The sequence below is a fragment of the Acidovorax sp. GW821-FHT10A04 genome (assembly GCF_059415825.1).
In genome coordinates this window covers 1-55396 of the sequence record NZ_JBWKNZ010000014.1, presented here as the reverse complement: position 1 = coordinate 55396, position 55396 = coordinate 1, and the positions used below count along the sequence as shown (strand labels likewise).

Here is a 55396-nt window from a genome sequence, read left to right as displayed (position 1 = left end):
CGCTGCGGCACCCCTGCCCGCCGAGCACAGCGTTCCCCTCTTCTGGCCCATGGCGGCCGCCTGGCACCTGGGCGAGCAGGCGCTGGCGCTGATGCAGCGCAGCGCAGACTTCGCCACCGAGGCGGCCGTCATCGACCACCCACCCCAGCCCGCATGGGCCACGCCCAACCAGGTGCGGCTGGAGCTGGCCACCCTGCGGCTGCGCGAGTTCACCGACAGCACGGCCAAGGGCATCCCCATCCTGGTCGACGCGCCCTTTGCAGGGCACTGCTCCACCATTGCGGACTACGCGCCCGGCCAGAGCCTGGTGCAGGTGCTCATGGCCGCCGGTGCGCCGCGCGTGCTGGTCACCGACTGGAAGAGCGCCACGCCGACCATGCGCTATTTCGACATCGACACCTACCTGGCCGAGCTCAACGTGGCGGTGGACGACCTGGGTGGCCAGGTCCACCTGGTCGGCCTGTGCCAGGGCGGCTGGCTGAGCGCCATGTTCGCCGCGCGCTTTCCGGGCAAGGTCAAAAGCCTGGTGCTGGCCGGCTCGCCCATCGACACCGATGCCGGCGACGGCCCGATCAAGCGCCTGGCGCACAGCCTGCCGCTGCAGACCTACCGGGACATGGTTGCCGCAGGCCAGGGCCTCATGCGCGGCAGCCTGATGCTGGCCGGCTGGAAGAACATGCACCCGGCCGAGCAGTACGCCAACAAGTACGCCACGCTGTACCGCAACATCGAGGACAAGAGCCAGGTCGCCCGCACCGAGCAGTTCGAGCGCTGGTACGAGAACCCGGTGGACCTGCCCGGCGCCTACTACCTGCAGGCCATCGAGCAGCTGTTCAAGGAGAACCGCTTTGCCAAGGGGCAGTTTGTCGGGCTGGGGCGCACGCTGTCGCTGCGCGACATCACCATCCCCACCTACCTGCTGGCCGGCGAGGCCGACGACATCACCACGCCCGAGCAGGTGTTCGCCGCGGCCGACCTGATCGGCACGCCCAAGCACGGCATCGCGCGCAAGCTGGTGCCCGGCGGGCACATCGGCCTGTTCATGGGCAGCGGTACGCTCAAGGCGGCCTGGCCGGGCATTGCCGAATGGGTATTGGGCCACCGGTGAGACCTGGCCCTGTACGCTTGTTGCCTACCTCAACTTCCGTGATGGACGATGAACAGTTTTGACACCGACTCCCTGCTCGCCCACTGCCGCACGCTGGCGCCGGCGCGCACCGCCATCGTCCATGCGGTCACCGCCAACGTGCTGCAGGCCGCACAGGAGGCGCAGCAGCAAGGGCTGATCACCCCCGTGCTGGTGGGGCCCGCCGCACGCACCCGCGAGGCGGCCGAAGCGGCCTCGGTGGACATCTCGGGCTGGCAGTTGATCGATGCCGAGCACAGCCACGATGCGGCGGCCAAGGCCGTGGCGCTGGCGGCGGCGCGCGAGGTCGATGCGCTAATGAAGGGCTCGCTGCACTCCGACGAGCTGATGGGCGCGGTGGTGAAGAGCGACGCGGGCCTGCGCACCGAGCGGCGCATCTCCCACGCCTTCCTGATCGACCAGGAGAGCTATTCCAAGGCCTTCCTCATCACCGACGCAGCGGTGAACATCGCACCCGATCTGGCCACCAAGGTCGACATCGTGCAGAACGCCGTCGATCTCTGGCATGCGCTGTTCGGCGCGGACATTCTGCCCAAGGTGGCGGTGCTGGCGGCGGTGGAGACCGTCAACCCGAAGATGGTCGCCACGCTCGATGCCGCCGCGCTGTGCAAGATGGCTGACCGGGGCCAAATCACTGGTTGCCTGATCGACGGACCGCTGGCCTTCGACAATGCGATCAGCGTGGAGGCGGCCCGCACCAAGGGCATTGTCTCGGAGGTCGCGGGCAACGCCGACATCCTGGTGGTGCCCAACATCGAGGCAGGCAACATGCTGGCCAAGCAGCTCATCTTCCTCAGTGGGGCCGAGGCCGCCGGCATCGTGCTGGGTGCGCGCGTGCCCGTCATCCTGACCAGCCGCGCCGACAGCCAGCGCGCACGCCTGCTGTCCTGCGCCGTGGCCCTGTTGCTGGCCAACGCGCGCAGCAAGGGGTTGATCAAATGACGCAGCCCCTGGTCCCCGTGCTGCTGGTGCTCAACGTCGGCTCGTCCAGCATCAAGTTCCAGGTGTTCGAGCGCGCATCGCTGTCGGTGCTGATGGCGGGCAAGGTGACGGGCATCGGCACCAGCGGGCAGCTGTCGGCCAAACTCGCCGCTTCCGACGCCCCTGTGCGCACCGCCCTGCCCGCGGCCGACCACGACAGCGCCATGGCGGCCGTGATCGCGCTGATCGACCAGCACGACGATGGCTGGCGCCTGGCAGCCGTGGTGCACCGTGTGGTGCATGGCGGTGCGGCCTTCCACGCACCGGTGGTCGTCACCCCCGAGATCCTGGCCCAGCTGGAGGCGCTGAGCCCGCTGGCCCCCTTGCACCAGCCGCACAACCTGGCCGGCATTGCGGCATCGCAGCGCCTGGCCAGCCATGCGCTGGACATCGCCTGCTTCGACACGGCCTTCCATGCGCGCATGGACCCGCTGTTCCAGGCCTTTGCCCTGCCCCAGGCCCTGCGCGACCAGGGGGTGCGCCGCTATGGCTTCCACGGCCTGTCGTATGAATGGCTGGCGCACGAAATCGCCCGCACCCGGCCCGATCTGCGCGGGGCACGCGTGGTGGCCGCCCACCTGGGCAATGGCGCCAGCCTGTGCGCCATGCACGCAGGCCGCAGCGTGGACACCACCATGGGCATGACCGCGCTGGACGGCCTGCCCATGGGCACGCGCAGCGGCGCCATCGATGCCGGCGCCGTGATCTACCTGCAGCGCGAGCTGGGGATGGATGCAGACCAGGTCGAGCACCTGCTGTACCAGGAGTCGGGCCTCAAGGGCCTGTCGGGCATCAGCAGCGACATGCAGGCCCTGCTGGCCAGTGCCGAGCCGCAGGCGGCCTTTGCGGTGGACTACTTCGCGCTCAAGGTGGCCCAGTACACGGCCATGCTGGCGGTCTCCCTGGGCGGGCTCGACGCCCTGGTGTTCACCGGCGGCATCGGCGAGAACGCCGAGCCGGTGCGCGCTGCGGTGCTGGCGCGGCTGCAGATGCTGGGCCGCTTCGAGACCCTGGTCATCGAGGCCAACGAGGAGAAGATGATGGCGCTGCACGCCAAGCAACTCCTCCAGGCCCAGGCCTGATTTCGCATTACGCCGCCAGGGCCCATTGCGCCACCAGCGCGCCGATCTCGGCCATGGCCGCATCGCGCTGCTCGGGCGGGGCCTCACCGCCGGTCAGGTAGCAGCTCACCACGATGGGTTTGCGCTCGGGCGGCCAGAACACGCCGGCGTCGTTGCTGGTGCCGCGCGATGCGGTGCCGGTCTTCTCGCCCGCCTTCCAGCCCTCGGGCAGGCGGGCGCGCAGGCGCTTGTCGCCCGTCTTGTTGGCCAGCAGCCAGCCCTGCAGCTTTTCGCGCGAGGCCGGTGACAGGGCCTGGCCCAGCGCCAGGGCCTGGATGCAGTGCACCATGGCCACGGGCGTGGTGGTGTCGCGCGGGTCGCCGGGCCTGGCCTCGTTGAGCGAAGGCTCGTTGCGGTCCAGCCGGGTGATGCTGTCGCCCAGCGAGCGCACGTAGGCCGTGAGTGCCGGTGGGCCGCCATTGCTGGCCAAGAGCAGGTTGGCGGCGGTGTTGTCGCTCAGGGTCATGGTGCCTGCGCACAGCTCCTCCACCGTGAGGCCGGCACCATCGGCGTGCGGCTCGGTCACGGGCGAATGGGTGACCAGGTCCTTCCGGGCGTAGGTGATGCGGCGGTCCAGCTTGTCGTGGCCCTGGTCCACGCGGCGCAGGGTCTGCGCGGCCAGCAGCAGCTTGAAGGTGCTGGCCATGGGAAAGCGCTCGCTGCCGCGGTGGGCGATCTGCCGGCCGGTATGGGTGTCGAGCGCGGCCACGCCCACACGGCCGCCCACGCTGGCCTCGATGCGCTGGAGGTCGGCCAGCCAGGCGGCGTCGGCCGCAGAGCCACTGTTTTTCTGCGGGCTGGTCTGGGCCAGGGTGGCCAAGGGAATCAGGCCGATGGCGGCCACAAAGTTGCGTCGTTGCATTCTCTTACCTGTAGGGTTGTTGTCGGAACAGGCGCAACGATACCGGTGGCAGGCCCAATGCACTATCGACAATAATCGCCCCGAGACCCAAGAAAAACTTGGAGCGGTCAACAAAACTCTTCTGGCGTCGTTGCCGCGTCTTGTCGTACTACCGTACTGCCTGCGACGCAGCGCCTAGCCAGAACCGCTTCGCTGAGTTTTGTTGCCCGCTCCAATACCCACTACTGCCATGCACCTGCCGCTCAACGCCCTGCGCGCTTTCGAGGTGTCGGCCCGCCACCTGAACCTGACGCGCGCCGCCGACGAGCTCAACGTGAGCCAGACGGCCGTGAGCCAGCACATCCGCAACCTGGAGGACCGGCTGGGCAAGCCGCTGTTTCGCCGCCTGCCCCGGGGCCTGGCGCTCACCGACGAGGGCCAGGCGCTGCTGCCGGTGCTCAGCGAGGCCTTCGAGCGCATTGCAGCCGCCCTGGACCATGTGAGCGACGCGCGCCCGCGCGAGGTGCTCACGGTGGGCGTGGTCGGCACCTTTGCCGTGGGCTGGCTGCTGCCGCGGCTGCGCGACTTTCAGCAGGCCTGCCCCTTCGTGGACCTGCGCCTGCTCACCCACAACAACCGGGTGGACATGGCCGGCGAAGGGCTGGACTATGCGATCCGCTTTGGCGACGGTGCCTGGCACGGCACCGAGGCCCAGTGCATCTTGCACGCCCCCATGACGGCCATGTGCGCGCCGGCCCTGGCCCACCACCTGCGCCACCCGGCCGACCTGGCGCGCCAACCGCTGCTGCGCACCTACCGCGTGGACGAATGGGCGGCCTGGTTCGAGGCCGCGGGCGCGCCCTGCCCCGTGGTGCGCGGCGCCGTGTTCGACTCGTCCCTGACCCTGGCCGAGGCCGCCGTGCAGGGCGCTGGCGTGGCACTGCTGCCGGTGAGCATGTTCACGCGCGAACTGCAGCAAGGCCGCCTGGTGCGCCCGTTTGCGCTGGAGCTGCAGCACGGCGCCTACTGGCTCACGCGCCTGAAGTCACGCACGGCCAGCCCGGCCATGGAGGCCTTCCACGATTGGCTGATGGCGCAGGTGGGAGCCGCCGCGCAGGCGGCGTAAACAAAGCTTCAGCCCAGGGCCTTGGCAATCACCTCGGCCGGGATCTCGTCCACCTGGGCTGGCTCCAGGAACTCCTGCCCGTAGCGCGCATACACGCCCTCGCGCACGAACACCTGGAACAGGTCGGGGTCGATGTGGCCGTTGTCGCGCATCTTGCACATGATGGCCAGCGCCTGCGACAGCGTCATGCCGCTCTTGTAGGGCCGGTCGGCGGCGGTGAGCGCCTCGAAGATGTCGGCAATGCCCATCATGCGGGCTTGCACCGACATCTGGTCGCGCGTGAGGCCGCGCGGGTAGCCCTTGCCGTCCATGCGCTCGTGGTGGCCGCCCGCGTACTCGGGCACGTTCTTCAAATGGCGCGGCCAGGGCAGCGTCTCCAGCATCTTGATGGTGGCGACGATGTGGTAGTTCACGGTGTCGCGCTCGGCCTGTGTGAGGGTGCCTGAGCGGATGGTCAGGTTCTCCACCTCCTCGGCCGTGAGAAAGCTGGTCTGCACGCCCTGCGGGTTGCGCCACTGGCGCGCGGCCGAGATGTCGCGCACGCGCTGCTGGTCCTCGGCGCGCATGGCCTCGGCGCCCTGGTTGCAGCGGCGCATGAACTCGCGCTCCTCCTCCAGCGTGTGGATGCTGCTCTGCAGCCCCTGCAGCTCCTGCGCCTCGGCCGCGGCGTCCACCACGGGGCGCAGCGCCAGCTGGCGGCGCAGGGCGGCCAGCTCGGCATCGCGCTTGAGCACCTCGAAGCGCGTGTCCACCAGGCCGATGCGGTCGTACAGGGTCTGTAGCTTGGTGGCCTTGTCCACCACGTGCACGGGCGTGGTGATCTTGCCGCAGTCGTGCAGCAGGCCGGCCATCTTGAGCTCGTAGCGGTCGCGCTCGGTCATGGTGAAGTCCGCCAGCGGCCCCTCGCGCGTGGTGTTCACGGCCTCGGCCAGCATCATGGTCAGGGCCGGTACGCGCTGGCAGTGGCCGCCGGTGTAGGGCGACTTTTCGTCGATGGCCAGGTTGATCAGGTTCACGAACGACTCGAACAGCCGCTCGAGCTGGGTGATCAGCAGCCGGTTAGTCAGCGCAATGGCCGCCTGCGAGGCCAGGGATTCGGCCAGGCTCTGGTCGGCCAGCGAGAACTCGGTGACCTCCCCGCTCACGGGGTCGCGCGCATTGATGAGCTGCAACACGCCGATGAGCTCACGGTCATGGTTGCGCATGGGCACCGTGAGGAAGGACTGCGAACGGTAGCCCGTGCGCTGGTCGAACAGCCGCGTGCCCGAGAAGTCGAAGCCCTCTTCGCTGTAGGCGTCGGCCACGTTCACCGTGCGGTCGTGGATGGCCGCATAGGCCGCCACCAGCGAATCGTTGGGCGTGCCATCGGCATTGCGCAGCGGCAGCTGGGGGAAATCGATGGGCCGGCCCGTGGTGCCACCCAGGCGGATGTCGAGCGAATCGGTGCGCACGATCTCGAAGCGCAGCGCGGATTCGTCCTCCGTCACGCTGTAGAGCGTGCCGCCATCGGCCCCGGTGATGGCCTTGGCAGCCTCCAGGATGTTCTCCAGCAGCCGGTCGATGTCGCGCTCGCGCGAAAGCGCCGCACCGATGCCGTTGAGCTGCTCGAGCCGGCGAAAAAGGTGGACGGTGGATTCCTTGCTCATGAAGCGACCCTGGCTGCAACGTTGGCGACCACCCATCGTAACCAAAAGTGACCGCTATCATCAGTCCTTTCTGTCCAGTTTTACACCCGCCTCCGTGCAGTCCGTCACGCCCCCCATCCTCACCGCCGCCCTGTACCAGTTTGTCGACCTGCCCGACTTCGAGGATTTGCGCGCCCCTTTGCAGGCGCTGTGCGAGGCGCACAGCGTGCGCGGCATGCTGCTGCTGGCGCCCGAAGGCATCAACGGCACCATTGCCGGCCCACCCGAAGGCGTGCAGGCCGTGCTGGCCTGGCTGCGCAGCGATGCGCGCTTTGCCGCCCTGCAGCACAAGGAGGCCCTGGGCGAGCGCCAGCCCTTCTACCGCATGCGCGTGCGCCTGAAACGCGAAATCGTCACCCTGGGCGTACCCGGCCTGAACCCGGCGCGCAACGCCGGCACCTACGTCAAGCCCGAGGACTGGAACGCCCTGATCGCCGACCCCGCCGTGGTGGTGGTGGACACGCGCAACGACTACGAGGTGGGCATCGGCAGCTTCGAGCGCGCCATCAACCCGCACACCAGGAGCTTTGCCGAGTTTCCGGCCTGGGTGGAGGCGCAATCGCAGCCCGGCGGCGCCCTGGCCGGCAAGCCGCGCGTGGCCATGTTCTGCACCGGCGGTATCCGCTGCGAGAAATCGACCGCGCTGCTCAAGTCCCAGGGCTTCGACGAGGTGTACCACCTGCAAGGCGGCATCCTCAAGTACCTGGAGACGGTGCCCGAGGAAGACAGCCTCTGGCATGGCGACTGTTTTGTCTTCGACGAGAGGGTCTCGGTGGGCCACGGCCTGGCGCCGGGCCACCACCAGCTGTGCCGATCCTGCCGCATGCCCCTGGGCGCGGCCGAACTGGCCTCGCCCCACTATGTGGCCGGCGTGAGCTGTCCGTATTGCCACGGCACGCGCACGCCCGAGCAGGAGCAGGCCCTGGCCGAGCGCGAGCGGCAGATGCAGCTGGCCAAGGCGCGCGGCGAAGAACACATCGGCGCCCGCCAGCCGGGCACACCTGCACGCGCCACCACGGCCAGTGGCGGGGACGAACCCGCATGAGCACCACTGCCCTGCCTGTCCTCTACTCCTTTCGCCGCTGCCCCTATGCCATGCGCGCCCGCCTGGCCCTGGCCGTGAGCGGCCAGGTGTGCGAGCTGCGCGAGGTGGTGCTGCGCAATAAACCCCAGGGCCTGCTGCAGGCATCGCCCAAAGCGACGGTGCCCGTGCTGGTGCTGCCCGATGGCACGGTGCTGGAGCAAAGCCTGGACATCATGCGCTGGGCGTTGGAGCGCAGCGATCCCGAAGGCTGGCTTACGCCGAGCCAGGGCGATGAGGCTGCCATGCTGGCGCTGATTGCCGAGTGCGATGGTACGTTCAAGCAGGCGCTGGACCGGTGCAAGTATCCGAGCCGGTATCCGGAGGCCGATGGTACCCAGGCGCGGGTGCAGGCCGTGGAATGGCTTCAGGGGCTGGAGGCGCGGCTGGTGGGCCAGCCGTTTTTGTTTGGGGACCATGCAGCGCTGGCCGATATGGCGATTGCGCCCTTTGTGCGGCAGTTTGCGGGCATTGATGCCGATTGGTGGGCGGCGCAGCCCTGGCCCAAGCTGCAGGCCTGGCTCGCGCAGTGGCAGGCGAGCACGCTTTTCGAGGGCGTAATGCCCAAGTTTGACGCCTGGCTGGATGGCACCAAGGGTGTGGTGTTTCCGCCCCCCGAAAGCGCCTAGCGGCCCGTCAGCGCGGCCTGAAAGTCCGATAACGGCACACAATGCCGGCATGCTCTCGCCCTCCTATCTGCGCGCCGGCCTGACGGCACTGGCCCTGGGCATAGGCATGTCCGCCGCTGCGGCGCCATTGCCCGACATGCCGGACACCCTGATCGAAAAGTCGCGCCTAGTGCGCGAGTCGCGCGACCGGGTGTGGGACCCCGCTTCGGGGCAACTGGGCAACCTGCGGCAGCTGCGCATCGTGGCCGAGGGCTGCACGGTGCGCCTGGTGTCAGGGCCAGACAACCGGCTGATCGGCCCGCGCGACAAGGTGGACGTGGGCGAGGACAACTACATACCAGGCGACAAGGCCATGCCGCGCGACGTGGTGCTGTGCGTGCGCGGCGGTGCGCAGCAGCAACAGCCCCGCGGCACGCCCTGCCTCACGCTCCAGGTGGCCACGGCGGACTATTTTCTCCTCAGTGGCGACCGTGCCACCTACCTGTTCGACCGGGTGGAGCAGCCGGCGATGCGCGTCTTCTTGAACCCCAGCTCGCAACTGCACGTGTGGTTTGAAGAGGTGAAGATGGGCTTGCTGAGCGTGGAATCCAACGCCGGTGCACTGGCCGGTGGCACCGGCCAGGTGCAGTGGCTGCAACTCACAAGCACCCAAAGCAGCACCGCCATGCTGTTCCACGAAATGAACGCCCGGCACATCGGCGTGAGCAGCCTCACCCCCGGGGCGCGTTACTCCATCCGCATCGGCCCCGACACCAAGGCGGGCTACTACCAGCCCGCCCGGGCCCCCGGCAATCTGGCCGAGCTGTACCCGATCTGGATCGACGGCTCGCTGGAGGCGCTGGACATACCCGCCAGCCGGGTGCACGCCATGGCGCTGACGCCGGACATCCGCCGCGAGGCGCAGGCCCTGCGCGACGAGGTGCTGGGCCGCGCCGGCCCGCCGCCGGTGCTGCCCTCCCCTGGGCCCGCCGCGCTGGCGCCCGGAGCGCTGGTAGCCACCGCACCGCGCCAGCTGGTGGCCGACGGTTTCCGCCCCTACCTGCCCCCTGGCGTGGAACTGGCCTCGGTGCAATTGCACAAGGCCGGTGGCGCAATGGAAGGCACAGCACCCGACGTGGCGGCCGTGCGCACGCTGGTGCAGTCGCTGGGCCGCTCGCCCGATGTGATCTATGCCCAGGTGGCCTACACCCGCCCCCAGGGTGCGCAAGTGGCCTTTCGGGTGCTGGTCGACCTAGCCTGCCAGGCGCCGGGCGAGCCCAGCGTCTGCCTGCCGGGCAACGGTGGCAGCAGCGCCTACACAGAGGAGCAGATCCGCGGCGAGCTGCTGCCCCTGCTGGGCCCGCAGGTGGAGCTGACTCGGCTGCAGCTGCGCGAAGGCGGCGAGGTGCTGCTGGAAGGCCGCGCCAGCGACGCCGACGCCAAGGCCGCGCTGGCCCGCGTCCGCGAGCAAGCCCCGTGGATACGCGGCTCGTCTAGCGGGGTGGGCAATGGCAGTTTTTCGGCCCGCATGGTGCTGGTGTGCCAGGCACCGCCGCCGCGCCACGGTGGCATCTGCAAGGCGCCGCTCTCGGCCAAGCGCTGACTGGTCTATAGCCAGCGCAGTTGCGCAACGCCATCATCGAGCGTTGCAAAATTTTCAGGGCAGGCCACAGAGGCGGCAATCGTCAAAGAGGTGTAAGCTAGATTGAAGACAGGCCTTAAACGCAGTCAGAAAGAGAACTGTAGCTTGGTTAAGGGAGGCTATACCGACGTCCGAGATGTCCGGAATGTGGCGTCCCGCCTATACAGTAGATCAATAATAGGCAGGAGCGATATTGATAAAGCTGAGACGCGCTGACGAGTCCCTCCACGTAGGGTTAAGGAATGTCGTGGACTACCGTAAGTCCGGACTGAGCCTCAATCACGTCGTCGGATGCCCTCTAGACTGCGGCTACTGTGTACGTCATCTATTTGGGAACTTCGAGATGAAGCAGCCGCACCTTGTCATGGAAGACAAGCTCGCTGTGGAATGCCTCCTGGCGCACTATGCATTTGTGCCACACCGGACGCCACTCCAAATCTTCAATCGAGCAACGGATCCGTTTCTGCCTGGTGTGAAAGATCACTTGTTCTCGACGCTTGAGTTGCTCGATGCCAAAGGGCTGACCAACTTGGTCCTGATCATCACGCGCTGGCACGTATGCGCAGATGACGTGGCTCGACTGGACGCACTGAAACATCTGCGAGTCACCGTGCTTGTGACTTGGTCAGGCATCGATGATCACCGCATTGAGCCCGTTGAAAGTGCAATTGCTGAATCATCGCTTCGAACCTTGTATGCCCACGCCTTGAAGACGCGCTGTGTGCTTTATTGGCGGCCGCTCATCGCCGGGTTTAACGATTCGGTTGAACACATCAGCCGCGCGGCCGAGCTAGCTCAGCACGCGCATGCCACCGTATTTACTGGCTTGTTCTTCCGTGATCAGATCAGAGCCCATTTCCGTTCGTTGGGCGTGGCTGATCTGTACGAGCAAATCGCGCGGCGCAAGATCCTTCCAAGTGAGATTGAACAGCGGGTTCTCTCCGCTTTCGCTGGCAAGCCGATATTTCGGAAGACATCCTGTGGAGTTGGATTCGCGCATGCTACGTCTGACTACAACGGCCACTTTGGCGTCAAGGAGATCTGTGACATCTGCCCGCCGGCCCAGGTGGCGCGTTGCAAAGAGGCGCATCGCGCGCCAAGCGCGGCGGAAGTTGATGCGTTGGCTATGCTCGCAGGTCTCGATCCAGAGTCAATCCGCATTGAAGAAGGAAGGATTGATGTCTCTGATAGCACAGAGCAGCAGCGCTACTTCGTTCAGCACTCGCTGAACTTTCAAGTGCATGATCGAGCACAGCCTCATACACTTCATAGACATGGACGGGCGGATTTAGGATGGCTTTAGCAAATGATCGTTTCTGGGTAGTCGATGTTGAAGGCAACGGCGCAACGCCGCCTGAGATCATTGAGCTTTCGATGGTTGAAGTGGATGACCTTCAATTGACCGGGCGTTCCTATCGATGGCTGATAAAACCTCGACAGGCGATTCAGCCCCTAGCCACTCGCATTCACGGACTGACAAACGAAGTCGTCGCAGGAGCGCCGTCTATCGAGGACATCGCGAGCGACGTTGTCGAATTGCTTGATCGCGTCCCGGTTGTCGGACACAACGTTCGAGTGGAAGTTGATGCGCTTACACGCGCGCTGCCCAAATGGTCGACTGGCAACGCCATTGACACCTTGCGTCTGGCCAAGTTTCTCCGGCCTGGCCTTGAGAGCTACACGCTTGAACGCATAGGCCAGGAACTGGGTTGCACAGCTGAGGCCGAGGCTATCAGCAAGGGCAAGCTTCATTCTGCGCTGTATGACGCAACCCTAACAGCGCTTGTCTTTGTCAGGCTGCTGGGGGGAGAGCCGAAGTCACGCCGATCTGTTGCCGTGCAACAGGCCAGCCTTTTTGATGATAGCCAAGGATCTTTGATATGACCAAACGCGTGTTCAAAATTGGAATTGCCGGCACGCATTCCACGGGCAAGTCCACTTTCGCACTTGCACTCAAGGATAGTCTGGAATCGCGCGGCAAAAAAGTTGGACAAGTTCAAAGTCTGGCGACCGAAGCACGTGCCGCAGGATTTCCGATCCTCACCGAGCACACCATTGACAGTACCTTGTGGATCATCGCTTCGTGCATGAAACAAGAGGCAGAACTTTCCCTCCACTCGGATGTGATCATTGTGGACCGACCTGTTCCTGATGCTGTCGGCTACCTTGATGCAGCGCTCTCAGTGTCAGGGCGGCAAGTAGATGCCGACAGGCTGTCGAAGTTGAAGGAAGTCGCGCGGGCGTATTCAACGGAGTATGACGTTCTGGTGGTGACCGAGTTGGATAGCACTCAGGCGCTTGGTCCGAATCGCGACCAGAATTCGGAATTTCGCCGAGTGGCCGGTGAATGCATCGACGAATTCGTGCGCCAGCTTCCGGTAACGCCTTTGACGCTTACGAGTTCAAACAGCGAGTCGTTGCTTGCCGCTGTGATTGCCAAGGCGATAGTGACTCAGTAAACGTAGGTGCTCGGCCTGGCGATGGTCTGGGCTGATCCAACTAGTCTCGCCGTGCCGACTGGACGAAGCACATTGGTCGGCAGGCTTTAGCACTCTCGGTCGCCAAGGGAACGATAATGGCCTTGCAGTCGCGACACCTGAATGGCGGTCATCGCTGCAAAGGGGTGAATGGCCGCTTTGCAGCGATTGGAGCCAACGGCTTTCTACGCGCGTGCGGCCTCATGAGTTTTTGGCTATTGAGACCATGAGCAGATCGTGGCCCACTTAAATTAACGGATCGCGGATCAAGCTGGGACCAGCACGTAGACGGGCGTGTAGCTGCCGCCTCCGCCGATAAATCCAACTCCGGGTATGACTCTGTGGGCATGCCGGACATCTCGGATCGCCCGCATTGCGTCACGCCAAATCAGCACCGATGCTGCCGCTACTGCGTCACCTACATCTTCTAGCTCCCAGGACGACAGTTGGCATCCCTCAAGCGGCTCTGGCCCGATATCTGGCCTTGAAAGGTTGACTTTGAAAAGCGCGCCTTTGTGCGGCAGTGCCGCAAGGGGAAACCAGTAGGTTTGAAAGTTGCTGCCAAGTTCAAAGAGGTCACGGACTGCCGGGAAGGCTGCGATGCTAGGTAAACCGTGCACGATTGCGCGGTCTGCGAACTCAAACAGCTCTTGGTTAATTTTCCCAAGCATCTGATAATCATCGAGAACCTTAGGCCGTCGAGCGAACACCACCAACACCCGAAAACGCTGACTGGCGTGCAGCTCCTGCGCGGCGCGGTTTCCCTCGCGCGTCGCCCAGAAGTACATCGGCACAGCTGCACCGAATCTCTGCCTCAGGTATGAGATGAGTGGCGGCAGTATGGCGTATTCCGCCGTCCGCTCAGTGAAGAAACTCGACATAGGTTCAGGTTGGCAAGGTGTATTGCTGCTACCCACGAGTGCCACTGCGCAGACAGAATTGTCCGATACAGCACACATCGCAATTAAAACGTTTCCAAGCTCGCTCGGCATCCGATTCTGTTATTTTCGGTTCCAAAAGTCTACGCTGCTACCCTCGGTCCTCCGAGGCCGGAATTTGATAGTGCCAAGGAGGCTCGCCGTGCCGAGAGATTCTCTACAGCTTCGCGATGACCTACTCGCATGCCTGCCGAGCCTTGTGATCGACAGGCCGCTCGCAGAGTCGGGGCAGCGCGTGGTGTACTTGGCACACTTCGTCGACGCCAGCATTCCGGCAGACGTGCTACCTCCAGACGGTGACGACCCGGACTTGAGGCCGTTCCTCCACGGCTGGGAAGCTTGGGGCAAAATTGTGGTGAAGGTGGTGTCCGGTGCGGACAACACCGCCTTGGCCAGACTTCAAGCTGAAACTGCCATCCTTGAGGATGTCAGACCAGCCAGCTTCCCTAAGCTGTTGTTTTGCAACCTGTTCACGGAAAACCCAGTCACCGATGAGCGCCTCGCCGAGCGGTTATATGTCTCAGTCGAAGAATTCGTCGACTCAACACCGCTTTGCGACATGGCCGATAAGTACAAAGGTGATGAGAGAGGTATCGCGACGCTCGCGCTGGGAATCTCCAACGCGCTGCTGCCGCTCTGGGTTCATCATCGAAAGTTCGTACATCGCGACATTAAGCCTGCTAACTTGCTGATCCAGCGCTCGGGTGAGGTTATGGTCATTGACCTCGGGATCGTTCGGGAGACTGGCGCACCCGGGGTGACGCATGACGGTCCTGGTCCTGGCCCTTTCACGCCAGGGTATGGTGCACCCGAGCAGATGGCTAACGAGAAGGAGGCGGTGACCTTCAAGACTGACTTTTTCTCTATCGGCGTGGTTATGTACCGACTCATGGCCGGCGTAGAACCATTCGCCTCAAAGCCGGGCATGCAGATGCACGAAATCATGATTGCTGCCGCCGGATATGAGCCCCCGACGTTGGAGAAAGTCGCGGGTGCGTCACGGGCTTTCTCCGACTTCGTGGCTAGAGCAATGATGAAGGAGCCATGGCAGCGGCAGCGCACTCCAGCGCTATTTATCGAAGAATTGCAAGAAATACTGGCGATCTAAAAAGGGAGCACACATGGCGCTGGGATTACTTCATCAGGTCGGGCACAACAGCAACTGGAATGTCGAATCGTTTCAGACAGACGGGTGTGGCGACGGCCTGATCTTGAGCCCGCTTCACCAGGCAAAGGCCACGGTGGAAAAGCTGCCGGTTGCAACTCGCTCTGCATCGATCTTTGACCCTCAGTTCTATCTGCCCAGCTCGCGCAAGCCGAAGCTGATGACATATCCTTTCTTCCCGGAGCAGGTCGATGGCGGGTTTCAGACTGCTACTTTCGTCGCGCACGCCTCTGAGGTTGCCAAAGCCTGCATCGACTTTCAGATCGACCAGGGATTCCGAAAGGTCGTCGTGCCCACTAGGTACATCAACCAGATGTACCCGTCGTACTTTGATCAACAGCGGATGTTCACCATTGACGCGTTCATGGAGCATGCAGGGGATCGTCCTCTGTGCCTGTCTGTGGCACTCACGGCACCCATGATCCAGGACGCGGACTGGCGCCGGCGCGTCCTGAACTGGATTACCTCCTTCCCAAATGTGGACGAGGTTTATTTGATGTATGAGCACGAGCGCAACACCAAGCAGGTTCAAGACGCGCAGTTCCTAAGCGATTGCATGGCGTTCTGTTCCGATGTGTTGAACACCGGCCTTGGCCTGGTCTTGGGCTACACAAACACTGAGGGACTTCTCTACTCCGCGGCCGGTGACCTCACCATCACCATGGGCGCGTTCGAGAACACACGCATCTTCTCGGTGGACAAATTCCTAGAATCGGAGGGGGAGCGGCGTGGCCCAAAGGCCCGGATTTACCTTGCTGGATTGCTCAACTGGGTGCAGTTTGAAGATGCCAAGCGAATCCGTGATAGGGCACCGCGCGTTTGGCAACAGGCCTATAGGGCGACGCCCTGGGCGGATGAGGCGTTGGCTCGCTTGATCGAGCCGACGTTCAATCAGTCGCCGCTATACAAGCACTACTTTCGCAACATGCAAGACCACATCGACGAGCTTCGCCCTCTATCGCTCGCTGAGCGTAGAACATTGCTTATTCGCAAGATCGATGCGGCATTGGCGGCGTACCGAGAAATCGACCGCGCGGGTGTGCCGCTTGAGAAGCACGGACAAGCTGGCCACCTGCAAAAATGGCGACAGGTGCTAGCTGGCGTCTGAGACGCTCTTGCGGGTAAGGGCGCGAGACGACAGCACCGCCTGAGCCTGCCATCGCTTGGCGGGACTCATAGGGCCTTGCGTTAGGGCAGTGTTGTGAATGAACAGGCCTTGCCCGCGCTCAATGGAAGCTAGGCCCACGCCAGCGACTCGAAAACGGTCCAGCTGAACAATGGCTGGCCGTGCAAAGGCGTGGTCCAGTACGACCCAGGACTCATCTGCAAACTGGAGATTTCTGTATGCTTGGACTAGCACATGCTGCCAGTCACTTATCTTGGCCTCTACCGCAATAAGCCGCTCGAATGGAGGCGTGCGAAGGCCTGAGATGGACAACGAATTCTTTGACTGCGTGGCGACGCCCGCTGCGGCCAACTGCGCTACGACTCTCTGCGCTGCGCTTTCGGAAGTGCCCAGAACGGCTGCGAGCTCGGCCCGGCTCTTAATTGTGTCGCCTACGCCCCGTCTGAGGAGAACGGCGAGACGAGGTGAAACCATCGCGGCAATCCGCAATGCCTTAGTGCTACGTGGTGCACGTTTTGCTAGAACAAGATCAGCGACGCCCACGCCGGCATCGACCTCTAGCTCCACGCGATATTCTTGACGCCTTGCGCGTGCTACGCAGGCGATGATGGCCTTTACGAGGGCCGCTTCCGACTCAAATCCAGTGCTTCTCACGCCTTTTAGCTCGTTCTCTTATGTTGGTAGGCGACGCATCGCGACGACATGCGGTAGCGCTTGGTCTCGCTAATGCATGCGTTTTACCGACTGGCGCAACAACTCGTCCCAGTGCAACTGGGTCACTACTTATCTATCACCGAAGGAGGGGCGGCCTCCCTTGTCGACCTTGTCGCAATGACCCATTTTGAAACAAAAGAGGCGGGGTCGGAGCGGGGTACCTGTCAAGAAGATTTCGTGCGGTGACTCGTCCCAGCCTAAAGAAGTGGTAATTCGTGTAGGAATTGGCAATCGGCTGGCCGCTTCTGGCAGCTATCGTAGCATCGGCCATCGTCAGTTGGTCAGAACACCGAGTCAGTCAGAATGCAGCAATAGCGTGCCGCACAACTCCCCCATGGACCTCCGCCGCCTAACCTATTTCGTAGCCGTAGCGGAAGAACGCCACCTGGGCCGTGCCGCCGAGCGCCTGCACCTGTCCCAACCCCCGCTCACCCGCCAGATCAAGGCCCTGGAGGCCGAAGTCGGCGCGCAGCTCTTCGAGCGCACTCCCCGCGGCATGGTGCTGACCCATGCGGGCGAGACCCTGCTGCGCGACGCCAAAGCCATCTTCGGCATGGTGGACCAGGCGGCGGACCGGGCGCACCGGGCGGCGCGTGGCAAGCTGGGGCGGCTGGATGTGGGGGTGTATGGCTCGGCCATCTTCGGCATCGTGCCGAACATCCTGGCGCGGTTTTCGCGCGAGAACCCCGATGTGGAGATATCCCTGTACCACGCGCAGACGCCGCAGCAAGTAACTGCGCTGCGGCAGGGCCGGGTGCTGATCGTGTTCGAGCGGTTATTACCGGCCGACAGCGACCTGCAGGTGGAGCGCGTGGCCAGCGAGCCGCTGTGGGTGGCGATGTCGGACACCCACCCGCTGGCGCGGCGCAAGAAGGTCCCCGTTTCTCTGCTGCGCAACCATGCGCTGGCGGTGGGCTCATCCCCTTCGGCCACGGCCACGCTGCTGCGGCTGTGCGCCGAGGAAGGCTTTGAGCCGCAGATCGCCACGCAGACCAGCGATGTGGTCATGGCCACGATGCTGACCGCCTTCAGCAACTGCCTGACGGTGGTGCCCTACTCCATGCTGAGCGTGCAGTTCCCCGGCGTGCGCTATGTGCCGCTGGTGGCGGCGCGCGGCGAGGCGACCATGGACCTGTACTGCTTTTACCGCAAGGACGAGGCATCGCCACTTCTGCAGCGGATGCTTGAGACGGTACGGAACTACAGCGCCTCTGGCGCAGATTGACTCTCGGAAACTCCTTACCGAAAAGGTATGGAGTTGAACGAAATTGGGAATGGACGTTTCTCGTGGACGGGTGAACACTGCGATGCAGGTCACACAAGAACACGGAGACAACATTGAGTTCACGTCCATTCAAGCGCCTGCTTTTGACGGGCGCAGCCGGCGCGCTCGGCCGCGTGCTGCGGCCGGCCATGCGGGGCCATGCCTCGGTCCTGCGCGTTTCAGATATCCAGCCGATGGAGGCGTCAGGCAGTGACGAGGTCGTCGTCTGCGACCTGGCCGACAAGGCGGGCACCGATGCGCTGGTGGCGGGCTGCGATGCCATCGTGCACCTGGGCGGCATTTCGGTGGAGCGGCCGTTCGAGGAAATCATCGAGTCGAACATCCGGGGCACCTTCCACCTCTACGAAGGCGCGCGCAGGCATGGCGTGAAGCGGGTGGTGTTTGCCAGCTCGAACCATGTGGTGGGTTTTCACCCGCAGGACGAGCACCTGCAGACCGACTGCGAGCGGCGGCCCGATGGCTACTACGGCATCTCCAAGGCGTTTGGCGAAGACCTGTCGCGCTTTTACTTCGACCGCTATGGCATCGAGACCGTGTGCCTGCGCATCGGCAGCGCCTATGCCGCGCCCAAGGACCAGCGCATGCTATCGACCTGGCTGAGCTTTGGCGACCTGGAGGCGCTGGTCGGCCGGTCGCTGCTGGCGCCCGAGATCGGCCACCTGATCGCCTACGGCATGTCGGCCAACCCCTCGGTGTGGTGGAGCAATGCCAAGGCGGCGCGCCTGGGCTTTGCGCCTCAGGATACGTCCGCGGCATTCGAAGGCGCCAGCGCGCTGCCGGCCGCCCTGCCCGGCTCGCCGGAGGCACGCTACCAAGGCGGGTCCTTCGTGGTCCGTGGTCCTTTTGAAACCCTGCCCGAGGTGCCCCAATGACGGTCCGTTTCGGCGTGGTGGGCATCGAGCACCGCCATATCTACCACCTCATCCAGGGCCTGCTGGACGCGGGCGCAACCTGCGCCGGCTATGCCACCTCGCACGCCGACCCGCTGGTGCTGCAGGGCGTCCAGTCGCGCTTTCCCGGCCTGAAGGCCGTGGAGTCGGCAGAGGCGCTGCTCGATGACGACTCCATCCAGCTGATCGTCACGGCCGATGTGCCAGTACGACGCGCAGAGCTGGCCGTCGATGCGATGCGGCGCGGCAAGGACGTGCTGACCGACAAGCCGGGCGTGACCAGCTTTGCGCAACTGGCAGCGGTGCAGGCCGCCGTGCGCGAGACCGGGCGCATCTTTGCGATCTGCTTTTCCGAGCGGCACATCGTGCCCTCAGTGGCCATGGCCCAAAAGCTGGTGCAGGACGGCGCGCTGGGCAAGGTGTTCCACACCCTGAGCATGGGACCGCACCGGTTGAACGCGGCCACCCGGCCGGCCTGGTTCTTCGACAAGGCTTATTACGGCGGCATCCTGGTGGACATTGCTTCACACCAGATCGACCAGTTCCTAGTGCTCACCGGCTCGACCGATGCCACGGTGGCCCATGCCGTGCACTCGCACATCGGGCAGGCCACGCCCGTGAGTTTTCAGGACTTTGGCGAGATCGCGCTGGCCTCACGCGACAACACGGCGCGTGGCTATATCCGCGTGGACTGGTTCACGCCGGATGGCCTGCCCACCTGGGGCGATGGGCGCCTGTTCATTGGCGGCACCGAAGGCTCGATCGAGATACGCAAGTACGTGGACATCGAGGGCCGCGCCGGCGGCGAGCACCTGTTTCTGTGCGACCGCAAGGGCACGCGGCATATCGACTGCAGCCGGGAGCCCATCACCTTCTTCCGAGATCTGGTCGCCGATGTGCAGAACCGCACGGACAACGCCGTGCCGCAGGACCATGTGTTTGCCGTGAGCCGGCTGGCGCTGGAGGCGGATGCGCTGGCTACATCAGGGAGCACCACTCCATGAAGAAGCTGGGCATTGCACTCCTGGGCGTGGGCCCGGGCTCCGAGCCGCACCTGCAGAGTCTGGCCACGCTGGCGGACAGCGTGGACCTGCGCTGGGCGCTGGCCCGCAGCAACCCCGACAAGGCCCGGGCGGCGGTGCCGCCGAGCACCCGGGTAACGGGCGATCTGCAGGAGATCCTGGGCGACCCGCTGGTCGAGGCGGTCATCGTGGCGACGCCGGCCTATACGCACCTGGAAATCGCCTCGGCCGCGCTGGTGGCCGGCAAGCACACCCTGGTGGAGAAGCCGCTGGACGTGACCCTGGCCCGGGCCGAGGAACTGGTGGGCCAGGCTGCAAGCCATGGTGTGCAGCTGGGCGTGGTGCTGCAGCACCGCTTTCGGCCGGGGGCGCAGCGCCTCAAGCAGCAGCTGGATGCCGGCACGCTGGGCGCCGTGCAGAGCGCCGTGCTGCAGGTGCCCTGGTGGCGTTCACAAGAGGGCTACTACGCCAAGGCCGGGCGCGGCACGCTGGCGCGCGATGGCGGTGGCGTGCTGCTGACCCAGGCCATCCATGCGATCGACCTGTTCCGCAGCCTGGTGGGCGTGCGCGCCGTGGTGGCCTCGCAGATTGCGACCACGGCGATCCACGAGATGGAGACCGAAGACTTCGCCAGCGCCCTGCTCACCCTAGGCAATGGCGCGCCGGGTGTGCTGGTGGCCACCACGGCCATGTACCCGGGCCGGGCCGAGGTGCTAGAGCTGGTGTGCCGCCATGCCACGGCCACGCTGGAGGGTGGCAACCTGCGCGTGCAGTACCACGACGGCCGCGTCGAAACCCTCGACGGCGAGTCGAAATCGGGCAGCGGCGATTCGATCATGGACTTTTCGCCCGATGCGCACATTGCCCTGCACCGGGACTTCTTTGGCGCCGTGGCCGAGGGCCGGGCCCCCACGGTGACGGGTGCCGAGGCCCTGGCCACGCACCGGCTCATCGACCAGATCGTGCGGCAAGGGCAAGCCGCCTGAAGCAAGCAAGCCAAGTAAAGCAATTACCACAAGGAGACAAAAGCCATGAAGAAAGTGTTCCACCAGATCGCACTGGCCCTGACGGCACTGTGCGCAGCCACCCTGCCCGCGCACGGCGCCGACTTTCCGACCAAGCCCGTCAAGATCGTCGTGCCCTATGCGCCCGGCGGCACCACCGACGTGCTGGCCCGCTTCATCGGGCAGCGCCTGTCCGAGAACCTGGGCCAGTCCGTGGTGGTGGACAACAAGCCCGGTGCCGCCGAGGCCGTGGGTGCAGGCCTGGTGGCCAAGGCGCCGGCCGACGGCTACACCCTGCTGCTGTCGACCATGACCACCCAGGCCATCAACCCCACGCTGTTTCCCAAACTGTCGTTCGATGCGACCAAGGAGCTGACGGCCATTGGCCGCGTGGCCGACGTGCCGGCCATGATCGTGGTGAACCCTGGCGTGCCGGCCAACACCCTGCCGGAGTTCCAGCGCTACCTCAAGGCCAACCCGGACAAGAGCTATGCCTCGCCCGGCAACGGCACGCCCAACCACTTGGCCACCGAGCTGTTCAAGCGCGCCGCTGGGGTCGAGGCCCTGCACGTGCCGTACAAGGGCGGCGCACCGGCCGTGCAGGATGTCATGGCCGGGCAGGTGCAGTTCATGCTGATCCTGGCACCCGAGGCCATGCCCCTGGTCAAGACCGGCAAGCTGCGCAACCTGGCCATCACCACCCAGCAGCGCTCGCCCATGTTCCCTGACCTCCCGACCGCCTCGGAACAAGGCGTCAAGGACTTCGAGCTGGTGGTCTGGTACACGCTGCTGGCGCCTGCGGGCACGCCCAAGGACGTGGTGGCCAAGCTCAATGCCTCGCTGAACGCGGTGCTCAAGGAAAAGCAGACGATGGACAAGCTGGCCGAGCTGAGCATCAAGCCCGCGGGCGGCACACCCGATGAGGCCATGGCCTATGCCCGAAGCGAGGCGGCGCGCTGGAAGAAGGTGATTGAAGACGCGGGGATCAAGGCGGAGTAAGACTTCCCCGCCCCAAAAGAAAAGGCGCTCCAAGGAGCGCCTTTTGCATGGTGGCTGCGGCGCGGTCACGCACGAAGCGGCAACTGCCTGGAAGCGCGCTTGAGCAGCAACGCCATGGCGATGCCCATCCAAAGAAGCGGAAAGCCCGCAATGGCCGCCAAGCCCACCAGCAGGGGGTTGAACCCCGAAAGCACCGCCAGCACCACAGGTACCGTGCCGATGCCCAGCAAATAGGGGATCGCGCGCTGGCAATTGCTTGGAGCAATCCTCCACACCAGCACCTCTGCCAGAACGCGGCCGGCGAGTGATAAAAGGACGACACCTTGGCCCAGGCCAATCAGAAATGCAATGGCGAAGAAGGCCGGCCCGTCTCCACCGCTCGGGTTCTTCGCCAGGTCATTGTGCAGATACACCCCGCCTGCGATCCAAAGTGCGAAGGCCAGAACAAGGCCGATCGCCGCGTATTTCCGGCGTGGCACCACCGCCGGAAGTGATGAGATGGCAAGCAGCAGGGTGAATGTGAGGGATGAGAGCATGGGGGTTTCTATCGCTCAACAAGTGTCTCGAAAACCGCCTGGGCGGCTTGGCTTCGAACCCCGACCGATCCCGAAGGAGCTGGGCGAGGCCGTGCTTGAAAGTATGGCGAGCGTGTGTGAGGCGAGGATGAAGTAGCTGCGTACGCCTGGGTCACCTGCACATTGGCCGCACCTGAATGAGCCACCACCAGCGAAAAAAACAAAAGGCGCTCCGAAGAGCGCCTTTTCATGATGGCCGAAGATTGTGCGGACCGACTCAAGCCATCGAGTACCCTGCCCCGCCGCGGCGCCCGCCCTTGAGGTGGCGCGCCAGCAGCACCAGCATCACCAGGCCAAAGCCCACGAAGCAGATGAACGACCAGTTGGCGATGGAGCCGCCCAGGAAGGTCCAGTCGATGGCAGCGCAGTCGCCCGAGCCGCGGAAGATCATGGGAATGGCGCGGCTGATGGGGTAGTTTTCGATCATGCCGTAGAAGTCGCGCCCGCAGGTGGCGACCTCGGGCGGGTACCACTGCAGCCAGCTCTGGCGGGCGGCCACGAAGGCGCCGAAGCCGGCGATGAGCACGGCGATGCCGGCCAGCGACATCCACCAGCCGCGCGAGTCGCGTGCGGCGGCCAGGCCGGTGAAGATGGCCACGCCGATCAGCGCGTAGCGCTGCACGATGCACATGGGGCACGGCTCCAGCCCTACCACATGCTGCAGGTACATGCCGAAGGCCAGCATGGCCACGCAGGCCAGGCTGATCAGCCCGAGGATGCGGCGCGGGGCCGTATAGATCCAGTTCAACAACACCATCATTCTTGTCCTTGTGGCCGCCCCGCACCCGGTTTGCCCCAGGTGCCCAGAGGGGCCACAAGGCAAGCGTCAGATGTTGGCGGCGTGGTCCAGAAAAACCTTGGCGCGGCGCGGTGTCACCACCAGCGTCTCACCCTCCTTGAAACCCATCTCCTTGAACTGCTGCGCGGGGATCTGTGCCTCGATCAGCGTCTCGGGATTCGAATTGTCCGCTGGTTTGTGATCGTCGGACGGAATAAGTTCCAGCCGCGCGATCGGGCCGACCACGATGGCACGGCTCAGCTGCGCCACGATGCCGGTCGGGCGGCCCGCCGCATCGACGCCCACGCCCGGCGAGTAGCGCTGCACATCGAGGTCGTGCGGGCGCACATAGGCAAAGGCCTTGGTGTCCTGCGCGTCGGCGTGCTCGGGGGCATCGAGCTGCATGCCGTCGAGGTGCACCAGGCCCTCGTGGGCGCGGCCCTGGAACAGGTTCACGTCGCCCAGGAAGCCGTAGACGAAGGGGCTGGCCGGGTGGTCCCAGACCTGCTGGGGCGAGCCGCTCTGCTCGATGCGGCCCTGGTTGATGACCACCACGCGGTCGGCCACTTCGAGGGCTTCTTCCTGGTCGTGGGTCACGAAGATGCTGGTCACATGCAGTTCGTCGTGCAGGCGGCGCAACCAGCGGCGCAGTTCCTTGCGCACCTTGGCGTCCAGGGCGCCAAAGGGCTCGTCGAGCAGCAGCACCTTGGGCTCCACCGCCAGGGCGCGGGCCAGCGCAATGCGCTGGCGCTGGCCGCCCGACAGCTGCGAGGGGTAGCGCTCGGCCAGCCAGTCGAGCTGCACCAGCTTGAGCAGGTCGGTGACCTTCTTCTTGATCTGGGCCTCGCTCGGGCGCTCGCCACGCGGCTTGACGCGCAGGCCGAAGGCCACGTTCTCGAACACGGTCATGTGGCGGAACAGCGCGTAGTGCTGGAAGACGAAGCCCACATTGCGCTCGCGCACGTGCACGTCGGTGGTGTCCTCGCCCGAGAAGTGGATGGTGCCCACGTCGGCCGTCTCCAGGCCGGCGATGATGCGCAAGAGCGTGGTCTTGCCGCAGCCCGAGGGGCCGAGCAGTGCGATCAGCTCGCCCGAGGCGATGTCCAGGCTCACGTCGCGCAGCGCATGGAAGTCGCCGAACTGCTTGCTGACGTTGCGAATTTCGATACTCATGGTGTGTGCTTTCTTGCTTGCTTCAGCGCGTGGACGGTGCCACGGCGGGCGCGGGGCGCTCGGGCGGCAATTCGGCCGCGGCCTTCATGTCCTGCTCGTTGCGCCATTCGGCAATCGACTTGATGACCAGGGTGACCAGGGCCAGCAGCGCCAGCAGCGAGGCGGCGGCGAAGGCGGCGACCGACTGGTACTCGTTGTAGAGGATTTCCACGTGCAGCGGGATGGTGTTGGTCTGGCCGCGGATGTGGCCCGAGACCACCGACACTGCGCCGAACTCGCCCATGGCGCGCGCATTGCACAGGATCACCCCGTACAGCAGGCCCCACTTGATGTTGGGCAGCGTGACGTACCAGAAGGTCTGCCAGCCGGTGGCGCCGAGCACGATGGCGGCCTGCTCCTCGTCGTTGCCCTGGGCCTGCATCAGCGGGATCAGCTCGCGCGCGATGAAGGGGAAGGTCACGAACACGGTGGCCAGCACGATGCCGGGCACGGCAAAGATGATCTTGATGTCGTGCGCTTGCAGCCAGGGGCCGAACCAGCCCTGTGCGCCGAACATCAGCACGTAGACCAGGCCGGCCACCACGGGCGACACCGAGAACGGCAGGTCCACCAGCGTGGTCAAAAAGGCCTTGCCCTTGAACTCGTACTTGGCGATGCACCACGCCGCCGCCACGCCGAACACCAGGTTCAGCGGCACGGCGATGAGCGCAGTGATCAGCGTGAGCTTGATGGCCGACCAGGCATCGGGCTCGCGCAGGCCATCGAGGTAGGCGCCAAAGCCCTTGCGCAGCGCCTCGGCGAACACCGCGGCCAGCGGCAGCACCAGGAACAGCAGCATGAAGGTCAGCGCCACAGTGATCAGCGTGTAGCGCACCCAGGGCGCCTCGGTCGTGCCGGCGCGCGCACGGCGCACCGTGCGGGAGTTGTTGCCACTCATGCGGGTGCTCCTGCGTGACGGCGCTGCCAGGCCTGCAGCGCGTTGATGACCAGCAGCAGGATGAACGAGATCACCAGCATGACCACGGCCACGGCGGTGGCGCCGGCATAGTCGTACTGCTCGAGCTTGCCGATGATGATCAGCGGCGTGATTTCAGAAACCATGGGCATGTTGCCGGCGATGAAGATCACCGAGCCGTACTCCCCCACGGCCCGGGCGAACGCCATGGCAAAACCGGTGAGCAGCGCGGGGGTGATGGAGGGCAGGATGACCTTGGTGAAGGTCTGCCAGCGCGTGGCGCCCAGGCAGGTAGCGGCTTCCTCGAGCTCTTTTTCGGCGTCTTCGAGCACCGGCTGCACCGTGCGCACCACGAAGGGCAGGCCGATGAAGATCAGCGCGATCACGATGCCCGCGGGCTTGAAGGCCAGCTGGATGCCCAGCGGCTCCAGGTACTGCCCGACCCAGCCGTTGCTGGCCAGAAGCGCCGTTAGCGAGATGCCGGCCACGGCCGTGGGCAGCGCAAAGGGCAGGTCCACCAGCGCGTCCACGATCTTCTTGCCCGGAAACTTGTAGCGCACCAGCACCCAGGCAATGAGCAGGCCGAAGAACAGGTTGACGATGGCCGCCAGGAACGAGGCGCCGAAGGTCAGCCGGTACGAGGCCACCACGCGCGGCGCGCTGATGGCCGCCCAGAACTGGTCCCAGGTGAGGGTGAAGGTCTTGAAGATCAGTGCCGACAGCGGGATCAGCACGATGATGCTCAGGTAGAACAGCGTGTAGCCCAGCGTCAGGCCAAAGCCGGGCAGCACCCGTTTGGACGCACGCCGGCCGGCCGGCGCAGGGGCCTGTAGGGCACCCCGCGCGGCCACAGAGGTCGCAGCGGTCATGGTTTACTTGGCGCCAGGCGTGTAGAGCTTGTCGAACTGGCCGCCGTCGTTGAAGTGCACCTTCTGGGCGTCGCTGAGCGAACCGAAGTACTTGGCCACGGTGAACTGCTTCAAGGGCTTGAAGGTATCGGCGTACTTCTTGAGCACGGTCTCGGAGCGCGGACGGATGGCGTGCTTGGCCGCGATCTCCTGGGCTTCTTCGGAGTACAGGTAGTCCAGGTAGGCCTTGGCCAGTGCGGCCGTGCCCTTCTTGGCCACGGTGCGCTCGACCACGGCCACGGGGTTCTCGGCCACCACGCTGACCGACGGATAGATCGCATCGACCTTGCCGGCGCCGAACTCGCGGTCGATGGAGACCACTTCGGATTCGAAGGTGATCAGCACATCGCCCTGGTTGCGCTGCAGGAAGGTGGCGGTGGCGTCACGGCCACCCTTGGCCAGGATGGGCACGTTCTTGTAGAGCTTGCCCACGAACTCGGCGGCCTGCGCTTCGGTGCCGCCCTTTTCGCGCACGGCGCCCCAGGCAGCCAGGTAGGCATAGCGGCCGTTGCCGCCGGTCTTGGGGTTGACCACGATGACCTGCACGCCGGGCTTGATCAGGTCGTCCCAGTCCTTGATGCCCTTGGGGTTGCCGTTGCGCACCAGGAACAGCATGGTCGAGGTGGTGGGCGATGCGTCGTGCGGGAATTTCTTGGCCCAGTCCTTGGCCACCACGCCGCTGTCGGCGAGGAACTGCACGTCGGTGGTCGTGTTCATGGTGACCACGTCGGCCGCCAGGCCGTCGTTCACGGCGCGCGCCTGGGCGCTGGAGCCGGCATGCGACTGGTCGATCTTCACGTCCTTGCCGGTGGTCTTCTTGTAGTGGGCCGAGAACGCGGCGTTGTAGTCCTTGTAGAACTCACGGGCCACGTCGTACGACACGTTGAGCAGCGAGTCCTGGGCCAGCGCCATGCCGCTCGCGGTCAATGCCAGAGTGGCCAGGAGAGTCTTGAGTTTCAAAGAAGTCATGTGGCGTAGCCCGTAAGGAAAAGCGGAAGATGCCACATTGTGCGCACAGCGCCTTAAAACTCAAAAGAATACATTCTTGTTAATTAATCGGATTTTGGAATAAAGAAACAAGATGTAGTCGCATTGGCAGCACCGGCCTGCGGCCCGGTGCGGGCGCGGATACGCTCAGGCCGAGGCCTGCCAGGCAGGTGCTGGCGCGGGCGACGCAGCGACGCCGCCCTGCTCGCCCGTCAGCGACTGCAGCAGCGCCCAGCCCAGGGGCCATTCGCCATGGCCCGATTCCACATTGATGTGGCCGGCCTGCTGCATGCGCACGAACTCGCTGCCCCAGGCGCGGGCATATGCGCCGGCCAGGCGGATCGGGCAATAGGGGTCGTTGCTGCTGGCCACCACCACGCTGCGGTAAGGCAGTTGTGCGTAGGGCACCGGCGCAAAGTCGTTGAGGATGGCGCGGCGCTCCGGGTCGGCCGGCGCCACCAGCAGCGCGCCCTGGATGCGGGCCGCCGCCTCGGGCCCGAGGTGGGTGGCGGCGATACAGCCCAGGCTGTGCGCCACGATCACCACCGGATGGGGCGCGGTCAGCACGGTCTTTTCGAGCGTGCCGACCCAGGCGTTGCGGGTAGGGGTGATCCAGTCGTCCTGTACCACGCGGCGCGCGCTGGGCAGCCGCTCGGCCCACAGGCTCTGCCAGTGGCCGGGGCCGGAGTCGCGCCAGCCGGGGACGATGATGATGGAAGTGGGGTTCACGTTGGTACCGCCCGGCATGGCCCCGGCAGCGCCCTGCCCTGCTGGTTGCAGCAGGGGCGCGCGCCGCAGGCCACCGCCTGGCTTGCTTGGCTTACTTGTTGGGCTGCGGTGTGATGCGCAGATAGGGGCGCACGGCCTTGAAGCCCTTGGGGAAACGCTGGGCGATCTCGGCCGGGTCCTGCAGGCTGGGCACGATGATCACGTCGTCGCCGTCCTTCCAGTTGGCGGGCGTGGCCACCTTGTGGCTGTCGGTCAGCTGCAGCGAGTCGATCACGCGCAGGATCTCGTCGAAATTGCGGCCCGTGCTGGCAGGGTAGGTGAAAGTGGTGCGAATGACCTTCTTGGGGTCGATGATGAACACGCTGCGCACCGTGACCGTGGTCGAGGCGTTGGGGTGGATCATGTCGTACAGGTCGGCCACCTTCTTGTCCGCATCGGCCAGGATGGGGAAGTTGACGGTGGTGTTCTGCGTTTCGTTGATGTCGCCCACCCAGCGGTTGTGCGAATCCACGGGGTCCACGCTCACGGCGATGGGCTTGACCTTGCGCTTGGCGAATTCGGTGGCCAGGGCCGCCGTCTTGCCCAGCTCGGTGGTGCAGACGGGGGTGAAATCGGCGGGGTGCGAGAACAGCACCACCCACGAATCGCCTGCCCATTCATGGAAATGGATGGGGCCGGCGGTGGATTCCTGGGTGAAGTCGGGGGCGGTGTCGCCGAGTCGCAAGGTGGCCATGGATGTGCTCCGTCAATGTCTGATGGAGCCATTCTGCGAGCCGCGCTTTAAAACCCAAACGAATATATTGTTCTGACTTAATCGCAAAAACGTCTATCAAGGCGCCAAAAAGCTCAGTCCTGGTCCAGCAGGCGGTCCAGCCGCGCCCGGTAGTTGTTGAGGAAATCGTGCGTCACCGCATAGTGCTCGGTGTCCTCGAAGGCCACCTCCGACAGGCCCGTGCCGTCGAACAGGATGATCTTCGCGTGCGGGTAGGACAGCAGGATGGGCGAGTGCGTGGCGATGATGAACTGCGATTTGTCCTCCACCAGCTGGTGGATGGCCGAGAGCGCGGCCAGCTGGCGGTTGGGCGACAGGGCGGCCTCGGGCTCGTCCAGCAGGTACAGGCCCTTGCCCTCGAACTTGTGCGTGAGCAGCGCCATGAAAGCCTCGCCATGCGAGCGCGCATGCAGCGACTTGCCGCCATACCCGTCCAGATAGCCCACCTCGTCCATGTAGGTAGCCACATTGAAAAAGCTCTCGGCCCGCAGGAAATACCCATCCTTGGGCTGGCGAAAGCTGCGCGCCAGCCGCAGCACTTCATGCAGGGAGGATTCCGAACCCGCAGAAGACAGGCTGAAGTTGCGTGTGCCGCCCTCCGGGCTGTACCCCAGGGCCAGGGCAATGCCCTCCAGCAGAGTGGACTTGCCCGAGCCGTTTTCCCCCACCAGAAAGGTCACGTCCGGGTGGAATTCCATCCGCCCCATCTCCCGGATGGCGGGGATGTTGTAGGGGTAGGCGTCGTAGTCCACCTCGGCATCGGGGCGGATGCAGACGCTTTGCAGATAGGGTTTGGCGGGCAGCATGGGGTGCCATGCCAACGGCCAGGGAGGGGATCAGAAGCGCACAGCCTCGAAGGCGGGGTGCAACTCGTCCACCCAGTGGTCCAGCTCCTCTTCCGACACTGCCAGGTGGTCCATGCAGGCCTGGCCGTGCTGCAGCCAGTCGCGCGTGGGCTGCAGGCCGTCGTGGTGGTTCACCAGGTACTCGGCCAGCAGGCCCAGGGCCACCAGGTGGCGCACCGTGGGGTTGAAACGCTCGTCCTGTAGGGCCGTGAAGTCGTGGTGCAGCCAGATGGCCTGGGCCACGTCGCCCGGCAGGTGCCAGGTGCGTGCCACCAGGGCGCCCATCACCGCGTGGTCGGTGTGGTGGTTGGCGTTTTCGGTCTGGGTGAAGGTGCGGTCCTTGCGGGCCAGGGCCTCGGTCACGGTGGAGCCATAGCCGCGCACGGCCTTGACCAGCACCGGCATGCCCACGTGGCAGAACAGGCCGAAGCTGTAGCCCAGGCCGGGGTCGAAGCTGTAGAGCTGGCGCCCGATGTGCTCACAGGCGATGGCGCGGCGCTGCGAGCTTTCCCAGAAATGCTCGAGCAGCGGCGAGCGCACCATGAGCGCATTGCGCGTGATGAAGGCCGAGAGCAATTCGACCGCCGGATTCAGCCCGAGCACGGTGAGCGCCATGCCGATGGTCTGCACCGGCTGGGCCAGGCCGAACAGCGGGCTGTTGGCCTGGCGGATCAGGGCGGCCGCCAGGGCCACGTCGGATGAGGCCAGCTGCTCCAGCGCGCCCGAATCGAGCTCGGGTGCGGCCACGATCTGCTGCAGGCGCAGCAGCGACTCCGGGCACGGCGGGATCACGATGGCCCGCACGGAGGGGTGGGTGCGGGCCTTCTGGAGGTCGGTATCAATGGGGTGGGGGTTTTTCACGGCGCGCCCCGGGGTACCTGCGCAGGGGTGGCACGCAGGCAATCCGGTCAGTTGCAACTGGTTGCATTGTGGCCTGAAAACGCGCGGGGCGAAGTGACCTCAGGCCAGAGCGGCCTTCACCGCACGGCGTATTGACACTAGATGCTCGCGCCGTCCAGCCCCGCCCCGCCATCGCGCGTGGCCAGGCTGTTGCGCCCGGGCATGGCATCGCCCAGGTAATCCAGGAAGGCGCGCACGGCGGGCGACAGGCCGCGCCGCGAGGGGAACACCGCGTGCACGATGGCCGGGGGCGGCACCCACTCGGGCAGCACGCGCACCAGACGGCGCTCGCGCATCTCCTCGTGGCACATGTAGTCGGGCATCCAGCCCATGCCGATGCCGGCCAGCACCGCGAACTTCAGGGTCAGCAGGTCGTCGGCCACGTAGCGCGGCGTGTGGTGCACCACCTGGTGCGCGCCGCCGGGGCCCATCAGGTTCCAGGTGGCGCGGCCGTCGGGGGCCGACATGGCCACGCTGTCCATGCGCGAGAGGTCTTCCAGCGTGGTGGGCGTGCCCTGGCGTATCAGCAGGTCGGGGCTGGCCACGAGGATCTGGCTGGTCATGTCCAGCCGCTTGACCACCATGCTGCCGCTGTCCTCCAGCGTGGGGCGCACGCGCAGGGCCACGTCGATGCCCTCCTCCACCACGTTCACCGCCCGGTTGCTGACCATCATGTCGACCCGCACCTCGGGGTAGCGCGCCAGGAAGGGCGGCATCATCTCGGCCAGCACCGTCTGCGCCAGCGTCACCGGGCAGCTCACGCGCACGGTGCCGCGCGGCACGGTCTGCACCTGGGCCACCGTGTCGGCGGCCGCCTGGGCCGACTCGCGCATGGCCTGGCAATGGCGCAGGTAGGCCTCGCCCACCTCGGTCAGCGAGAGCTTGCGCGTGGTGCGCTGCAGCAGGCGCACGCCCAGCTGCGCCTCCAGGTCCGACACGCGGCGCGAGAGGCGCGATTTGGGGATGCCCAGGGCGCGGCCGGCGGCGGCAAAGCCACCGCGCTCGACCACCTCCGCGAAATACAGCATGTCGTTGAGGTCTTGCATAAAGTACATCGTTCTACTGATAGGACAATCTATCGCAAGTTCAATACCTTATCAACAAATGAGTGTGTCTCCACAATTCATTCCATGGCCACACGCTGTGGCTACCACCCACAGGAGATCCACTCATGCAACTGCTTCACATCGACTCGGCCATCACCGGCGAACAATCCGTTTCCCGCGAACTCACGAAGCGCATCGTCGCCGCCTGGAAGGCCGGCCACCCCAACACCGCGGTACAGCACCTGGACCTGGCCGCACAGGCCCCGGCCCACCTGGGCGCCGATGCCCTAGGCTTTCGCACCGGCCAGGAAGCCGCGACCGAAGTGCAGCGCCAGGAAAACGCCCTGTCCGAAGCCCTGGTAAGCCAGTTCCTGGCCTCCGACGTGATCGTGATCGGCGCGCCGCTGTACAACTTCACCATCCCCAGCCAGCTCAAGGCCTGGATTGACCGCGTGGCCCAGGCTGGCCGCACCTTCAAGTACACCGACAAGGGTCCCGTGGGCCTGGCCGGTGGCAAGACCGTGATCGTGGCCTCGACCCGCGGCGGTGTGTATTCCACCAGCGAAGGTGGCCAGGCCATGGAGCACCAGGAAAGCTACCTCAAGGTGGTGTTCGGCTTCTTCGGCATCACCGACGTGCGCTTCGTGCGTGCCGAAGGCGTGGGCATGGGCCCTGACGCCAAGGCCCTGGCCATCGCCAGCGCCGACAAGGACATCCAGGCCCACGCCAGCGTGCCGGCCAACCAGCCACAGATCGCACAAGTGGCCTGATCCGGTTTCTGGTCAGCCAAGCAAACGCCGCCCATCGGGCGGCGTTTTTCATGGTGCGGTCAGAAGCTCAGATGTGCTTTTTGACCCATGCGGCATACGCATCGACCCAGCCCTGCAGGAACTTCTTGCTGCCTTCGCCCACGTTGCCGTCGGCGTCGAACAGGCCTTCCTTGGCGTGGATGAAGCCCTCGGGCTGGCCCAGGGTGGGCACGTCGAGGTAGGCCAGCACGTTGCGCAGGTGCTGCTGCGCCAGCGCCGTGCCGATGGCGCCCACCGAGGCACCAATCACACCCGCGGGCTTGCCGCCCCAGGCGCTCTGGCCGTAGGGGCGCGAGCCATGGTCCAGCGCGTTCTTGAGCACGCCGGGGATGGAGCGGTTGTACTCGGGCGTCACGAACAGCAGGCCCTGGGCGGCCTTGACCTCGCTCTTGAGGCGCTGCACCGACGCGGCCTGGTTGCCATCGTCGTCCTGGTTGTACAGGGGCAGGTCGTCGATGCGCAGCTGCGTGAACTGGAAATCGGCCGGCGCCAGCCGCTCGATGGCGGTGGCCAGCTTGCGGTTGAACGAATCCTTGCGAAGGCTGCCGACGATGACGGCGATCTGGACATTGCTCATGGAAACTCCTTGTGAAGGGGACGACACGGAGAAAGGCGCTGCAGGACTGGTCTCCAGACCCTGCTGCGCGAAGCACTCACCATGATAGCCACAGACCGTGACGCCATGGCCTGCTCACCCAGCGCAATTGCTATATTTTGTATAGCGGATTGCGCCGGGAAGTTCGCCAGGGCTGGCGGCCGCCGTCAGCCCGCCCGGCGCTGCCCTGCCAAGCGCTGCACAACGGCCACCAGGCGGTCGATCTCGTCGAAGGTGTTGTAGAACGCCAGCGAAGGCCGCACCGTGGTCTCCACGCCGAAGCGGCGCAGGATGGGCTGGGCGCAGTGGTGGCCCGTGCGCACGGCGATGCCCTCCTCGTTCAGCGCCTTGCCCACCTCTTCCGTGGTGTAGCCGGCGAGCACGAAGGACATCACGCTGGCCTTGTCGTCGGCCGTGCCGATGAGCCGCACGCCGCGGATGGCACCCAGGTGGCGCATGCCGTAGACCAGCAGCTCGTGCTCGTAGCGTGCGATGTTCTCGATGCCCACACGGTTCACGTAGTCGATGGCAGCGCCCAAGCCCACGGCGTCGGCGATGTTGCCGGTGCCGGCCTCGAACTTGTTCGGGATGGGCTGGAACACGGTCTTCTCGAAGGTCACGTCGGCAATCATGTTGCCGCCGCCCTGCCAGGGCGGCATGTCTTCGAGCACCGCGCGCCTGCCCCAGACCACGCCGATGCCGGTGGGCCCGAAGACCTTGTGGCCCGAGAACACGAAGAAGTCGGCGCCGAGGTCCTGCACGTCCACCCGCATGTGCGAGACCGACTGCGCACCGTCGACCAGGGTCGTGGCGCCGGCCCGCTTGGCCAGGGCCACGATCTCCTTGACCGGCACCACCGTGCCCAGGGCGTTGGAGACCTGGGTGACGGCGACGATCTTGGTGCGGTCGTTCAGGAGCTTCTGGTACTCATCGAGCAGCACCTGGCCCGAGTCGTCCACCGGGATCACGCGCAGGCGCGCGCCCTTGGCGGCGGCCAGTTGTTGCCAGGGCACGATGTTGGCATGGTGCTCGAGGTTGCTGACGATGATCTCGTCGCCCTCGCCCACATGCTGCGCGCCCCAGCTCTTGGCCACCAGGTTGATGGCCTCGGTGGTGCCGCGCACGAAGATCACCTCGTTCACATCGGGCGCGTTGATGAAGCGCTGCACGCGCTGGCGTGCGCCCTCATAGGCGTCCGTGGCGCGTGCTGCCAGCTCGTGTGCTGCGCGGTGGATGTTGGAGTTCTCGTGCGCGTAGAAGTAGCTGATGCGGTCGATGACCGACTGCGGCTTGTGCGTGGTGGCCGCGTTGTCGAACCAGACGAGCTGGCGGCCGTTCACACGCTCCTGCAGCACCGGGAAGTCGCGGCGCACCGCATGCACGTCGAACGCCGGGTGGGCGCTGCGGTCGGCCTGGGGGACGCTGCCGGCAGCCGGGGCACGGCCGGGCGTGGTGTAGCCGCCGGGCAGCACCACCGCGTCGGCAAAGTAAAAGCGCGGTTCGGTCGATGGCACCGTGCTGGGCACGCCGGTGCCGGCCGTGGGCGAGCCCACGCGCGGCACCTCGGGTGCGGCAAAAGGCAGCCGCGCCAGGGCATCGAGCCCGCCAGGTGCGGCGCCATGTCCGTCGGGCGGGGTCACCTGGGGCAGGCGGTCGGCCGCCAGGGGGTGGCCGTGGCGCTCACCGAGAAAGTAGTACGGCGAAGCGCCCTGCGCCACCGCAGGAGCGGCCTGGGCGGGCGCTGCCTCTGGCACACCCAGCACGCCGCTGCCAAAGCGCGGCTCGTAGGCCGGCAAGGTGCTGACCACCGAGTCGGGCACGCCATTGCCGGCCACCGCATGCGGCAGCAGCGCCGGCGCACGGTGCGCCAGCGAGGCCAGCGGCGTGGGCGATGCCGGCACCAGGTTGGCACCCGGCACCAGCCCTTGCGGAATGGGCGTACCGGGCACGCCGGGGCCAAAGCCCGCCGGGCTCACCAGCGGCGAGCCGGCGGGTGCGATGTTGACGGGCGCCTGCACGCCAGGCGGCCAGGGCGTGCCCTGCCCCGCCCCGGGCAGCGAGCCCGGTGGCGTGGACGGCAGGCCTGCAGCCGGCCCGGCAAAGCGCGGCTCTTCGCCGGGCCGGGCCGCGAACAGCGCCGTCGCCAGCCCGGCCAGCAGCGCCGGATCGATCGGCGGCTGCAGCGTGGCGGGCACGCTGGCAGGAAGGGAGGATGGAATGGTCACCACGCGGCCGCTTTACTTGTAGGTGTCGGGGTAGTCGTGGTACTTGTTGATCTCCACGTCGTCCAGCACGGCCAGCGCATCGGGCGTGAGCACGGCCAGCGAGCAGTACAGCGATATCAGGTACGACGCGATGGCATGGTTGTTGATGCCCATGAAGCGCACCGACAGGCCGGGGCTCTGCTCACCGGGCAGGCCGGGCTGGAACAGGCCGACCACGCCCTGGCGCTTGTCGCCCACGCGCAGCAGCAGGATCTTGCTCTTGCCGTCGGCCACGGGCACCTTGTCCGAAGGGATCAGCGGAATGCCGCGCCAGGTGATGAACTGCGAGCCGAACAGGCTCACCGTGGGTGGCGGCGTGCCGCGGCGCGTGGCTTCGCGGCCGAAGGCGGCGATCGCCAGCGGGTGGGCCAGGAAGAAGGCGGGCTCCTTCCAGACCTTGGTGAGCAGCTCATCGAGGTCGTCCGGCGTGGGAGCGCCCGTCAGCGGGAACACGCGCTGCTCATCCGTCACCTGGGCCAGCAGGCCGTAGTCGGGGTTGTTGATGAGTTCGCTCTCCTGGTTTTCCTTGATCGTCTCGATCGTCAGGCGCAGCTGTTCCTTGATCTGGTCGTGCGGGCTGCTGTACAGGTCGGAGATGCGGGTGTGCACGTCGAGCACGGTGCTCACGGCGTTCAGGAAGAACTCGCGCGGGTTCTCTTCGTAGTCCACGAAGGTGCGCGGCAGCTGGTTCTCTTCCTCGCGGGCGGTGCAGGTGACCTTGATCAGCTCGGGGTTCTTGACCTGGTTGAGGCGGTAGATGCCCGCTTCGACCGGCACCCATTGCAGCAGGTGCGTGAGCCAGCGCGGCGAGATGGTCGAGAGCTGTGCGGTGGTCTTGGTCGCGTTGGCAAGTTGCCGTGCTGCGTTGTCGCCCAGGGCGGTCGTGCCGCCCACTGTTGCCGTCATGTGAGGCTCCGTATCAGAAAAGGTGGGATGAGAGAAAAACTCCCAGCCAGTTTCCGCCGGTGGCCTCAGCGCTTCAACATGCTATAGCCGCCAATCGCGTGCCTTTGAGCGCATTCGCATCGCTCAATGCGTCGCAGTGCCCGAGCAGCGTGGCGCTGCGCACGCCGAAGGCCTGGGAGAGCTTGTCGATGGTGACCAGCGAGGCAATGGCGCGGCCGCGCTCGATCTCGCCCACATAGGAGCGGTTGAGGTCGGCATGCTCGGCCAGTTGCTCCTGCGACCAGCCGCGCGCCTCGCGCAGGCGCCGCACGGCGGTGCCGAAACTGCGTACCAGCACCTCGCTCATGCCACGCCCACCCCGGGTTTTTCGCCTTCGTGGTGGCCGTTGTGGCGCGACAGCGCCTGCGTCACATTGCCGCCTGCGGGCACGTCGTGCGTGATCCAGACATTGCCGCCGATGGTGGCGCCCTTGCCCAGCGTGACCCGGCCGAGCACCGTGGCACCGGCGTAGATCACCACATCGTCTTCCACCACCGGGTGGCGTGGCAGGCCCTTTTGCAGGTGCCCTTCCTCGTCGGTGGGAAAGCGCTTGGCGCCCAGCGTGACGGCCTGGTAGACACGCACGCGCTCGCCGATCACCGCTGTCTCGCCGATCACGACGCCCGTGCCATGGTCGATGAAGAAGCCCGCGCCGATCTGCGCGCCGGGGTGGATGTCGATGCCGGTCTGCGCATGCGCCTGCTCGGCCACGATGCGCGCCAGCAGCGGCAGCTCCAGCTGGTACAGGCGGTGCGCCAGGCGGTGGTGGATCATGGCCAGGATGCCGGGGTAGCACAGCAGCACCTCGTCCACGCTGCGCGCGGCCGGATCGCCGTGGTAGGCGGCCAGCACGTCGCTGTCGAGCAGGCTGCGGATGTCGGGCAGCGAGGTGGCGAAGCTGCGGGCCGCCTGCACGGCGCGCTTTTCGATGTTCTGCTCTTCCACCGGCTGGTGGCGCAGCACGTAGCGCAGCTCCAGCCGGATCTGTGCCAGCAGCGAATGCAAGGCGGCGTCCAGCGTGTGGCCGACGTAGAAGTCCTCGCTCTCCTGGCGCAGGTCGGGTGGGCCCAGGCGCATGGGAAACAGCACGCCCTTGAGCTTGTCGACAATGTCGGCCAGCGCGTCACGCGACGGGAACTCGCGCCCGCCTGGCTCCTGGGAGCGCTTTTGCAGGCTGCGCCAGTCGCGGCGCACGGCGTGCAGCGACTGCACGATGGGTTCGATGTTGAAGACGGCCATGGGAAGAAGAGAGAGCAGTGGTTCAGTCGTGAGGGGGTTGGCCGCGGGCAGTCGGTTCTTCAGTCCTGGACCCAGGGCAGGCCGTGGAAGCGCCAGCCATCGGAGCCGCCGCGCTGCTGGCGCTGGTCGATCTCGCCCTCGAAGCCTTCGAGCACGTTGAAGACGTGGGTGAAGCCGGCCTTGGCCGCCGCCTCGGCCGCCAGGGCCGAGCGCTTGCCGCTGCGGCACAGCAGCAGCGCCGTGGCCTCCTTGCCGCCGTGGCTGGCCAGGCGGGCCTCCAGCTCGCGCACGAAGCGCGGGTTGCGCTGCAGCGCGGTGCCCGTGGCCCAAGGCACGTGCAGGCTGTCCGGCACCTGGCCGACGAACTTCAGCTCTTCGGCCGAGCGCACGTCCACCAGCACAGCGTCGCCAGCCAGGACGAGTTTCCACGCCACGGTGGGCGAAACGCCGCCCGCATAGGGCAGGCCGGACGCCAGTGCGACCGAGCGGGCAGATTCCAATTCCTGTGCGAGCACAGCGTCCTGGGTATCCTGGATGGCGGATGAAGACATGGCAGGGGTCCTTGAAACGAGGGTGGTCGCAGCCCTCATGGGCGGGGCTGCTGTGAACATGGGTCCACTCTAAAACCCTTCCCATAAAACCCAAAAGAATAAAAATTGGTTTCTATAAAACCAAAACATCCTTGGAGTTGATCAGGCAAGTCCTGCAGCCGCCAGGCCGCGCAATGCGTGCCCAAAGGGCCGCAGGTCCAGGCGCTCCGGCAGATCGAGCACCTGCTGCGCCAGGGCCTCCCCCACGGCGGCCGAGTGCTTGAAGCCATGGCCCGAACAGGCCGAGGCCACGTGCACGCCCGGCCAGCCGGGCAGGCGGTCGATGACGAAGCCGTGGTCCGGGGTCACTGTGTACAGGCAGGCCCGCGCGTCCGTGCAGCGGGCGCCTGGGGCCTGAAAGCGCGGCAGCACATGGCGCTGGAGCATGGAATCCCGCTCGGCGTCGGCCACGACCCTGTCCACCGTATCGGGCGTGGTGGTCTCAAGGTACTGTGCGGTGGCCACCTTGAAGGCCGGCGCCTCTGCATCCGCGCTGGGAAAGCCGTAGATCGAATCGTCCGGCCCATCGCGGAAGGTCCAGATGAAGACCGGGAAGGCGCCGGGCCCGAAGGCGGGCGTGGCGGCCCCCACGTCGAACCAGAACATCACCTGGCGGTACACCGCCAGTTGGGGCGCCCAGGCATGCCGCAGCTCCTGGCCCAGCAGGCCCGGGAGCCACGGGCCGGCCGCCAGCACCACCTGCCCGGCGCTGTAGTTGCCTTGGGTGGTTTCCACGCGCACATGTCCGCCTTCACGCGCGAGGCCGGTCACGCGCACCCCTGTCTGCACCGTGGCGCCATGCACCTGGGCCTGCTGCAGCTGGGCGCTGATGGCGGCCTCGGGCCGCACGAAGCCGGCGTCGCGCTCCCAGTAGGCGAACTCGTTGTCGTTGAGCTGGAACTGCGGGTAGCGCCGGCGCAGGTCGGCATGGTCCAGCACCTCGTGGTCTATGCCATGGCGGCGCGCGATCTCGATGGTGTTGTGCACGAAGTCGAGGCGGCGCCCCTGGTGCAGCGGCGCGCCATCGCGCGGCCCGAGCACCAGGCCGTGGGTGCGCGTGTAGATGGACTGGCCGGTGGCGGCCTCCAGCTCGTGCCAGATCTCGTGCGAGCGGCGCACCAGGGGCACGTATTCGTCGCCCTCCCCCACGGCCAGCCGCGTGATGCGGGTCTGGCCATGCGAGGAACCCAGGCTGTGCGGCGGCTGGAACTGGTCCAGCCCGAGCACGCTGGCCCCACGCCGTGCCAGCTGGTACAGCGTGGCGGAGCCTACGGCCCCGAGGCCGATGACGATGGTGTCGAAATGATAGGGCATGCAGGCTCAGGCGAAGAGGCAAAGCGCCAGCTTAACGGCCAGGCCGCTCTCTTCCAACGCCGCATTTCGCATGAGCTCATGCCGAAACAAACCCGCCCCGCCCTTCAGCGGCGAACACCCCTCACTGCGGCCAGACCTTGCCCTTGCTCACGAAGCTGCCGGTGCCGGTCTTGTAGCCGAAGTGGACCTGCACGTTGAACGCGCGCAGCTCGGCCTCGGTGAAGTCCAGCGAGGGCGTGAACTTGAGGCTGGCGGCGTTGGCCACCTGGCTGGCGAAGGCGATGCCCTCCAGGTCCGCCGGCACCTGGCTGGCCCAGCTGCCGTTGGCCAGGCGGAAGAACCAGGTATCCGCCTGGAACGACTGGCCGTTGGCCGGAATGAGTGCCGCAACCCAGGTGCTGATCTTCGGGCTGGCAGCCACGTCGGATGTCGCCTGCGCCAGGGTGATATCGAGCCGCAGCGGCTGGCCGGCAGCGGACACCACCGAGGTGGACACCGTGGCCGGGACCGGCAGGGTCGTCGCATTGTCTGGCGGGGTGACCGTGCCGGTACCGCCGCCCGCGCTCGGTGCGTCCACCGGGTCGGGGTAGGCGCTGGTGGTCCAGACGATCTTGGCATACCCGGCCGCATACTGGGCCATGTCCAGGTCGATGGCGCCCTGCACGTCGTACAGCGGGCTGCCGCTGAGCTGGCGCACGTAGAGCCAGTTGCCTTCCTTGGTGCTGCCCCGCTTGGCGTCGAGCTGGCCGCCCACGAAGCGCAGGGTGCCGCCCCCGTCGTGCACCACGAGTTGTTCACTGCGCTCGTTGACCAGGCGCGAGAACGCGCTGTCGATGCGCTCACCGGTCTGCGCGGCCTGGTACTCCGCGCCACTCAGGGCCGCCTCGCGCACCGGTGCCGAGCCATAGCGCAGCGCAAAGGCCGATTGCGTGCGCTGGGGCGCATAGCCCGAGAACATGAACGAGCGCGTGCCCGCGGGGATGAAGATCTTGAATTCCTTGTTCTGCAGCTGGTAGCCGGTGAACTCAGGCAGAGCCAGGGAGCCGCCGCCCGGGAAGGCGCAACCGCCCGTGGCGTAGCCAATGGCGCAGCCCGTGACACCTGCCGGCGCGTACTGCTGCTTGAAGCCGATCCGGGTATCGAACTTGTAGTTGTAGGAGCCGGCTGCCGGAGGCAGGGCTATCTTGAGCGCCGACTGGTGGAGCGAGACGAAGTTGGCAGCCTGGGCGAACGGGGTCACCGCAGCCAGCAATGAAACAGCGAGATACCGCATGGGACACATCCAAAAAAATAGACAGGAAACAAGGACAAAAAATAAAAAAACACGCCGCAAAAACAGCCTCTTGCAGGCCGCCGGGGGCATGCGTTGGCCCCCATCTCAAGCGTACCCGGGCGCCGCGCGGGCGATGGACGGAAAAGCAGGCGGGCGTGGCCGCTTATCCCGGCACGGCGCGCGTGCGGGCCCGGTGCAGCAGGGCCGCCGCCATCTCGCCGATCTCCTGGCCCATGAACAGCATGGCGCGCCAGTGCGCGGGAATGCCCTCGATGCCGTAGAAAGCCCCCGCCACCTGCCCGGTGATGGCGGCCGTGGTGTCGGCGTCGTCGCCCAGGTTGGCGGCGGCCAGCACGGCATCGGCAAACGAGCCGGTGGTGGCAAAGCACCACAGGGCCGCCTCCAGCGAGGCCACGCAGTAGCCGCTGCCCCGGATCGCCTCGCGCGGCTTGCCAAGGTAGGCGCCTGCCGCAATGGTCTGCACAGTCGGGCAGGCCAGGCCCGCCTGCGCCACGGACAGCACCTCCCGGCGGCCGGCCGGGCCCCGCGACGGATCTCCCTGGAGCGCATGGGCAATCACCTGCGCCAGCACGCTGCAGCACTCCACGGCCTCGGCCGCGCCGTGCGTGGTCTGCGAGCTGAGCCGCGCCTGGCGCACAACCGCCTGCATGTCGGGAAAGTAGCGCAGCACGACGGGCGCCAGCCGCATCAGCGAGCCGTTGCCGGCGGTCTGGGGATCGGTGGAGCCGGCCATCGGCTCGCCGTTGGCCATGAAGCGCGACAGCGCATCGCGCACGGTGATGCCGATGTCGAAGCAGGTGCCGGTCGGGCTGGGATCGCCCCGGCGCCACCAGTGCACATAGCGGTTCATCTGGTCTTCGGCATCGAAGCCGCCGCGGTGCAGCAGGCTCTGCCCCAGGCAGATGGCCATGGAGGTATCGTCCGTCCACTGGCCCGGCGCCAGGCCAAACGGCCCCCCGCCCACCATGTCGGCGATGGGTTCGAAGCTTCCACGCGGGCGGAACTCCAGTGTGGTGCCCACGGCATCGCCGCAGGCCAGGCCGACGAAACAGCCGCGGTAGCGGCCTTCCAGGTCCTTGTTGAAATGGGCTGCCATGGGTCCTCCGACTTAGTTTAATTGATAAACTTATGATAGTTTCATTAAAATACTAAGTCAAGCCACCGCCACGGAGAACGCCATGCCCAAGACCCCTGCAGAAACCTTGTTCCCGCCCGTCATCTGCACCGTGGACGTGGTGCTCATGGCGCTCCAGGACGATGCCCTGCACGTCGTGCTGCTCGAACGCAAGAACCCGCCTTTTGCCGGCGCACTGGCCCTGCCGGGCGGCTATATCCACGCGCAGGAGGACAACACAGCCTGGCATGCGGCGGCGCGCGTGCTGCGCGACAAGACCGGCATCGTGAGCCCCTACCTCGAACAACTGGCCACCTACTCCGGCGCCGACCGGGATCCGCGCGGCTGGTCGGTCTCCGTCGTCTACTACGCGCTGGTGCCGGCAGAGCTGCTGCCCGCCGACCGCGAGGGGCTCACCCTGGCGCCGGTGGCCGCACTGCCAGCCCTGCCCTTCGACCACCGGGAGATCGTCACGCTGGCGGTGGAGCGCGTGCGCGCCAAGAGCCAGTACTCGTCGCTGCCGGTCTACCTGTGCGGCGAGCGCATCACCTTGCCGCGCCTGCAGGCGGTGTACGAGGCGGTGCTGGGCGAACCCATCAACAAGGTGAGCTTTCGGCGCAAGATCGACGAGCTGGACATGCTCGAACCCATCGCGGGCGCGCAGGAGACCGGTGGAGCGCACCGACCGGCGCAGCTCTACCGCCTGCGCGATGCCTACCGGCGCGCGCTGTCGGTGGTGCAGCGCGGCATCAACTCCTGAATCAGGCGTGCAGCCACCGCGCATGCAGCCAGCGCGCGCAGTGGTCCAGCAGGTAGCCAAGGGCGCCGATCAGCACGATGACGGCCATGAGCTCCGAGTACGCCAGGCGGTCGCGCGTGTCCAGGATGAAATAGCCCAGGCCGGCGGAGACGCCGAGCATTTCGGCAGGCACGAGCACGATCCACAGGATGCCGATGGCAGTGCGCACGCCGGTCAGGATGTGCGCGGTGATGCCGGGCAGGATGACGCGCAGCACCGTTTCGCGCCGGGTGGCGCAGACGCTGCGGGCCAGCAGCAGCCAGTGCGGGTCGAGCTGGGCCACGCCTGCCGAGGTGTTCAGCAAGATCGGCCACACGGCGGCGAAGGCGAGCAGGAAGTACACCGGCGCATCGCCCACACCCAGTACCATGACGGCGATGGGCATCCACGACAGCGGCGAGATCATGCGCAGGAACTGGAACACCGGCGTGGTGGCCTGCGCGAACAGCCGCCACACCCCGGTGAGGATGCCCAGGGGCACGCCCACCGCCACGGCCAGCAGCAGGCCCACGGCCACGCGCTTCAGGCTCAGCCATGCGTGGTGCCAGATGTCGGGGCCGGTCACCAGGTGCCACAGCGCCTCCAGCGAGGGCAGCGGCGCGAAGGCGGCGGCGATGGGGGTGCGCCGGGTCAGCAGCAGGCTGCCCACCCACCACAGCACCGCGACCAGCGCGATGCCGACCAGGGGCAGCACGAACCTGCGCAGGCGGGCCTCCACGGCGCTCAGGCGATGAGGGTTTCGCGCCGCGTGTAGTCGGCCGGCACGCCGAACACGCCGGGCCCACCCACGCTGTCGATGGCCTTGCGCACGAAGCGCGTGTCCACCAGGTCCTGCGCGACGAACTTCGGGTCGAGCCTGTCGAGGAAGCTGGTGTTGCCCTCGACCTTGGTGGCCTTGATGGAGCGCACGAGCTGCTCGGTGTACGAGGCGTAGGGGTACGGCTGGAAGTCGATGCGCCGCTGGTGCCAGCCCTTGTTGCGCACGATGCCCTTGGCCTCGTAGTCGGCATAGTCGGTGGCGGCCAGCACCTTGGCCAGCGTGCGCGCCGGGTGCGGCGTGTAGCGGCGCTCGCCTGTGCTGGACAGCAGCGACGCGGTCTCCAGCCGGTTGTCGCGCGTCCACAGCTGCCCTTGCACAATGGCGTTGGTGACGCGCTGCGACCACTCGGGCCGCTCGGCCAGGTCGCGCTCGGCCAGGAAGGTGACGCAGCAGGCGTGGTCCTTCCACACATCACCGGAGAAGCGCAGGATCTTGCCCACGCCGGCCAGCTCGGCGGCGGCGTTGAAAGGCTCGGCCACGATGAAGCCGGCAATGGCCTTGGAGGCCAGGGCCGAGACCATTTCCGCCGGGGCCAGCACAACCAGGTTCACCTCCTTGGGGCCTATGGCGGCTTCGCGCGCACGCGTCACGGCCGTGAGCCCTTCCTTGCGCAGCACGTCTTGCAGCAGGATGTTGTGCACCGAGTACCAGAACGGCACCGCCACCGTCTTGCCGCCCAGCTCGGCGATGCTGTTCACCTCCGGCAGCACCGTGAGCGCGGAGCCGTTGATGTGGTTCCAGGCCACGATCTTGGCCGGGAACTTGGAGCCGTAGCGCACCCACAGCGTGGCGGGCGTGAGCAGGTGGATGACGTTGACCTGGCCCGAGACGAAGGCCTCGACGATCTGCGCCCACGAGCGAAAGAGCCGGGGCGCCTCGGCCTTGAGGCCCTGCTTCTCGAACAGGCCCCGGCCGTGGGCCACCAGCAGCGGCGTGGCATCGGTGATGGGCAGGTAGCCGATCTTCACAGGCTGGTCGTCGCCCTTGAAGGCCTGGGCGCGCGCATCGTTGGCGAACAGCAGCGGCGCGGCGATGCCGCTGGTAGCCAGGGCGCCCAGGCGCAGCATGTCGCGGCGCGTCAGGCCGCAGTCGCAGTGGCTCGATGCACAGATGTGCGGGGCTGCGGGCGGTCGCGCGGTGGTGCTCTCGGTCATAGTGATCGGCTCTTTCAAGGGTGGTTCGTTCGTTCAGGGTGAGGGGGTGGGGTCGGCCTGCCGGGCAGCGTGCAGCGCGCCCAGGATCTGCAGCCGCAGGGCGCCGGCCTCGGGCGAATCGGCCCTGCGTGGGCGGGCGATGTCCACCCGCCACTCGCGCACGATGCGGCCGGGCCGCGCGCCCATGAGCACGATGCGGTCGCCCACCAGCAGTGCTTCGTCGATGTCGTGCGTGACCAGCAGCGCGGCGGTCTGCCAGCGGTGCACCAGGTCCACCAGCAGCTGCTGCATTTCGGCCCGGGTGATCGCGTCCAGCGCGGAAAAAGGTTCGTCGGCCAGCAGCAGCACCGGCTCGCGCACCAGGGCCCGGGCCAGCGCCACGCGCTGCGCCATGCCGCCCGACAGCTGCGCCGGGAACAGCCGACCCTGGCCCTGCAGCCCCACGGCGGCCAGCGCCTCGTCCACCCGCTGGCGCAGGGCGCTGCGGGTGATGGCGCTCTGGTGCGCGAAGTCGAGGCCAAAGCCCACGTTGCGCTCGGCGTTGAGCCAGGGCAGCAGGGCCGGCTGCTGGAAGACCAGCGCCGCACGTGGGTGGGGGCGCAGATGCGGCGCGCCCATGAAGTGCAGCTCGCCGGTGGTGTGGGCCGCGTCCGCAGGCGCCTCCAGCCGGGCCAGCACGCGCAGCAGGGTCGACTTGCCGCAGCCGCTGCCGCCCAGCAGGCAGACGATTTCGCGCTGCCCCACGGACAGCGACACGTCGGAAAAGACCGCTTCGCCCGGGGCCTGCGCGTAGCGAAAGCCCAGGCCCTGGGCCTGCACCACGGGCGTGTCCACGGCGGTGGCAGTGGTCCCGGTCACGCCGCAGTGGCCGCAAAGGCCTGGGGCAGCGTTGCAGGAGTGGCTGCGGCATCGGCCTGTTGCTGCTGCTGCGCCCGCCGCGCCAGCTCGCCGCGCAGCTGCGTGACGCTGGGCGTGACGATGGGGATGAAGGCCGCCTCGCGCCAGTGGCGCGCGAAGCTCAGCGCCAGGTCGCGGTGGTAGGCCCGCCCGCCGCTGGCCTGCAGCTCGAGCTGCACCGCCTGCTGCACGGTATCGGCCAGGTCCAGCCGCAGCTGGAACAGCAGCGCCGGGTGATCCAGAAAGCGCCCGCTGGCCAGGCCCTCGCGCAGCGCGGCCACGCTGGCATCGAGTCGCGCGCGCAGGGTTTGCAGCGGCTCGTCGAGCACGCTGCGCCCGGCACGGCCACCGCCGGCCGCCTGGGCTGCCGTGGCCAGCGCCGCGCGCGCCAGGCCGATGGACAGCCCGCATTGCAGCCCCAGGAAGGCCGGGCGCACGCGCGGCAGGAAGACGTTGGCATTGTCGTGCAGCAGGTCGTCGGGCGAGACCTTCACCGCCGTGATGGCCAGCGACGCCGTGTTGCTGCCGCGCAGGGCGATCAGGTCCAGGTCGGCGCTGCGCACCAGACCAGCCCGGCCCGAGGGCAGCGCCGTGACCAGCGGCGGCCCATCGCTGCGGGCCACCACCGCCGCAGCCACGAAGCCCTCGGGCCGCAGGTTGGTGCACCAGGGCACGCTGCCGTCGAGCAGCCAGCCACCGGCCGTGGCCGTCGCCTGGATGCCCAGCGACTCGATGCCGCCCAGGTATTTCATGGCGTTGGACAGGCCGGTGGCACCTGCGTGCTCACCCGCGATGAGCGCCGGCAGCCAGCGCTTGCGCAGTGCTGCATTGGGCGATTGCAGCAGGTACTCGATGAACGCGCGGTGGCCCCAGAAGGCGAAGGCCGCCGTCAGCGAGTGGCCAGCCACCTTGGCAATCGACTCGACGGCGTCCCACAGCGGCCCGCCCTGGCCATCGGACCCAAACGCCCCGGCCCTGGCCAGGCGCGGCACGACTTCGGCTGCCAGGGTGCTGTCCTGGTCCAGGGCCTGCGCGTTGTCGGCAAACCAGGCGCTGTGTGCCTCATGCAGCATGGGGTGCCGCCTGTGTGCTGGGGGCCTGCAGGTTGCCGGGCAGGTAGGGCTGCAGCTGGGGGTTGACGGGGCTTTGCGCCAGGCTATTGGCAAAGTTGCACAGGGTGGCCAGGCTGACACCCAGCACCACTTCCAGCGCCTGCTGCTGCGTGAAGCCGCCTGCGCCCAGAAAGGCGGCGAGCGCGGCGTCGGGCACCGCGCCGCGCTTGGCGATCACGGCTTCGGCGAAAACACGCACGGCATCGAGGCGGGCGTCGCCGGTGGCCTGGCCGGCCTGCAGGGCCTGCACCTGCTCCACCGCAAGCCCCGCCTGCTTGAGCGCCACGGCCGTGTGCCCGGCCACGCAGAAGTCGCAGCCGTGGATGCGCGCCGCGGTGATCTGCACCACCTCGCGCTCGGCCAGCGTGAGCGTGCCGCGCGCATTGATCCTGGCGACGCTGAGGTAGGTCTCCAGCGCCTCGGGCGAGTTGGCCAGGATGCCGATGAGGTTGGGCAGGAAGCCATTGTTGGCAAGGGCCCGCGCCACGAAGGGGCGGCTGCCCTCGGGGGCGGAGGCTTCGGTGTGCAATGTGAGGCGGGTGGGCATGGCAGCGGGGTGTTTGCAGGGGTTGCGTGAAGGGGAGCGGAACGCGATGGGAGTCGAGGCTGGATTCTTGCCGTGCGGCGCCGCGCACTCAATGACCGAAGGTCGCGGCTTTATGCCTGTTCGTGCACGGCGTCGGCTGTGGTGGCGGCGGCTGCGCCCCGCGGGTCGCGCGAACGCGCGCGCTGCCAGGCTCCCGGCTGCTCGCCGATCACCCGCTTGAAGGCGCGCGAGAACGCGGCATACGACTCGTAGCCCACCGCCTCGGCGGCGCGGCCGATGGACTCGCCCTGCTCGAGCTGGCGCGCGGCCACCTGCATCCGGAGCAGCAGCAGGAATTGCAGCGGCGAGCGCCCGCAGGCCTCGCCGAACTGGCGAAAGAACGCGGCCCGCGAGAGGTGCACGCGGCGCGCCATGTCGTCCACCGACCAGGGGTGCGCTGGGGCCTGCAGCATGTCGGCCACCAGCGCGGCAAAGCCCGGGCGGCGCAGCAGCAGCCACAGGCCGCGCGCGCCGGGGTCGCTCTGCGCCACGTGCCGAAAGGCGTAGAAGAACAGCAGGCCGGTGAGCCGGTCCATCACGGCCGAGGGCTCGGCGCCGGTGCGGCGCGCCTCCAGCAGCATCAGGTCGAACAGCGAAGCGGCGGCGGCCATGGAGGCGTCCGAGCCGCGCAGCACCAGCGACTCGGGCACCACATCGGCCACCAGCGTGCGCAGCGGCCCCTCGAAGGAGAAGAAGCCACAGGCCAGCGCCGTGGCCCCGAGGGTCGGGCCCGCAGCCAGCGCCTGCATGGCCACCGGCCGGCAGTCGATGCCGGGGTCGGAATACGGCGACAGGAAATGCGGCACGTCACGCATCAGGAACACGCCGTCGCGCGGCATCAACGCCACCGATGCGCGCCCCGGCATGTGCAGCCAGCAGCGCCCCTCCAGGATCAGGTGGAAGCTGGCCTGCGCATGCCCTGCGGTGGACGCCTTCCAGCGCCCGCAGTACTGCCCCACATGGAACAGCTGGGCGCCCCAGTCCAGGCCGTCGAGCAGCCAGCCCACCACCCGGTCCAGCTGCAGGGTGTCGGCATCGCCCGTGCCCCCGCCCTGCGGGGCGTGCACGCCGATGGATGCTTGCTGTTGTCGTCGAACCGTGGCCATGGGACGAGTCTGGCGCCCGGCGGCCCGTGCGGCAACGAACGAATCATTCTGAACTTATGAGAAAGCTGGCCTTGGCCCGCACCCGCTGCATGCGCAACTTCATGTGGGCGGCAGCACCGCCCTACTCCAGCGGCGTGCCCGTGGCGCGCACCGCCTTCTCCACGGCCTCGCGCTGCAGCGTGGGCGCAAAGGTCTCGATGAAGCTGTAGGCATAGCCGCGCAGCCAGGTGCCCTTGCGCACGGCCAGGCGGGTGACGTTGACCTCGAACAGGTGGCGCGCGTCGAGCATGCGCAGCTGGCGGTCGCGCTCGGGGTCGACCGCGATGGAGGCCACGATGCCCACGCCCATGCCCAACTCCACATAGGTCTTGATCACGTCGGCATCCATGGCCGAGAGCACCACGTCCGGGCGCAGGCCTTCGCGCGCAAAGGCCTCGTCGATGTGGGCCCGGCCGGTGTATCCAAGCTCGTAGGTGATGATGGGGTACTCGGTGAGCTGCTGCAGCGTCACGGGCTCGGTCAATTCCAGCAGCGGGTGGTCGGGTGGCACGACGATGCTGTGCGTCCAGCGGTAGCACGGCAGGGTGACCAGCGCGTCGTAGTGCGCCAGCGCCTCGGTGGCCACGCCGATGTCGGCCTCGCCGCTGAGCAGCATCTCGGCCACCTGCTTGGGCGAGCCCTGGTGCAGGTGCAGCGAGACCTGCGGGAACATGGCGCGGAAGTCGCGCACCACCTGCGGCAGCGCATAGCGCGCCTGCGAGTGGGTGGCCGCGATCGACAGGCGCCCTTCATGGCTGGCGCTGTAGTCCTGCCCCGCGCGGCGCAGGTTGTCGGCGTCGTGCAGCAGGCGCTCCACGATGGGCAGCACGGCCTCGCCCGGCGGGGTGAGGCCCGTGAGGCGCTTGCCCGCACGCACGAAGATCTCGATGCCCAATTCTTCCTCGAGCTCGCGGATCTGGCGGCTCACGCCCGGCTGCGAGGTGTAGAGGATGGAGGCGACTTCGGTCAGGTTGAAGCCGCTGCGCACGGTCTCGCGCACGGAACGCAGTTGCTGGAAGTTCATGGAGTGTCTCTGTAGTTCGTATCGGCAGGCGGATGCAACGGGCGACCCCGGCGATGGAGTCGCCAATGAAAAAAGGCGGCACAGGCCGCCCCTTTACTCACCAGGATCAGAAGCCTGGCAGCACCGATCCCTTGAACTCGGTCTGGATGAACTTGCGCACTTCCTCCGAGTGGTAGGCCTTCACCAGCTTGGCCACCCAAGGCTTGTCCTTGTCGGCTTCGCGCACGGCGATCAGGTTGACGTAGGGGCTCTTGGCGTTCTCTTGCGCAATCGCATCCTTGCCTGGGTTCAGGCCGGCGGAGAGCGCGAAGTTGGTGTTGATGGCCGAGGCGTCCAGGTCGTCGAGCGAACGGGGCAGTTGGGCGGCATCGAGTTCCACGAACTTGATCTTCTTGGGGTTGCTCACCACGTCCAGCGGCGTGGCCTTGAGGTCGGAGCCTTCACGCAGCTTGATCAGACCCTTGTCCTGCAGCACCAGCAGCACGCGGCCGCCGTTGGTCGGGTCGTTGGGTATGCCGAACTTGGCGCCTTCCTTGAGGTCCTCGAGCTTCTTGACCTTCTTGGAGTACAGGCCGATCGGGAAGTTGACGGTGTAGCCCACGGGCACGATCTTGTAGCCACGGTCCTTGACTTGGTTGTCCAGGTAGGGCTTGTGCTGGTAGCTGTTGGCATCGAGGTCGCCCGAGGCCAGGGCGGCGTTGGGCTGCACATAGTCGCTGAACTCGACGACCTGGATCTTCAGGCCGTCCTTCTCGGCGACCTTCTTGACCACTTCGAAGATCTGCGCGTGGGGGCCGCCCGTCACGCCGATCTTCAGGGGCTTGTCCTGCGCCATGGCGCCCGTGGCAAAACCAGTGGCGAGGGCCAGGGCAAGAGCGGACTGCAGGAGGGAGCGCTTATTCACGGAAAACACCTTTCGTTATGAGATGTTTCCACTATAGGGTTTGCCCTTTAAAACTCAAAAGAATAACTTTTAATTACCTTAGGTTCAATTGATATAAAGAAGTCAAGCAAGTGTCAACCACGCAAGGCCACGTTGTTGAGCTTGTCCAGCCGCTCGGGCCAGGTGCCCTCGGTGGCCGACTGCAGCAGGATGCGTGTCCACGCCACCCAGGCATCCCACTGCACGCGCTTGTCCCAGGAGTTGCCCCAGGCGCTGAACTGCTGCAGCGCGCTGGAGGCCGCGGCGGCGGCCTCCGCATCGCGGCCGGCAGACAGGTACAGCTGGGCCAGCACCATCTGCGGCTCGCCCACCCAGGGGTTGTGGCGCACGGCGCTCTCCAGCACGGCGGTGGCCACGTCAAGGTCGGCCAGGGGCTGGTCCTGCTGGATCACTGACCAGTACAGCGAGGTGGCCGCCGCTTCGTCGGTGGCCGACAGCTCGGCCGTGCAGCCGTTGAACACGGGCGGCATGGGCAGCAAGCCCTTGAGGCCCGGGTGCTGCAGCGCCAGGCCCAGCGCATTGATCTGGCTGACCATGCGGCCACTGGGGCGCATGGGGCCCGGCCACAGCGAGGCCGCCCAGTGCACGGCCTGCGGCCGCTGCTGCACCGTGGGAAAGCGCGAGTAGATGTCGTCCTGCCAGCTGAACCACTGCTCGATGGTGTCGGCCATGCTCACGATGATGAAGGCCGCCACCTCGTAGGGCGTGAGCGTGTGGGGCTTGCCGTCCTTCTCCAGCACCAGGCTGCCGTCGGCTTCGAATGCGCCGGCCAGCACGCGTTGCACGAACTGCGTGCGCGACTGGGTGCAGAACAGGTAGACCAGGTGCTCGGCCGAATCGCCAGCTATCTCGCGCACGCGGGCGCGTTCCTTGGCGGGGTCGAACTTCACCAGGTCCACGAAGGCATTGCCGTACACGCTGTGCAAGAGGCCCAGGAGGCGCACGTCGCGCGGCTGCTGCCACATGGCCAGCGAGCGTGCCACACCCACCAGGTGGTGGCGGAAGGTGCCGGCCTTGTGCCAGTCCTGCCCCACATTGCGCGCCAGCACGGTGGGCAGCACGGGGGCCAGGTCGGCGTCGCGGGCCAGCCATTCCTCGTCGAGCAGGGGCAAGGCGCGGGCCAGCAGGTCGGCATCGAGCGGTTGCAGTGGCAGCGGCGGCGTCATCACGGTGTCTCCTTATAGGTATGTCTTGTACCCAAGTATCGCCGCGAAGGCATGTTTGCACATCAATCCAGCATACTGGAATAAAAATCCATTAAACTGGAATCATGGACATCCACACCCGCATTGCCACGCGTTTGCGCGAACTGCGCGACGTGCGCGGCTACTCCCTCGAAGCGCTGGCCGAGCGCAGCGGCGTGAGCCGCTCCAACATCTCGTTGATCGAGCGCGGCCAGAGCAGCCCCACGGCAGCCGTGCTCGACAAACTGGCCATCGGCCTGGGCGTGGCGCTGGCCTCGTTCTTCGATGATGGCATCCCGGGCGCGGAACCGCCTTCCCCCGTGATCCGCGCCGGCGACCAGCCGGTATGGCAGGACCCGGCCTCGGGCTATGTGCGCCGCCGGCTGTCGCCCCCGGCGCCATCGCCGCTGCAGTTGGTGGAGGTGGTCTTCCCCGCGGGCCAGCGCGTGGCGCTGGACTCGGCCGTGCACGACGCCGACATCTACCAGCAGGTCTGGCTCGTCGAAGGCGCCATGGACCTCACCGTGGGCGAGACCACCTGGCACCTCAAGGCCGGCGACTGCCTGGCCATGCGCCTGAACCAGCCCATCGTGTTCCACAACCCCACGGGGCAGGACGCGCGCTACCTGGTGGCGCTGGCCACCCTGCCCTCCACCCCCATCCCCACCCGGAGAAACCCATGAATGCCGCCGCCAACACAACCCCTATCATCACCGTGCGCCGCCTGGGCGCCAACGAAGCCGCAGCCAGCGTCCAGGCCCTGGCCGAGGTGCTGATCGACTGCGTGCACGGTGGCGCGTCGGTGAGCTTCATGGCGCCCCTGCCGCAGAACAAGGCCCTGGCCTTCTGGCGCGGCGTGGCCGAGGGTGTGGCGCAGGGCGAGCGCGTGCTGCTGGTGGCCGAGGATGCGGCAGAGGGCATCGTGGGCACCGTGCAGCTCATCACCGCCATGCCCGACAACCAGCCCCACCGGGCCGACGTGGCCAAGATGCTGGTGCACCGCAAGGCGCGCCGCCGGGGCGTGGCCCAGCGCCTGATGGCCGCGCTCGACGATGCCGCGCGCAGCGAGGGCAAGAGCGTGCTGGTGCTGGACACGGTGACCGGCGGCGATGCCGAGCGCCTGTACGAGCGCGCTGGCTGGCAGCGCGTGGGCGCGGTGCCGCGCTACGCACTGATGCCCGACGGTGCCTTCTGCGGCACCACCTTTTTCTTCAAGCAGCTTTGACGCCACGCGCCGCCAGGCCCTGCAGCGCATCCAGCACTGCGCGCGTGGCTGCGCCGTGCGCCTGGTCGGTGCGGTAGGCCAGGCCCAGTTCGCGCAGTAGCGGCGGGTGCAGCGGGCGCACCTGCAGGCCGGCGTTGTCGGGATCGCCACTCCGTACGTCGGGCTGCTCCAGCGGCAGCAGGGCCGCGCCCTGCCCTGCGGCCACCAGGCTGCGCAACGCCAGCGGGTGATTGAGCTCCATGCGCGGGCGCCCGTGCAGCCCGGCCTGGGCGAACCAGGCCGCGATCAAGCGGTGCATCTGCGTGGCCGGGCCGAACGACATCCAGGGGTGCTCGGCCAGCCATTCGCCCGTGATGCGCCGGGGCGCCTTCCAGCCCGGCGGCAGCAGCGCCACCATGGGGTCGCTGCGCCAGTGCAGCACCTGTACCTGGCCGGTGGCGGCCTGCGGCAGGGCGACGATGGCCAGGTCCAGCGTGCCCGCCGCCAGGCGCGCCATGGCCTCGGCAGAGCCGAGCACATCGAGCCGCACGTCCACCCCCGGGCTCTGGAGGGCCAGCGTGTCCACCAGGCGCGGCAACAGGTGCGGGCTGACGCCCGCCGTGGTGCCCAGCCGCACCAGGCCTTCGAGGCCCTGGGCGCGGCGGCGCACCTGCTCCAGCACTTCGTCGGCCCCGGCCAGGAGGCGACGGCCGCCAGCCACCAGGGCCTCGCCCGCAGGCGTCAGGCCGGCCTGCCGGCGCCCGCGCACCACCAACTGCGCCCCCAGGCGCGACTCCAGTTCGCTGATGTGCAGGCTCACCGTGGGCGGCGCCAGGTGCAGCGCCTGCGCCGCGGCCGCCAGGGTGCCCAGGTCGGCAATGGCCACCAGGGTCTGCACCTGGTCGAGGTTGAGGTTACGCATCAGAAATCCTGAATCGAGCAGTCATTGAATTCAACTTTACAGATGTCTGGGCGCGCAACACCATCTCCGGATGCTTACCAACGACGTTTTTTTCATCGTGCTGCTGTCCGCCGCCCTCAATGCCGGCTGGAACAGCGCCATCAAGATCGGCGGCGACCGCATCACCGCCATGGCCATCACCACGCTGTTCGGCAGCGCGCTGTCGCTGCTGGTCCTGCCTTGGGTGGACTTGCCCGGCGCCGCGGCCTGGGCGCTGCTGGGCTTGTCGATTGCCATCCACACTGCCTACCACTTCGCGCTGCCGCTGGCCTACAACCACGGCGACCTGGGGCAGGTGTACCCCATCGCGCGCGGCTCTGCGCCGGTGATGGTGATGCTCGGCGGCGCCCTGTTCGCGGGGGAATGGCCCGGGCCTGGCGCCCTGGTGGGCGTGCTGTGCCTGTGCGCCGGGGTGCTGTCGCTGGCGCTGCTCAAGACACCCAAGGGCGGTGGCACCAGCAGCAGTCGAAAAGCGGTGGGTTACGCCTTGCTCACCGGCGCGCTGATCGCGGCCTACACGGTGGTGGATGCGCTCGGCGCCCGGCAGTCCGGCACGGCCATCGGTTTCGCGGTGCTGATCACGCTGGGCGACGGCATTGCCACAGCGCTCATCGTGCTGGGGTGGAAGGGGCGGCGCGCCTTCGTGGTGGACCGCCGTGCCCTGTGGCTGTGCGCTGCCGCGGGCACCATGCAGATGGGCGCCTACTGGACCGCCGTGTGGGCCCTGGCCCGCGCGCCCATGGGCCAGGTATCGGCCCTGCGCGAGACCAGCGTGCTGCTGGTCGCGCTGGTCTCGGCCTGGCTGCTCAAGGAGCGCGTGGGGCCGGGCCGCATCGCGGCAGCGGTGCTGGTGTTCGCAGGCATCGCGGGCATCCGGCTGGGCGCGTGACACAAGGCCGTCGGTTGCGGTTGGTATAAATGGCCATGTCCTTCGCAATGCCCCTGGCCACCCCTGCTCCCGGCGATCTCGCCAGCCCCGAGAACCCTATCCTCGTCCGCGGCCTCGAAGAGCGCGCCTTCAACGCCTGGCCCGCCCGCCAGAGCGTGCTGCACAGCGGCTGGGTGTTCCGTCTGTCGGGCGGCTTCACCAAGCGCGCCAATTCGGTGAATGCCGTCGAGGCCGGCGCGTCGTTCACCGGTGTGCGCGCTGCGGCCGAGGCGCTGTATACACGCCACGGCCTGCCGCCCGTGTTCCGCATGTCCCCCCTGGCGCACCCCGACGCCGACCGGGAACTCGCCGACGCCGGCTACACGCATTTCGACCCTTCGCTGGTGATGGCATCCGCCGGGCTGGACGCGGCTCAGGCCCATGCCGGCGTGCAGATCGACGCCACGCCTTCGGCCACCTGGCTCGATGGCTTTGCCGCGGCCAATGGGGTGCGTGCGCAATACCATGCCATCCACCACGGCATGGTGCATGCCATCGCCCTGCCCTGTGCATTTGCGAGCCTGCGCGACGGCTCGGGCCGGACCATCGGCTTCGGCCTGGCGGTGCTGGAGCGCGGGGCCATCGGGCTTTATGACATCGTGGTCGACCCGGAGTTGCGCGGGCTGGGGCATGGACGCGCGTTGGTGTGTGCGCTGCTGCAGTGGGGGCGTGAAGCGGGTGCTGTGTCCGCCTATCTGCAGGTGCGGGCGGTCAATGAGGTGGCTCAGCGGTTGTATGCGGGGTTGGGGTTTGTGGAGGTGTATCAGTACCACTATCGGATTCCGCCGTTGAAGGTTTGATGGGGTGGTGATGGTTGCTCCGTGCCCTTTCATAGGGCGGGGGCCGGGATGTGCGCCCGGCGGCGCACCTTCTTTCTTTTGCGTCGCCAAGAGGGTGTAGAAAAAACAAAATACAATCCTGCAGCATTGATTCAACAGGAGCAATGCGATGGCAA

56 protein-coding genes (1 of these 56 cut by a window edge) are annotated in these 55396 nt (G+C 66.8%); 23 read left to right on the top strand and 33 right to left on the bottom strand.

Going from position 1 to position 55396, the window contains the following annotated elements; all coding sequences use genetic code 11:
- The 3 genes in view from AC07PF_RS25225 to AC07PF_RS25215 are tightly spaced (at most 48 nt apart) and all read left to right on the top strand, a layout consistent with a single transcriptional unit that may run on beyond the window.
- A protein-coding gene (locus AC07PF_RS25225; RefSeq protein WP_494613687.1) for an alpha/beta fold hydrolase crosses the window boundary here: on the top strand, positions 1-1108 show its 3' portion. The gene continues 35 nt to the left of window position 1, outside the view; 1108 of the gene's 1143 nt are visible here — the last part of the coding sequence; its start codon lies beyond the left edge, outside the window; it ends in the stop codon at positions 1106-1108.
- A gap of 48 nt (positions 1109-1156) precedes the next feature.
- Positions 1157-2089 (top strand): bifunctional enoyl-CoA hydratase/phosphate acetyltransferase, encoded by a 933-nt coding sequence (locus AC07PF_RS25220; protein WP_494613686.1) that lies wholly within the window; start codon positions 1157-1159, stop codon positions 2087-2089.
- Positions 2086-3210 carry an acetate/propionate family kinase gene (locus AC07PF_RS25215; protein ID WP_494613685.1) on the top strand — a complete coding sequence of 375 codons (1125 nt, stop codon included), beginning with the start codon at positions 2086-2088 and terminating at the stop codon, positions 3208-3210. Before AC07PF_RS25220 ends, AC07PF_RS25215 begins: the two co-directional genes overlap by 4 nt.
- 7 nt (positions 3211-3217) lie before the next feature.
- Here the strand turns inward: AC07PF_RS25215 and bla are convergent, their stop codons facing one another.
- Positions 3218-4111, bottom strand: a complete 894-nt coding sequence (gene bla, locus AC07PF_RS25210; protein ID WP_494613684.1) for a class A beta-lactamase — start codon at positions 4109-4111, stop codon at positions 3218-3220.
- Between the two features lie 229 nt (positions 4112-4340).
- Between bla and AC07PF_RS25205 the strand changes: the two genes are divergently transcribed.
- Positions 4341-5216 (top strand): LysR family transcriptional regulator, encoded by an 876-nt coding sequence (locus tag AC07PF_RS25205; RefSeq protein WP_494613683.1) that lies wholly within the window; start codon positions 4341-4343, stop codon positions 5214-5216.
- A gap of 8 nt (positions 5217-5224) precedes the next feature.
- On the opposite strand, the gene AC07PF_RS25200 is transcribed toward AC07PF_RS25205, so the two are convergent.
- Positions 5225-6862, bottom strand: coding sequence for an HD domain-containing phosphohydrolase (locus AC07PF_RS25200; protein WP_494613682.1), 1638 nt, complete (start codon positions 6860-6862; stop codon positions 5225-5227).
- Positions 6863-6956: 94 nt separating this feature from the next.
- Between AC07PF_RS25200 and trhO the strand changes: the two genes are divergently transcribed.
- The 6 genes from trhO (at position 6957) to AC07PF_RS25170 (ending at position 12691) form a co-directional block, all read left to right on the top strand.
- Entirely contained in the window at positions 6957-7946 is a 990-nt protein-coding gene (trhO, locus tag AC07PF_RS25195) for an oxygen-dependent tRNA uridine(34) hydroxylase TrhO (protein ID WP_494613681.1), read from the top strand.
- Positions 7943-8611 (top strand): glutathione S-transferase, encoded by a 669-nt coding sequence (locus tag AC07PF_RS25190; RefSeq protein ID WP_494613680.1) that lies wholly within the window; start codon positions 7943-7945, stop codon positions 8609-8611. Before trhO ends, AC07PF_RS25190 begins: the two co-directional genes overlap by 4 nt.
- 49 nt (positions 8612-8660) lie before the next feature.
- The gene (locus AC07PF_RS25185) at positions 8661-10193 is read left to right on the top strand and encodes a hypothetical protein (RefSeq protein ID WP_494613679.1); all 1533 of its coding nucleotides are present in this window, start codon (positions 8661-8663) and stop codon (positions 10191-10193) included.
- A gap of 382 nt (positions 10194-10575) precedes the next feature.
- The gene (locus AC07PF_RS25180; RefSeq protein WP_494613678.1) at positions 10576-11535 is read left to right on the top strand and encodes a hypothetical protein; all 960 of its coding nucleotides are present in this window, start codon (positions 10576-10578) and stop codon (positions 11533-11535) included.
- The gene (locus AC07PF_RS25175) at positions 11526-12116 is read left to right on the top strand and encodes a 3'-5' exonuclease (RefSeq protein ID WP_494613677.1); all 591 of its coding nucleotides are present in this window, start codon (positions 11526-11528) and stop codon (positions 12114-12116) included. The genes AC07PF_RS25180 and AC07PF_RS25175 overlap by 10 nt, the downstream gene beginning before the upstream one ends.
- On the top strand, positions 12113-12691 hold the full coding sequence (locus AC07PF_RS25170) for an AAA family ATPase (RefSeq protein ID WP_494613676.1): 579 nt from the start codon (positions 12113-12115) through the stop codon (positions 12689-12691). Before AC07PF_RS25175 ends, AC07PF_RS25170 begins: the two co-directional genes overlap by 4 nt.
- Before the next feature lie 284 nt (positions 12692-12975).
- Here AC07PF_RS25170 and AC07PF_RS25165 read toward each other — a convergent pair whose 3' ends face one another.
- Positions 12976-13590 carry a hypothetical protein gene (locus tag AC07PF_RS25165; RefSeq protein WP_494613675.1) on the bottom strand — a complete coding sequence of 205 codons (615 nt, stop codon included), beginning with the start codon at positions 13588-13590 and terminating at the stop codon, positions 12976-12978.
- Positions 13591-13789: 199 nt separating this feature from the next.
- On the opposite strand from AC07PF_RS25165, the gene AC07PF_RS25160 reads away from it, so the two are divergent.
- From AC07PF_RS25160 to AC07PF_RS25130, 7 genes are all read left to right on the top strand, one after another.
- Positions 13790-14755: a serine/threonine protein kinase gene (locus AC07PF_RS25160; RefSeq protein ID WP_494613674.1), complete on the top strand. Its 966-nt coding sequence runs from the start codon at positions 13790-13792 to the stop codon at positions 14753-14755.
- Positions 14756-14768: 13 nt separating this feature from the next.
- A complete protein-coding gene (locus AC07PF_RS25155; RefSeq protein ID WP_494613673.1) occupies positions 14769-15920 on the top strand; it encodes a hypothetical protein in 1152 nt (383 codons plus the stop codon).
- Positions 15921-16986: 1066 nt separating this feature from the next.
- Positions 16987-17877, top strand: a complete 891-nt coding sequence (locus tag AC07PF_RS25150; protein ID WP_494613672.1) for a LysR substrate-binding domain-containing protein — start codon at positions 16987-16989, stop codon at positions 17875-17877.
- Between the two features lie 113 nt (positions 17878-17990).
- Positions 17991-18809, top strand: coding sequence for an NAD-dependent epimerase/dehydratase family protein (locus AC07PF_RS25145; RefSeq protein ID WP_007857285.1), 819 nt, complete (start codon positions 17991-17993; stop codon positions 18807-18809).
- Entirely contained in the window at positions 18806-19831 is a 1026-nt protein-coding gene (locus AC07PF_RS25140) for a Gfo/Idh/MocA family protein (RefSeq protein WP_494613671.1), read from the top strand. Before AC07PF_RS25145 ends, AC07PF_RS25140 begins: the two co-directional genes overlap by 4 nt.
- Complete coding sequence (locus AC07PF_RS25135) at positions 19828-20835, top strand: Gfo/Idh/MocA family protein (protein ID WP_494613670.1); 1008 nt, start codon at positions 19828-19830, stop codon at positions 20833-20835. The genes AC07PF_RS25140 and AC07PF_RS25135 overlap by 4 nt, the downstream gene beginning before the upstream one ends.
- A gap of 45 nt (positions 20836-20880) precedes the next feature.
- Positions 20881-21852, top strand: a complete 972-nt coding sequence (locus AC07PF_RS25130; protein WP_494613669.1) for a Bug family tripartite tricarboxylate transporter substrate binding protein — start codon at positions 20881-20883, stop codon at positions 21850-21852.
- 65 nt (positions 21853-21917) lie between these two features.
- Here the strand turns inward: AC07PF_RS25130 and AC07PF_RS25125 are convergent, their stop codons facing one another.
- The 11 genes from AC07PF_RS25125 to AC07PF_RS25075 all read right to left on the bottom strand — a co-directional run bounded on the left by AC07PF_RS25125 (position 21918) and on the right by AC07PF_RS25075 (position 31520).
- Positions 21918-22388, bottom strand: a complete 471-nt coding sequence (locus tag AC07PF_RS25125) for a hypothetical protein (protein ID WP_494613668.1) — start codon at positions 22386-22388, stop codon at positions 21918-21920.
- Between the two features lie 256 nt (positions 22389-22644).
- Positions 22645-23181 carry a disulfide bond formation protein B gene (locus AC07PF_RS25120; RefSeq protein WP_494613757.1) on the bottom strand — a complete coding sequence of 179 codons (537 nt, stop codon included), beginning with the start codon at positions 23179-23181 and terminating at the stop codon, positions 22645-22647.
- A gap of 72 nt (positions 23182-23253) precedes the next feature.
- Positions 23254-24378 (bottom strand): sulfate/molybdate ABC transporter ATP-binding protein, encoded by a 1125-nt coding sequence (locus AC07PF_RS25115; RefSeq protein ID WP_007857280.1) that lies wholly within the window; start codon positions 24376-24378, stop codon positions 23254-23256.
- A 22-nt stretch (positions 24379-24400) separates the two neighbouring features.
- Positions 24401-25315: a sulfate ABC transporter permease subunit CysW gene (cysW, locus tag AC07PF_RS25110; protein WP_007857279.1), complete on the bottom strand. Its 915-nt coding sequence runs from the start codon at positions 25313-25315 to the stop codon at positions 24401-24403.
- Positions 25312-26202, bottom strand: a complete 891-nt coding sequence (gene cysT, locus AC07PF_RS25105) for a sulfate ABC transporter permease subunit CysT (protein WP_007857278.1) — start codon at positions 26200-26202, stop codon at positions 25312-25314. The genes cysW and cysT overlap by 4 nt, the downstream gene beginning before the upstream one ends.
- A 3-nt stretch (positions 26203-26205) precedes the next feature.
- Positions 26206-27210, bottom strand: a complete 1005-nt coding sequence (locus tag AC07PF_RS25100) for a sulfate ABC transporter substrate-binding protein (RefSeq protein ID WP_007857277.1) — start codon at positions 27208-27210, stop codon at positions 26206-26208.
- Positions 27211-27375: 165 nt separating this feature from the next.
- A complete protein-coding gene (locus AC07PF_RS25095) occupies positions 27376-27975 on the bottom strand; it encodes an RBBP9/YdeN family alpha/beta hydrolase (RefSeq protein ID WP_494613667.1) in 600 nt (199 codons plus the stop codon).
- Positions 27976-28048: 73 nt separating this feature from the next.
- On the bottom strand, positions 28049-28690 hold the full coding sequence (locus AC07PF_RS25090) for a peroxiredoxin (RefSeq protein ID WP_007857275.1): 642 nt from the start codon (positions 28688-28690) through the stop codon (positions 28049-28051).
- A gap of 113 nt (positions 28691-28803) precedes the next feature.
- Positions 28804-29535: an AAA family ATPase gene (locus tag AC07PF_RS25085; protein ID WP_494613666.1), complete on the bottom strand. Its 732-nt coding sequence runs from the start codon at positions 29533-29535 to the stop codon at positions 28804-28806.
- Between the two features lie 30 nt (positions 29536-29565).
- Complete coding sequence (locus tag AC07PF_RS25080) at positions 29566-30435, bottom strand: HDOD domain-containing protein (RefSeq protein WP_494613665.1); 870 nt, start codon at positions 30433-30435, stop codon at positions 29566-29568.
- A gap of 137 nt (positions 30436-30572) precedes the next feature.
- Positions 30573-31520: a LysR family transcriptional regulator gene (locus AC07PF_RS25075; protein ID WP_494613756.1), complete on the bottom strand. Its 948-nt coding sequence runs from the start codon at positions 31518-31520 to the stop codon at positions 30573-30575.
- A 125-nt stretch (positions 31521-31645) separates the two neighbouring features.
- On the opposite strand from AC07PF_RS25075, the gene AC07PF_RS25070 reads away from it, so the two are divergent.
- The gene (locus AC07PF_RS25070; protein ID WP_494613664.1) at positions 31646-32290 is read left to right on the top strand and encodes an FMN-dependent NADH-azoreductase; all 645 of its coding nucleotides are present in this window, start codon (positions 31646-31648) and stop codon (positions 32288-32290) included.
- Between the two features lie 67 nt (positions 32291-32357).
- Here AC07PF_RS25070 and AC07PF_RS25065 read toward each other — a convergent pair whose 3' ends face one another.
- From AC07PF_RS25065 to AC07PF_RS25025, 9 genes are all read right to left on the bottom strand, one after another.
- Positions 32358-32906, bottom strand: coding sequence for an NADPH-dependent FMN reductase (locus AC07PF_RS25065; RefSeq protein ID WP_494613663.1), 549 nt, complete (start codon positions 32904-32906; stop codon positions 32358-32360).
- Positions 32907-33091: 185 nt separating this feature from the next.
- On the bottom strand, positions 33092-35152 hold the full coding sequence (locus AC07PF_RS25060) for a family 2A encapsulin nanocompartment cargo protein cysteine desulfurase (RefSeq protein WP_494613662.1): 2061 nt from the start codon (positions 35150-35152) through the stop codon (positions 33092-33094).
- Positions 35153-35161: 9 nt separating this feature from the next.
- Positions 35162-36094, bottom strand: coding sequence for a family 2A encapsulin nanocompartment shell protein (locus AC07PF_RS25055; protein ID WP_007857268.1), 933 nt, complete (start codon positions 36092-36094; stop codon positions 35162-35164).
- 73 nt (positions 36095-36167) lie between these two features.
- Positions 36168-36440: a helix-turn-helix domain-containing protein gene (locus AC07PF_RS25050; RefSeq protein ID WP_007857267.1), complete on the bottom strand. Its 273-nt coding sequence runs from the start codon at positions 36438-36440 to the stop codon at positions 36168-36170.
- Positions 36437-37372, bottom strand: a complete 936-nt coding sequence (epsC, locus tag AC07PF_RS25045) for a serine O-acetyltransferase EpsC (protein ID WP_145699057.1) — start codon at positions 37370-37372, stop codon at positions 36437-36439. Before epsC ends, AC07PF_RS25050 begins: the two co-directional genes overlap by 4 nt.
- Positions 37373-37431: 59 nt before the next feature.
- Positions 37432-37923, bottom strand: a complete 492-nt coding sequence (locus tag AC07PF_RS25040; RefSeq protein ID WP_145699058.1) for a rhodanese-like domain-containing protein — start codon at positions 37921-37923, stop codon at positions 37432-37434.
- Between the two features lie 141 nt (positions 37924-38064).
- Positions 38065-39276, bottom strand: a complete 1212-nt coding sequence (solA, locus tag AC07PF_RS25035; RefSeq protein ID WP_494613661.1) for an N-methyl-L-tryptophan oxidase — start codon at positions 39274-39276, stop codon at positions 38065-38067.
- 121 nt (positions 39277-39397) lie between these two features.
- Positions 39398-40549 carry a hypothetical protein gene (locus AC07PF_RS25030; RefSeq protein ID WP_494613660.1) on the bottom strand — a complete coding sequence of 384 codons (1152 nt, stop codon included), beginning with the start codon at positions 40547-40549 and terminating at the stop codon, positions 39398-39400.
- A gap of 163 nt (positions 40550-40712) precedes the next feature.
- Entirely contained in the window at positions 40713-41666 is a 954-nt protein-coding gene (locus tag AC07PF_RS25025) for an ADP-ribosylglycohydrolase family protein (RefSeq protein ID WP_494607243.1), read from the bottom strand.
- Positions 41667-41748: 82 nt separating this feature from the next.
- Between AC07PF_RS25025 and AC07PF_RS25020 the strand changes: the two genes are divergently transcribed.
- Positions 41749-42444 carry an NUDIX hydrolase gene (locus AC07PF_RS25020; RefSeq protein ID WP_007857260.1) on the top strand — a complete coding sequence of 232 codons (696 nt, stop codon included), beginning with the start codon at positions 41749-41751 and terminating at the stop codon, positions 42442-42444.
- 1 nt (position 42445) lies between these two features.
- Here AC07PF_RS25020 and AC07PF_RS25015 read toward each other — a convergent pair whose 3' ends face one another.
- The 9 genes from AC07PF_RS25015 to AC07PF_RS24975 form a co-directional block, all read right to left on the bottom strand.
- The gene (locus AC07PF_RS25015) at positions 42446-43201 is read right to left on the bottom strand and encodes an ABC transporter permease (protein WP_494613659.1); all 756 of its coding nucleotides are present in this window, start codon (positions 43199-43201) and stop codon (positions 42446-42448) included.
- Positions 43202-43206: 5 nt separating this feature from the next.
- Positions 43207-44457, bottom strand: coding sequence for an ABC transporter substrate-binding protein (locus tag AC07PF_RS25010; RefSeq protein ID WP_494613658.1), 1251 nt, complete (start codon positions 44455-44457; stop codon positions 43207-43209).
- 33 nt (positions 44458-44490) lie between these two features.
- A complete protein-coding gene (locus tag AC07PF_RS25005; protein ID WP_494613657.1) occupies positions 44491-45315 on the bottom strand; it encodes an ABC transporter ATP-binding protein in 825 nt (274 codons plus the stop codon).
- Positions 45312-46427, bottom strand: a complete 1116-nt coding sequence (locus tag AC07PF_RS25000) for an acyl-CoA dehydrogenase family protein (RefSeq protein WP_494613656.1) — start codon at positions 46425-46427, stop codon at positions 45312-45314. The genes AC07PF_RS25005 and AC07PF_RS25000 overlap by 4 nt, the downstream gene beginning before the upstream one ends.
- Positions 46417-47013, bottom strand: a complete 597-nt coding sequence (locus tag AC07PF_RS24995) for a carboxymuconolactone decarboxylase family protein (RefSeq protein ID WP_494613655.1) — start codon at positions 47011-47013, stop codon at positions 46417-46419. Before AC07PF_RS24995 ends, AC07PF_RS25000 begins: the two co-directional genes overlap by 11 nt.
- Positions 47014-47123: 110 nt before the next feature.
- The gene (locus AC07PF_RS24990; protein ID WP_494613654.1) at positions 47124-48158 is read right to left on the bottom strand and encodes an AraC family transcriptional regulator; all 1035 of its coding nucleotides are present in this window, start codon (positions 48156-48158) and stop codon (positions 47124-47126) included.
- Between the two features lie 121 nt (positions 48159-48279).
- Positions 48280-49221, bottom strand: coding sequence for a CysB family HTH-type transcriptional regulator (locus AC07PF_RS24985; protein WP_007857252.1), 942 nt, complete (start codon positions 49219-49221; stop codon positions 48280-48282).
- Positions 49222-49327: 106 nt separating this feature from the next.
- A complete protein-coding gene (locus AC07PF_RS24980; protein ID WP_007857251.1) occupies positions 49328-50125 on the bottom strand; it encodes a MetQ/NlpA family ABC transporter substrate-binding protein in 798 nt (265 codons plus the stop codon).
- 113 nt (positions 50126-50238) lie between these two features.
- Entirely contained in the window at positions 50239-51330 is a 1092-nt protein-coding gene (locus AC07PF_RS24975) for a DUF6817 domain-containing protein (protein ID WP_494613755.1), read from the bottom strand.
- A 104-nt stretch (positions 51331-51434) separates the two neighbouring features.
- Here AC07PF_RS24975 and AC07PF_RS24970 point away from each other — a divergent pair, with 104 nt between their 5' ends.
- Positions 51435-52031, top strand: coding sequence for a helix-turn-helix domain-containing protein (locus AC07PF_RS24970; RefSeq protein WP_007857249.1), 597 nt, complete (start codon positions 51435-51437; stop codon positions 52029-52031).
- Complete coding sequence (locus tag AC07PF_RS24965; RefSeq protein ID WP_007857248.1) at positions 52028-52573, top strand: GNAT family N-acetyltransferase; 546 nt, start codon at positions 52028-52030, stop codon at positions 52571-52573. Before AC07PF_RS24970 ends, AC07PF_RS24965 begins: the two co-directional genes overlap by 4 nt.
- On the opposite strand, the gene AC07PF_RS24960 is transcribed toward AC07PF_RS24965, so the two are convergent.
- A complete protein-coding gene (locus AC07PF_RS24960) occupies positions 52560-53474 on the bottom strand; it encodes a LysR family transcriptional regulator (RefSeq protein WP_145699069.1) in 915 nt (304 codons plus the stop codon). The two genes, AC07PF_RS24965 and AC07PF_RS24960, sit on opposite strands and share 14 nt — an antisense overlap.
- A 70-nt stretch (positions 53475-53544) precedes the next feature.
- Between AC07PF_RS24960 and AC07PF_RS24955 the strand changes: the two genes are divergently transcribed.
- Positions 53545-54402, top strand: a complete 858-nt coding sequence (locus tag AC07PF_RS24955) for an EamA family transporter (protein WP_494607264.1) — start codon at positions 53545-53547, stop codon at positions 54400-54402.
- 29 nt (positions 54403-54431) lie between these two features.
- Complete coding sequence (locus AC07PF_RS24950) at positions 54432-55241, top strand: GNAT family N-acetyltransferase (protein ID WP_494613653.1); 810 nt, start codon at positions 54432-54434, stop codon at positions 55239-55241.
- Positions 55242-55396 lie beyond the last annotated feature (155 nt).

Bases quoted from the DNA above. Each gene is read 5' to 3' on its own strand.
- AC07PF_RS25220 (WP_494613686.1), top strand. From the start codon at position 1,157: ATGAACAGTTTTGACACCGACTCCCTGCTCGCCCACTGCCGCACGCTG.
- AC07PF_RS25215 (WP_494613685.1), top strand. From the start codon at position 2,086: ATGACGCAGCCCCTGGTCCCCGTGCTGCTGGTGCTCAACGTCGGCTCG.
- bla (WP_494613684.1), bottom strand. From the start codon at position 4,111: ATGCAACGACGCAACTTTGTGGCCGCCATCGGCCTGATTCCCTTGGCC.
- AC07PF_RS25205 (WP_494613683.1), top strand. From the start codon at position 4,341: ATGCACCTGCCGCTCAACGCCCTGCGCGCTTTCGAGGTGTCGGCCCGC.
- AC07PF_RS25200 (WP_494613682.1), bottom strand. From the start codon at position 6,862: ATGAGCAAGGAATCCACCGTCCACCTTTTTCGCCGGCTCGAGCAGCTC.
- AC07PF_RS25190 (WP_494613680.1), top strand. From the start codon at position 7,943: ATGAGCACCACTGCCCTGCCTGTCCTCTACTCCTTTCGCCGCTGCCCC.
- AC07PF_RS25185 (WP_494613679.1), top strand. From the start codon at position 8,661: ATGCTCTCGCCCTCCTATCTGCGCGCCGGCCTGACGGCACTGGCCCTG.
- AC07PF_RS25180 (WP_494613678.1), top strand. From the start codon at position 10,576: ATGAAGCAGCCGCACCTTGTCATGGAAGACAAGCTCGCTGTGGAATGC.
- AC07PF_RS25175 (WP_494613677.1), top strand. From the start codon at position 11,526: ATGGCTTTAGCAAATGATCGTTTCTGGGTAGTCGATGTTGAAGGCAAC.
- AC07PF_RS25170 (WP_494613676.1), top strand. From the start codon at position 12,113: ATGACCAAACGCGTGTTCAAAATTGGAATTGCCGGCACGCATTCCACG.
- AC07PF_RS25165 (WP_494613675.1), bottom strand. From the start codon at position 13,590: ATGTCGAGTTTCTTCACTGAGCGGACGGCGGAATACGCCATACTGCCG.
- AC07PF_RS25155 (WP_494613673.1), top strand. From the start codon at position 14,769: ATGGCGCTGGGATTACTTCATCAGGTCGGGCACAACAGCAACTGGAAT.
- AC07PF_RS25150 (WP_494613672.1), top strand. From the start codon at position 16,987: ATGGACCTCCGCCGCCTAACCTATTTCGTAGCCGTAGCGGAAGAACGC.
- AC07PF_RS25140 (WP_494613671.1), top strand. From the start codon at position 18,806: ATGACGGTCCGTTTCGGCGTGGTGGGCATCGAGCACCGCCATATCTAC.
- AC07PF_RS25135 (WP_494613670.1), top strand. From the start codon at position 19,828: ATGAAGAAGCTGGGCATTGCACTCCTGGGCGTGGGCCCGGGCTCCGAG.
- AC07PF_RS25130 (WP_494613669.1), top strand. From the start codon at position 20,881: ATGAAGAAAGTGTTCCACCAGATCGCACTGGCCCTGACGGCACTGTGC.
- AC07PF_RS25125 (WP_494613668.1), bottom strand. From the start codon at position 22,388: ATGCTCTCATCCCTCACATTCACCCTGCTGCTTGCCATCTCATCACTT.
- AC07PF_RS25115 (WP_007857280.1), bottom strand. From the start codon at position 24,378: ATGAGTATCGAAATTCGCAACGTCAGCAAGCAGTTCGGCGACTTCCAT.
- cysW (WP_007857279.1), bottom strand. From the start codon at position 25,315: ATGAGTGGCAACAACTCCCGCACGGTGCGCCGTGCGCGCGCCGGCACG.
- cysT (WP_007857278.1), bottom strand. From the start codon at position 26,202: ATGACCGCTGCGACCTCTGTGGCCGCGCGGGGTGCCCTACAGGCCCCT.
- AC07PF_RS25100 (WP_007857277.1), bottom strand. From the start codon at position 27,210: ATGACTTCTTTGAAACTCAAGACTCTCCTGGCCACTCTGGCATTGACC.
- AC07PF_RS25095 (WP_494613667.1), bottom strand. From the start codon at position 27,975: ATGCCGGGCGGTACCAACGTGAACCCCACTTCCATCATCATCGTCCCC.
- AC07PF_RS25090 (WP_007857275.1), bottom strand. From the start codon at position 28,690: ATGGCCACCTTGCGACTCGGCGACACCGCCCCCGACTTCACCCAGGAA.
- AC07PF_RS25085 (WP_494613666.1), bottom strand. From the start codon at position 29,535: ATGCTGCCCGCCAAACCCTATCTGCAAAGCGTCTGCATCCGCCCCGAT.
- AC07PF_RS25075 (WP_494613756.1), bottom strand. From the start codon at position 31,520: ATGCAAGACCTCAACGACATGCTGTATTTCGCGGAGGTGGTCGAGCGC.
- AC07PF_RS25070 (WP_494613664.1), top strand. From the start codon at position 31,646: ATGCAACTGCTTCACATCGACTCGGCCATCACCGGCGAACAATCCGTT.
- AC07PF_RS25065 (WP_494613663.1), bottom strand. From the start codon at position 32,906: ATGAGCAATGTCCAGATCGCCGTCATCGTCGGCAGCCTTCGCAAGGAT.
- AC07PF_RS25055 (WP_007857268.1), bottom strand. From the start codon at position 36,094: ATGACGGCAACAGTGGGCGGCACGACCGCCCTGGGCGACAACGCAGCA.
- AC07PF_RS25050 (WP_007857267.1), bottom strand. From the start codon at position 36,440: ATGAGCGAGGTGCTGGTACGCAGTTTCGGCACCGCCGTGCGGCGCCTG.
- epsC (WP_145699057.1), bottom strand. From the start codon at position 37,372: ATGGCCGTCTTCAACATCGAACCCATCGTGCAGTCGCTGCACGCCGTG.
- AC07PF_RS25040 (WP_145699058.1), bottom strand. From the start codon at position 37,923: ATGTCTTCATCCGCCATCCAGGATACCCAGGACGCTGTGCTCGCACAG.
- solA (WP_494613661.1), bottom strand. From the start codon at position 39,276: ATGCCCTATCATTTCGACACCATCGTCATCGGCCTCGGGGCCGTAGGC.
- AC07PF_RS25030 (WP_494613660.1), bottom strand. From the start codon at position 40,549: ATGCGGTATCTCGCTGTTTCATTGCTGGCTGCGGTGACCCCGTTCGCC.
- AC07PF_RS25025 (WP_494607243.1), bottom strand. From the start codon at position 41,666: ATGGCAGCCCATTTCAACAAGGACCTGGAAGGCCGCTACCGCGGCTGT.
- AC07PF_RS25020 (WP_007857260.1), top strand. From the start codon at position 41,749: ATGCCCAAGACCCCTGCAGAAACCTTGTTCCCGCCCGTCATCTGCACC.
- AC07PF_RS25010 (WP_494613658.1), bottom strand. From the start codon at position 44,457: ATGACCGAGAGCACCACCGCGCGACCGCCCGCAGCCCCGCACATCTGT.
- AC07PF_RS25000 (WP_494613656.1), bottom strand. From the start codon at position 46,427: ATGCTGCATGAGGCACACAGCGCCTGGTTTGCCGACAACGCGCAGGCC.
- AC07PF_RS24995 (WP_494613655.1), bottom strand. From the start codon at position 47,013: ATGCCCACCCGCCTCACATTGCACACCGAAGCCTCCGCCCCCGAGGGC.
- AC07PF_RS24990 (WP_494613654.1), bottom strand. From the start codon at position 48,158: ATGGCCACGGTTCGACGACAACAGCAAGCATCCATCGGCGTGCACGCC.
- AC07PF_RS24985 (WP_007857252.1), bottom strand. From the start codon at position 49,221: ATGAACTTCCAGCAACTGCGTTCCGTGCGCGAGACCGTGCGCAGCGGC.
- AC07PF_RS24975 (WP_494613755.1), bottom strand. From the start codon at position 51,330: ATGACGCCGCCGCTGCCACTGCAACCGCTCGATGCCGACCTGCTGGCC.
- AC07PF_RS24970 (WP_007857249.1), top strand. From the start codon at position 51,435: ATGGACATCCACACCCGCATTGCCACGCGTTTGCGCGAACTGCGCGAC.
- AC07PF_RS24965 (WP_007857248.1), top strand. From the start codon at position 52,028: ATGAATGCCGCCGCCAACACAACCCCTATCATCACCGTGCGCCGCCTG.
- AC07PF_RS24960 (WP_145699069.1), bottom strand. From the start codon at position 53,474: ATGCGTAACCTCAACCTCGACCAGGTGCAGACCCTGGTGGCCATTGCC.
- AC07PF_RS24955 (WP_494607264.1), top strand. From the start codon at position 53,545: ATGCTTACCAACGACGTTTTTTTCATCGTGCTGCTGTCCGCCGCCCTC.
- AC07PF_RS24950 (WP_494613653.1), top strand. From the start codon at position 54,432: ATGGCCATGTCCTTCGCAATGCCCCTGGCCACCCCTGCTCCCGGCGAT.